The organism is Rapidithrix thailandica (genome assembly GCF_039710355.1).
GTDB lineage: Bacteria > Bacteroidota > Bacteroidia > Cytophagales > Flammeovirgaceae > Rapidithrix > Rapidithrix thailandica.
The window spans coordinates 115,343-173,013 of record NZ_JBDKWZ010000002.1 but is presented as its reverse complement, the minus strand read 5'-3'; the positions used below and the strand labels follow the sequence as shown (position 1 = coordinate 173,013).

Annotated in this window: 50 protein-coding genes (2 of these 50 running past the window's edge); 23 read left to right on the top strand and 27 right to left on the bottom strand. The window is 42.6% G+C overall.

Annotated features, from left to right (window positions below):
* From AAG747_RS04200 to AAG747_RS04190, 3 genes are all read right to left on the bottom strand, one after another.
* Window positions 1-475: the 5' portion of an RNA polymerase sigma factor gene (locus AAG747_RS04200; protein ID WP_346819881.1), read on the bottom strand. It extends 62 nt beyond the left edge of the window; only the first 475 of its 537 coding nucleotides appear in the window; the start codon lies at window positions 473-475; its stop codon lies beyond the left edge, outside the window.
* A 259-nt stretch (window positions 476-734) separates the two neighbouring features.
* A complete protein-coding gene (locus AAG747_RS04195) occupies window positions 735-1,244 on the bottom strand; it encodes a GNAT family N-acetyltransferase (RefSeq protein WP_346819880.1) in 510 nt (169 codons plus the stop codon).
* Window positions 1,245-1,413: 169 nt separating this feature from the next.
* Window positions 1,414-2,577, bottom strand: a complete 1,164-nt coding sequence (locus AAG747_RS04190; RefSeq protein ID WP_346819879.1) for a homogentisate 1,2-dioxygenase — start codon at window positions 2,575-2,577, stop codon at window positions 1,414-1,416.
* A 253-nt stretch (window positions 2,578-2,830) separates the two neighbouring features.
* On the opposite strand from AAG747_RS04190, the gene AAG747_RS04185 reads away from it, so the two are divergent.
* From AAG747_RS04185 to AAG747_RS04150, 8 genes are all read left to right on the top strand, one after another.
* Complete coding sequence (locus AAG747_RS04185; RefSeq protein ID WP_346819878.1) at window positions 2,831-3,205, top strand: C1orf53 family protein; 375 nt, start codon at window positions 2,831-2,833, stop codon at window positions 3,203-3,205.
* 62 nt (window positions 3,206-3,267) lie between these two features.
* Entirely contained in the window at window positions 3,268-3,786 is a 519-nt protein-coding gene (locus AAG747_RS04180) for a bifunctional adenosylcobinamide kinase/adenosylcobinamide-phosphate guanylyltransferase (RefSeq protein ID WP_346819877.1), read from the top strand.
* A 17-nt stretch (window positions 3,787-3,803) separates the two neighbouring features.
* On the top strand, window positions 3,804-4,562 hold the full coding sequence (locus tag AAG747_RS04175) for a Dph6-related ATP pyrophosphatase (protein WP_346819876.1): 759 nt from the start codon (window positions 3,804-3,806) through the stop codon (window positions 4,560-4,562).
* Between the two features lie 56 nt (window positions 4,563-4,618).
* Window positions 4,619-5,650: a nicotinate-nucleotide--dimethylbenzimidazole phosphoribosyltransferase gene (gene cobT, locus AAG747_RS04170; protein ID WP_346819875.1), complete on the top strand. Its 1,032-nt coding sequence runs from the start codon at window positions 4,619-4,621 to the stop codon at window positions 5,648-5,650.
* Between the two features lie 204 nt (window positions 5,651-5,854).
* Window positions 5,855-6,646, top strand: a complete 792-nt coding sequence (locus tag AAG747_RS04165; protein WP_346819874.1) for an adenosylcobinamide-GDP ribazoletransferase — start codon at window positions 5,855-5,857, stop codon at window positions 6,644-6,646.
* The gene (gene cobC, locus AAG747_RS04160) at window positions 6,631-7,215 is read left to right on the top strand and encodes an alpha-ribazole phosphatase (RefSeq protein WP_346819873.1); all 585 of its coding nucleotides are present in this window, start codon (window positions 6,631-6,633) and stop codon (window positions 7,213-7,215) included. The genes AAG747_RS04165 and cobC overlap by 16 nt, the downstream gene beginning before the upstream one ends.
* Entirely contained in the window at window positions 7,178-7,390 is a 213-nt protein-coding gene (locus tag AAG747_RS04155; RefSeq protein WP_346819872.1) for a DUF3820 family protein, read from the top strand. Before cobC ends, AAG747_RS04155 begins: the two co-directional genes overlap by 38 nt.
* Window positions 7,391-7,556: 166 nt before the next feature.
* Complete coding sequence (locus AAG747_RS04150) at window positions 7,557-9,440, top strand: M14 family metallopeptidase (RefSeq protein WP_346819871.1); 1,884 nt, start codon at window positions 7,557-7,559, stop codon at window positions 9,438-9,440.
* 143 nt (window positions 9,441-9,583) lie between these two features.
* On the opposite strand, the gene mgrA is transcribed toward AAG747_RS04150, so the two are convergent.
* The 9 genes from mgrA to AAG747_RS04105 form a co-directional block, all read right to left on the bottom strand.
* Window positions 9,584-10,603, bottom strand: a complete 1,020-nt coding sequence (mgrA, locus tag AAG747_RS04145) for an L-glyceraldehyde 3-phosphate reductase (RefSeq protein ID WP_346819870.1) — start codon at window positions 10,601-10,603, stop codon at window positions 9,584-9,586.
* 272 nt (window positions 10,604-10,875) lie between these two features.
* Window positions 10,876-11,373 (bottom strand): hypothetical protein, encoded by a 498-nt coding sequence (locus AAG747_RS04140; protein ID WP_346819869.1) that lies wholly within the window; start codon window positions 11,371-11,373, stop codon window positions 10,876-10,878.
* A gap of 24 nt (window positions 11,374-11,397) precedes the next feature.
* Window positions 11,398-11,751, bottom strand: coding sequence for a fumarate reductase subunit FrdD (frdD, locus tag AAG747_RS04135; protein ID WP_346819868.1), 354 nt, complete (start codon window positions 11,749-11,751; stop codon window positions 11,398-11,400).
* Window positions 11,752-11,810: 59 nt separating this feature from the next.
* Window positions 11,811-12,206, bottom strand: a complete 396-nt coding sequence (locus tag AAG747_RS04130; RefSeq protein ID WP_346819867.1) for a fumarate reductase subunit C — start codon at window positions 12,204-12,206, stop codon at window positions 11,811-11,813.
* Window positions 12,207-12,223: 17 nt separating this feature from the next.
* Window positions 12,224-12,970 carry a succinate dehydrogenase/fumarate reductase iron-sulfur subunit gene (locus AAG747_RS04125; RefSeq protein WP_346819866.1) on the bottom strand — a complete coding sequence of 249 codons (747 nt, stop codon included), beginning with the start codon at window positions 12,968-12,970 and terminating at the stop codon, window positions 12,224-12,226.
* 11 nt (window positions 12,971-12,981) lie between these two features.
* Window positions 12,982-14,730: a fumarate reductase (quinol) flavoprotein subunit gene (frdA, locus tag AAG747_RS04120; protein WP_346819865.1), complete on the bottom strand. Its 1,749-nt coding sequence runs from the start codon at window positions 14,728-14,730 to the stop codon at window positions 12,982-12,984.
* Between the two features lie 468 nt (window positions 14,731-15,198).
* Complete coding sequence (locus tag AAG747_RS04115; RefSeq protein ID WP_346819864.1) at window positions 15,199-16,122, bottom strand: DnaJ C-terminal domain-containing protein; 924 nt, start codon at window positions 16,120-16,122, stop codon at window positions 15,199-15,201.
* Between the two features lie 296 nt (window positions 16,123-16,418).
* A complete protein-coding gene (locus AAG747_RS04110) occupies window positions 16,419-18,743 on the bottom strand; it encodes a WG repeat-containing protein (protein WP_346819863.1) in 2,325 nt (774 codons plus the stop codon).
* 22 nt (window positions 18,744-18,765) lie between these two features.
* On the bottom strand, window positions 18,766-19,383 hold the full coding sequence (locus tag AAG747_RS04105; RefSeq protein ID WP_346819862.1) for an NUDIX hydrolase: 618 nt from the start codon (window positions 19,381-19,383) through the stop codon (window positions 18,766-18,768).
* Window positions 19,384-19,931: 548 nt separating this feature from the next.
* Between AAG747_RS04105 and AAG747_RS04100 the strand changes: the two genes are divergently transcribed.
* The 4 genes from AAG747_RS04100 to AAG747_RS04085 all read left to right on the top strand — a co-directional run bounded on the left by AAG747_RS04100 (window position 19,932) and on the right by AAG747_RS04085 (window position 22,820).
* Window positions 19,932-20,456, top strand: a complete 525-nt coding sequence (locus AAG747_RS04100) for a rhodanese-like domain-containing protein (protein WP_346819861.1) — start codon at window positions 19,932-19,934, stop codon at window positions 20,454-20,456.
* Between the two features lie 96 nt (window positions 20,457-20,552).
* Window positions 20,553-21,113, top strand: coding sequence for a DUF4251 domain-containing protein (locus AAG747_RS04095; protein ID WP_346819860.1), 561 nt, complete (start codon window positions 20,553-20,555; stop codon window positions 21,111-21,113).
* 146 nt (window positions 21,114-21,259) lie between these two features.
* Complete coding sequence (locus tag AAG747_RS04090) at window positions 21,260-21,796, top strand: inorganic diphosphatase (RefSeq protein WP_346819859.1); 537 nt, start codon at window positions 21,260-21,262, stop codon at window positions 21,794-21,796.
* A gap of 277 nt (window positions 21,797-22,073) precedes the next feature.
* The gene (locus AAG747_RS04085; protein ID WP_346819858.1) at window positions 22,074-22,820 is read left to right on the top strand and encodes an SOS response-associated peptidase; all 747 of its coding nucleotides are present in this window, start codon (window positions 22,074-22,076) and stop codon (window positions 22,818-22,820) included.
* A gap of 69 nt (window positions 22,821-22,889) precedes the next feature.
* Here AAG747_RS04085 and AAG747_RS04080 read toward each other — a convergent pair whose 3' ends face one another.
* Both AAG747_RS04080 and AAG747_RS04075 read right to left on the bottom strand, forming a co-directional pair.
* Complete coding sequence (locus AAG747_RS04080; RefSeq protein ID WP_346819857.1) at window positions 22,890-24,782, bottom strand: M1 family metallopeptidase; 1,893 nt, start codon at window positions 24,780-24,782, stop codon at window positions 22,890-22,892.
* A gap of 230 nt (window positions 24,783-25,012) precedes the next feature.
* Window positions 25,013-28,315, bottom strand: a complete 3,303-nt coding sequence (locus AAG747_RS04075; RefSeq protein WP_346819856.1) for a two-component regulator propeller domain-containing protein — start codon at window positions 28,313-28,315, stop codon at window positions 25,013-25,015.
* Window positions 28,316-28,725: 410 nt separating this feature from the next.
* Between AAG747_RS04075 and recR the strand changes: the two genes are divergently transcribed.
* Window positions 28,726-29,334, top strand: a complete 609-nt coding sequence (recR, locus tag AAG747_RS04070) for a recombination mediator RecR (protein WP_346819855.1) — start codon at window positions 28,726-28,728, stop codon at window positions 29,332-29,334.
* A 72-nt stretch (window positions 29,335-29,406) separates the two neighbouring features.
* Here recR and AAG747_RS04065 read toward each other — a convergent pair whose 3' ends face one another.
* Window positions 29,407-33,156, bottom strand: coding sequence for a S8 family serine peptidase (locus AAG747_RS04065; protein WP_346819854.1), 3,750 nt, complete (start codon window positions 33,154-33,156; stop codon window positions 29,407-29,409).
* 281 nt (window positions 33,157-33,437) lie between these two features.
* Window positions 33,438-34,436 carry a M48 family metallopeptidase gene (locus AAG747_RS04060; protein WP_346819853.1) on the bottom strand — a complete coding sequence of 333 codons (999 nt, stop codon included), beginning with the start codon at window positions 34,434-34,436 and terminating at the stop codon, window positions 33,438-33,440.
* Window positions 34,437-34,739: 303 nt separating this feature from the next.
* Here AAG747_RS04060 and AAG747_RS04055 point away from each other — a divergent pair, with 303 nt between their 5' ends.
* A complete protein-coding gene (locus AAG747_RS04055; protein WP_346819852.1) occupies window positions 34,740-35,366 on the top strand; it encodes an RNA polymerase sigma factor in 627 nt (208 codons plus the stop codon).
* Window positions 35,356-36,405 carry a hypothetical protein gene (locus AAG747_RS04050; RefSeq protein WP_346819851.1) on the top strand — a complete coding sequence of 350 codons (1,050 nt, stop codon included), beginning with the start codon at window positions 35,356-35,358 and terminating at the stop codon, window positions 36,403-36,405. The genes AAG747_RS04055 and AAG747_RS04050 overlap by 11 nt, the downstream gene beginning before the upstream one ends.
* Before the next feature lie 208 nt (window positions 36,406-36,613).
* On the opposite strand, the gene AAG747_RS04045 is transcribed toward AAG747_RS04050, so the two are convergent.
* The gene (locus tag AAG747_RS04045; RefSeq protein WP_346819850.1) at window positions 36,614-36,940 is read right to left on the bottom strand and encodes a phage holin family protein; all 327 of its coding nucleotides are present in this window, start codon (window positions 36,938-36,940) and stop codon (window positions 36,614-36,616) included.
* A gap of 276 nt (window positions 36,941-37,216) precedes the next feature.
* Complete coding sequence (locus AAG747_RS04040; RefSeq protein ID WP_346819849.1) at window positions 37,217-37,684, bottom strand: CBS domain-containing protein; 468 nt, start codon at window positions 37,682-37,684, stop codon at window positions 37,217-37,219.
* A gap of 194 nt (window positions 37,685-37,878) precedes the next feature.
* Here AAG747_RS04040 and AAG747_RS04035 point away from each other — a divergent pair, with 194 nt between their 5' ends.
* Both AAG747_RS04035 and AAG747_RS04030 read left to right on the top strand, forming a co-directional pair.
* Window positions 37,879-39,480, top strand: a complete 1,602-nt coding sequence (locus tag AAG747_RS04035) for a glycosyltransferase family 39 protein (RefSeq protein WP_346819848.1) — start codon at window positions 37,879-37,881, stop codon at window positions 39,478-39,480.
* Between the two features lie 258 nt (window positions 39,481-39,738).
* A complete protein-coding gene (locus tag AAG747_RS04030; protein WP_346819847.1) occupies window positions 39,739-41,841 on the top strand; it encodes an alpha-L-fucosidase in 2,103 nt (700 codons plus the stop codon).
* 148 nt (window positions 41,842-41,989) lie between these two features.
* On the opposite strand, the gene AAG747_RS04025 is transcribed toward AAG747_RS04030, so the two are convergent.
* On the bottom strand, window positions 41,990-44,017 hold the full coding sequence (locus AAG747_RS04025; RefSeq protein WP_346819846.1) for an OmpA family protein: 2,028 nt from the start codon (window positions 44,015-44,017) through the stop codon (window positions 41,990-41,992).
* A 491-nt stretch (window positions 44,018-44,508) separates the two neighbouring features.
* Between AAG747_RS04025 and tssD the strand changes: the two genes are divergently transcribed.
* The 3 genes from tssD to AAG747_RS04010 are packed head-to-tail and all read left to right on the top strand — an operon-like array spanning window position 44,509 to window position 47,781.
* Window positions 44,509-45,219 (top strand): type VI secretion system tube protein TssD, encoded by a 711-nt coding sequence (gene tssD, locus AAG747_RS04020; RefSeq protein WP_346819845.1) that lies wholly within the window; start codon window positions 44,509-44,511, stop codon window positions 45,217-45,219.
* A gap of 2 nt (window positions 45,220-45,221) precedes the next feature.
* Window positions 45,222-46,712: a hypothetical protein gene (locus tag AAG747_RS04015; RefSeq protein ID WP_346819844.1), complete on the top strand. Its 1,491-nt coding sequence runs from the start codon at window positions 45,222-45,224 to the stop codon at window positions 46,710-46,712.
* Window positions 46,713-46,719: 7 nt separating this feature from the next.
* Window positions 46,720-47,781, top strand: a complete 1,062-nt coding sequence (locus AAG747_RS04010; protein ID WP_346819843.1) for a hypothetical protein — start codon at window positions 46,720-46,722, stop codon at window positions 47,779-47,781.
* 99 nt (window positions 47,782-47,880) lie between these two features.
* Here AAG747_RS04010 and AAG747_RS04005 read toward each other — a convergent pair whose 3' ends face one another.
* From AAG747_RS04005 to AAG747_RS03980, 6 genes are all read right to left on the bottom strand, one after another.
* Window positions 47,881-48,585 carry an OmpA family protein gene (locus AAG747_RS04005; protein WP_346819842.1) on the bottom strand — a complete coding sequence of 235 codons (705 nt, stop codon included), beginning with the start codon at window positions 48,583-48,585 and terminating at the stop codon, window positions 47,881-47,883.
* A 131-nt stretch (window positions 48,586-48,716) separates the two neighbouring features.
* On the bottom strand, window positions 48,717-49,727 hold the full coding sequence (locus AAG747_RS04000; protein ID WP_346819841.1) for an RluA family pseudouridine synthase: 1,011 nt from the start codon (window positions 49,725-49,727) through the stop codon (window positions 48,717-48,719).
* 94 nt (window positions 49,728-49,821) lie between these two features.
* The gene (locus tag AAG747_RS03995; protein WP_346819840.1) at window positions 49,822-50,481 is read right to left on the bottom strand and encodes a lipoprotein signal peptidase; all 660 of its coding nucleotides are present in this window, start codon (window positions 50,479-50,481) and stop codon (window positions 49,822-49,824) included.
* A gap of 233 nt (window positions 50,482-50,714) precedes the next feature.
* Entirely contained in the window at window positions 50,715-51,314 is a 600-nt protein-coding gene (locus AAG747_RS03990) for an anthranilate synthase component II (protein WP_346819839.1), read from the bottom strand.
* Window positions 51,315-51,337: 23 nt separating this feature from the next.
* Window positions 51,338-51,895 (bottom strand): CvpA family protein, encoded by a 558-nt coding sequence (locus tag AAG747_RS03985; RefSeq protein ID WP_346819838.1) that lies wholly within the window; start codon window positions 51,893-51,895, stop codon window positions 51,338-51,340.
* A 165-nt stretch (window positions 51,896-52,060) separates the two neighbouring features.
* On the bottom strand, window positions 52,061-52,510 hold the full coding sequence (locus AAG747_RS03980) for a GatB/YqeY domain-containing protein (protein ID WP_346819837.1): 450 nt from the start codon (window positions 52,508-52,510) through the stop codon (window positions 52,061-52,063).
* Window positions 52,511-52,780: 270 nt separating this feature from the next.
* Between AAG747_RS03980 and AAG747_RS03975 the strand changes: the two genes are divergently transcribed.
* Complete coding sequence (locus AAG747_RS03975; protein WP_346819836.1) at window positions 52,781-53,494, top strand: pyridoxine 5'-phosphate synthase; 714 nt, start codon at window positions 52,781-52,783, stop codon at window positions 53,492-53,494.
* A gap of 396 nt (window positions 53,495-53,890) precedes the next feature.
* On the top strand, window positions 53,891-55,297 hold the full coding sequence (locus AAG747_RS03970) for a hypothetical protein (protein ID WP_346819835.1): 1,407 nt from the start codon (window positions 53,891-53,893) through the stop codon (window positions 55,295-55,297).
* A gap of 37 nt (window positions 55,298-55,334) precedes the next feature.
* On the opposite strand, the gene AAG747_RS03965 is transcribed toward AAG747_RS03970, so the two are convergent.
* Both AAG747_RS03965 and moaC read right to left on the bottom strand, forming a co-directional pair.
* Window positions 55,335-56,489 (bottom strand): NTP transferase domain-containing protein, encoded by a 1,155-nt coding sequence (locus AAG747_RS03965; protein ID WP_346819834.1) that lies wholly within the window; start codon window positions 56,487-56,489, stop codon window positions 55,335-55,337.
* Complete coding sequence (gene moaC, locus AAG747_RS03960; protein WP_346819833.1) at window positions 56,482-56,967, bottom strand: cyclic pyranopterin monophosphate synthase MoaC; 486 nt, start codon at window positions 56,965-56,967, stop codon at window positions 56,482-56,484. The genes AAG747_RS03965 and moaC overlap by 8 nt, the downstream gene beginning before the upstream one ends.
* A gap of 272 nt (window positions 56,968-57,239) precedes the next feature.
* Between moaC and AAG747_RS03955 the strand changes: the two genes are divergently transcribed.
* Window positions 57,240-57,671, top strand: partial view of a molybdopterin molybdotransferase MoeA gene (locus AAG747_RS03955; RefSeq protein ID WP_346819832.1) — the start only. It continues 801 nt past the right edge of the window; only the first 432 of its 1,233 coding nucleotides appear in the window; it begins with the start codon at window positions 57,240-57,242; its stop codon lies beyond the right edge, outside the window.

Below are 57,671 nucleotides of genomic sequence, written 5' to 3'. Positions count from 1 at the left end.
GGTAGATCAGAGTACGGGCAGATTTTACTTCTTTCAAATCCATAATTTCGGCAATGGCCCGGTAGTCCAGATTCTGGTAAAACCGCAGAAAGAGTGCTTCCCGTTGATGGGCAGTAAGTTGTTGGAGGGCGTTTTGCAAATGGACCTGTTTATCTTTTTCCAGTTGACCTAAAATCAGTTCTTGTTCGTGTGAAAGACTGACGGCAATTCCCGGAGTAAGTTCAGAATATTCGTAAGGAGGTTGTTCCCGCTTTTTCAATACGGTTCTTCGCAAAATCTGAAATAAATAGCTTTTTACATAAGTCACTTGGGTCAATCTGTTCCGCTTTACATACAAATCCACAAACAAATCTTGCAAACAATCTTTGATCAGCGCTTTGTCAGACGTAAAATGTAAGCCATATCCGTACAATAAAGGGAAATACTTTTGATACAATGTATCAAATGCACTCTTGTTTCCCTTCCTCAGAGCCATCCATAATTCCCGATCATTATGTCTGAAATCTTGTCCCATGGAGCATTAAAGAATTGACCGTATACACGCAAAAGAAGTTTTTAAACCCACTCAGGGGTATTTAGTAGGCGCATAGCTGATTTTGCTATAAGGCATTGCTTGGTGTTACTACATTTTCAAAGGTATGGAATAATTTTTCCACCGCCATTCTCTTAATGAAAATAAAAAAAAATTGACCTCCGATTCATTTTTAAGATAAAACAGATGAACCTAGTGTTAATTAGCGATTGACCAAACGCATATAATACAAATCAGGCTCTACCTCTTGAGACACGATCTGAAAATCATACTTTTTCAGGAGCCGGACAGATGCAACATTGGAAGGGTGAACCCAGGCCGCTAAAGTGTTCAGGCCTTCTTCATTTAAAAGATAATCCACCATCCGCTCCATCACTTCACTCATAAAGCCTTTTCCCCAGCAGCTTTTCCCCAAGGAATAGCCAACCAAACCGGTTTTGGTTTTTTCTTTTGTCCACACAAAAGTGCCCAATAATTTATCGGAGTTTTTCTCCACCACTCCCCAGCGAAGAGAGTGGTTTTCCTGAAAATTCCGTTTGGCCTTTTCTACCATTTCCAAGGCCTCCTCTTTGCTTTTCAACGGAGGGTTTGCCCGGAACTTCATGGCTTCGGCATCGGAATATATTTCATACAGGCCGGAAACATCTTCTGAGGATAATGGCCGCAAATAAGTGCGAAGGGTTTCAATAATCGGGAAGGTTGCTGATTGCATATTTGATAAAAAATATTGCTCGTAGTTGTAGGTACAAAGATAGTATGATTTGCTAATTTCTATTCCAAACGACAAAAGTCTTTTGGCTCTTTCCGAATCGTTTCAAGTTAAAACACAAGCAAAGGGTAAGCAATATCTAAAAATCAAGTGCTTACCCTTTGACAACAGGCTATCCTTTCCAACTATAAGGATAGTGTTCGTCTACAAATTCCAAGGCATCCTTGGTCACATATAGCGGACGAAAAGTATCCAGCATCACTGCATATTCTTCCGTTGCCTTGGCACCGATGCTTTTTTCTACGGTGCCGGGATGGGGCCCGTGAGGAATCCCTCCGGGATGCAATGTAAACGATCCCCGGCCGACTCCTTTCCGGCTCATAAAATCTCCCTCGGCATAATACAGCACCTCATCCGAATCGATATTGGAATGATTGTAAGGTGCCGGGATGGCCAGGGGATGGTAATCAAACAAGCGAGGAACAAAAGAACAGATCACAAAAGCATTGGTTGCCTGGAAAGTTTGATGTACCGGAGGGGGTTGATGGATTCTTCCGGTAATCGGCTCAAAATCATAAATAGATAATGTATAAGGATACAAAAAGCCATCCCAACCGACTACATCCAGGGGTGAATGGTTATACAGATACTGATGCAGATAGCCTTCTTTCTTGATTTTAATCAAAGTCTCTTTCTCCGACAACTCAGGACTTAACTCCGCCGGTGGGTGAATATCCCGTTCACAGTAAGGCGAATGCTCCAGTAACTGTCCCAACTCATTCCGATAACGCTTCACCGTTTCTACAGGCACTTTGGATTCGATCACCAACATTTTAACAGGCCCCTCATCCAGTTCCAATTTGTATACGGTTGTACGGGGGATCACCACATAGTCGCCTTTTTTGATCCGCAATTTTCCAAATTGGGAAATCAGATATCCACTGCCATCGTGCATATACAGGACCTCATCCCCATCTGCATTTTTAAAGAAATAATCCATAGACTTTTGCGAAGGGCAACAAAGGGCCATGGTCACATCCTGATTGGCCAACAATACCTTCCGGGCTTCCAGGTAATCACCACCGGTATTGGTCACTGCACTGGTATTCAAATGTGTGTGACGCAAACCGTACGCTTCGGCAAGCTCATAGTGATAGGGTACTGCTTTTTTCACTTGTTCCACCCGGGTAGGCGGAAATTTATGATACATATTGGTGTAAATGCCTGAGAACCCTTTGGAACTCACCAGCTCCTCGTAATACAGATTCCCATCCGGCTGCTTGAATTGTGTGTGCCGTTTGGGAGGTATTTCTCCTAATCGATAATAGTATGCCATGATTTCTAAGTGTTGTTTGGTCGGTTAATAGTTCTTCCACCAAAGATAACAGTTCATGCCAAACATTCAAGGGCAAGGAATAAAGGATTGGGGGAAGGAAGGATTGGAGGATTGAGGGAGGGAAGGAAGATTAAAAAAATTTATTCAATTGAAAAGTAGTGTGGTTGGTAACGAAAGAATTTTCTCCGGGCCACCCCCTTCCTTTTTCCTCCATATCTTTTACTTTCGCTATAAGTGAACTATGTGAATTGAGATGAGTGTAAAACAAAAAAAATGTCCGGATTGCGGAACAGATTTTACTTGTGGTTGTGACAGTGCCCAAGCTTGTTGGTGTGATTCGCTGCCTGCCATTATGCCATTGAGCACGGATAAAGGATGTACTTGTCCGGAATGCCTGAAGTCGGAAATCAAGAAGCGCGTGGAAGAATTTACGGCAAACCCACCCTATGACGAAACCCAGTTAAAACGGATACGGGAGCGCTTTACTCCCAAAAAACTTAACGAAGGCATTGATTATTATCTTAACGGGCAAGGGTATTGGGTCTTCACCAAATGGTATCATCTCAGCCGGGGATATTGTTGTGAAAACGGTTGTAAGCATTGCCCTTATGGCTTTAAAAAATTCTAATCAATTCACCCCGGTTTTCAGTTTACTATTCGTAACTTGTTAAATTTTATTTATAGAAATTTATGCTCTACTATATTACCGGAGGAGCCCGTTCGGGCAAAAGCAGCTATGCAATGAACCTGGCCCTCAGCCTGACCGACCACCCAATCTATGTAGCCACTGCCCGCAGATGGGACGGTGACTTTCAAAAACGCATCGACCGCCACCGACAAGACCGGGATGAGCGCTGGATCTCCATTGAAGAAGAAAAGCATATAAGCCAACTGGAACTAACCGGTAAAGTTGTAGTCATTGACTGTGTGACCCTCTGGCTTACCAATTTCTTTGTGGATTTTAATATGGATATTGAAAAATCCTTGGAAGCATTCAAACAGGAAATCGATGCACTTGCCCGGTTGGAGGCTACGTTTATTGTCATTTCCAATGAAATCGGAATGGGCGTGCATGCCGAATCCGAAGCAGGCAGAAAATTTACCGACCTGCAGGGCTGGGCCAACCAATACCTGGCCGGGTTGGCCGACAAAGCTACACTCATGGTATCCGGACTCTCCTTGCAATTAAAAGAAGGGAACGGGAAATAATAAACAAGGGAAAATTCATGACCAAAAAAGCCATCTTTAACTGGAGCGGAGGGAAAGACAGTGCACTGGCCCTGTACCGCCTTCTTCAAAATTCCGAATATCAAGAGATTCGTCTATTGACCAGCATCAACCAACAATACCAACGAATCACCATGCATGGAGTACGGGAAGAGCTTCTGGAAAAACAGGCGCAAAAACTTCAACTTCCTTTGCATAAACTTTACTTGCCCAACAAGCCCGGTATGGAACCTTATAATCAATTGATGCAAGAAACTTTGCAGAAGTTTACAGACGAGGGATTTTCAGAAGCAATCTTTGGGGATATTTTTTTGGAAGACTTGCGGATGTACCGGGAAGAACGCCTTCAAGAAGCGGGGTTTACCGCCCGTTTTCCCCTTTGGAAAGAAGATACCCGTAGCTTAATGCGTCAATTTATTGACCTGGGTTTCAAAACCATAGTCGTTTGTGTCAAATCCGATGTATTGGACAAAAGTTTTGCCGGTCGGGTAATCGATCATCAATTTTTAAAAGACCTGCCCGGTTCGGTAGATCCTTGCGGAGAAAATGGGGAATTTCATACTTTCGTCTATGACGGCCCTATCTTTTCCGAACCCGTTTCTTTTCAAAAAGGTGAAGTTATTTATAGAGAATACAAAGTTCCGGAAAGCAAAGAAGAGAAGACAAGCCAAGCTCCTTCCAAAGATATCTGCCGAAAATCCTCTATGGGTTTTTGGTTTTGCAATTTGTTACCAGTAAAATCTTCCTCTTTGCCATAAAAGTATCTGTTCCGTTTTTTATTCATTCTGTTTCAACTATTAGATGTTAACCCTTCATGATTTCAATTAAAATACCTGACCTCTCTATTCAACAAGCACTTATTCAAAAGATCAATAACAAAACCAAGCCTTTACAATCCTTAGGACGCCTGGAAGATTTGGCTTTACAGATCGGTACTGTTCAGCAAAGTCTCAGTCCGCAGCTCTCCCAAGCACATATTCTCGTGTTTGCCGCAGATCATGGTATTGCCCGGGAAGGAGTCAGTGCTTACCCGCCCGAAGTCACCGCCCAAATGGTGTTAAATTTTGTACAGGGAGGGGCCGCTATTAATGTACTTACCCGCCAACATGGCATTGCTTTGAAAGTGGTGGACGCAGGTGTCAATTTCACATTTGCTCCGGACACTCCGGTGTACCCGGCTAAGATCGATATGGGGACCAAAAGTTACCTTCAGCAAACGGCTATGACGGAAGAGCAACTGGAAGCCTGCATGAGCGAAGGAGCTAAAATTGTAAGAGAGGTTCATCAAACAGGCTGTAATGTCATTGGCTTCGGAGAGATGGGAATTGGCAATACCTCTTCGGCTTCCCTTCTGATGCATACATTACTTCGGCTCCCCTTAGAGGAATGTGTAGGCAGGGGTACGGGATTAAACGATGCACAATACCAACAGAAACTTTCTATCTTACAACAAGCCGTTAATAAACACTCACTTACTGACTCCGATCCGCGGAAGGCTCTTCAAACGTTCGGGGGCTATGAAATAGCAATGATTTGTGGTGGAATGTTACAAGCAGCCAGTTTGGGAATACTCGTTTTAGTCGATGGTTTTATCGCTAGTTCGGCTTATTTATGTGCCTGGAAATTGCAAGCAGCCATTTCCCACTATGCCATCTTTTGCCATCAATCGGATGAACAAGGTCATCGGTTGCTATTGGAAAAACTCGGAGCCAGTCCCTTGTTGCAATTGGACATGCGCCTGGGAGAAGGAACAGGTTGTGCCACTGCCTATCCTCTTTTACAAAGTGCGGTGGCTTTTCTCAACGAAATGGCCAGCTTTGAAAGTGCCGGGGTTTCCAAAAGCTAAGAGCAAATTTAATCATTGGGCAACAAGCGTTTCATTACTTAAAGAGATTATCCGGAAAATCAAAAGAACATAAAACACCACGAAGATCCCAAGGCACAAACCTTTGATGCATCATTCGAAATCTTAGTGTTTTTGTGGCTATAGATCTACTTTTCGGATAGGCTCTTTACTTTGTTTGAAGCGAACCCACTCTACACCCTTAATATGAAACACGAAATACGGATATTTTTTACGGCTTTAATGTTTTACACACGGATTCCCTGCCCTTCTTGGGTAGGTCATAAGGAGGAGCATATCAATCAGTCCACCCGGTACTTTCCTCTGATTGGCTGGATTGTGGGTGGGATCTCCGCCTTGGTCTTTTTGGCCGGGTATTTTTTATTCGATATGTATACCGGATTGGCATTGAGTATGGCGGCCTCTATTCTCACAACCGGGGCCTTCCATGAAGACGGTTTTGCCGATATGTGTGACGGTTTCGGAGGGGGATGGACCAAAGAGAAAATCCTGCTGATCATGAAAGACAGCCGGATGGGAGCCTATGGAGTCATCGGAATCTTTTTACTCTTACTTACCAAATTTTTAATCTTAGCCCATCTATTTCAACTCCAGGAAATTCATCCGGTGTTCGTTATCTTGGTGTTTACCAATGCGCATGCTTTAAGCCGTTTTGCCGCTTCTACATTCATTTTCACCCATGTCTATGTACGCGATGCTCCTGATAGTAAAGCCAAGCCTGTGGCCAAACAAATCAATTTGTCAAACTTGATGATTGGGGGTTTCTTTGTACTGGTTCCTATAGCGATGTTGGTTTACGTTACTCAACAAGTAGAAATTGTGGCAGTTTGCCTGCCTGTTTATTTAATGAAAATGTACTTGGGTCGATATTTTAGCAAATGGATCGGGGGTTATACAGGTGACTGTTTGGGCGCTACGCAACAACTATGCGAAATTGTTTTTTACCTCTCATTGGCCATTGTATGGAAATTTATCTAATCCGGCATACCACGCCCGACATCCCCAAAGGAACCGTTTACGGCCGCTTGGATATTCCTTTGGTGAACACTTTTGAAATTGAAGTAAAAGACATCCTTCAAAAATTACCCGATGCGTTGGATGCGGTGTACACTAGCCCTTCTCAACGGTGCAAACATCTGGCGGACAAGCTCTACAGCCGGAAGAACATCATAGACCCCCGACTGATGGAATACAACTTTGGTGAGTGGGAAGGTTTGAAATGGGAAAACATCGAAGAGACACAATTGCAAATATGGATGGATGACTTTGTAAATCAATCCCCTCCGGGTGGAGAGAATATGTCGGAAATGCAACAACGGGTATTGTCTGTTTGGCAAGAGATACTACAAACTAAACAAGAACAAATTGCCCTGGTGACCCACGGAGGTGTAATCCGCCTTTTGTTAGCCCACCTAGAAAATGTACCTTTGGAACGAAGCTTTGAACGCAAATTAAACTACGGAGCTCTTTTTCACATTCAGATACAGCAACACTCAACTTTACAGAAGAATGAACCCGGAAATTCTATTAGATTTAGTCAATTATAAAATGCCTTTTGGCAAATACGAAGGACGCTTGATTTGCAATTTGCCCCAGCATTATTTAGCTTGGTTTTCCAGAGAAGGATTCCCTCCGGGAAAGCTGGGTATGTTATTATCCACCATGTATGAAATCCAGCACAACGGGTTGGAATATTTACTCGAACCTTTGAAAAAGAAATAACATTTCTGCCTCTCACCTGACTATTTGAGAATGACGGATATGTCTTTAATTATCCCATGAAAGCACTTTGCCAGAAAAAAAATGCCTGAGAACCTTTCATCCGAAAGATGGAGTGGAAGCCTGTTTTTCATTCAAGCCATAAATAAACACTTTACCGAAAATTATCATGTACTTCTCTACAAAGAATCCAGTCCGGTGGACCAAGCGGATTTTTACATTTTTTTGGACTTGCCTGATCATCCCCTTGGCTCAGGCTCAGGAGATTCTTCCTCCCAATCTGTCCTGGAAAGGCAAAAGCGAAAAACTCATTGTCAAAAAGAAACATCCTTGGATCACTCCTGCAGAACAATCCGGATTTGAACGCTCTCCATCCTATCTTGAAACGGTACAATGGTTTCAAAAAATGGCAGATGCCTCGGAATTGATCGAGATGCGTTCTATTGGTAAAAGTTATAACGGCAGGGATATTTATATGATCACAGCTTCCTTGGAAAAGGAAAAAAGCCCTGAGACTTTGAGTCGTTCTCCCAAACCGCTATTACTTGTACAAGCAGGTATCCATGCCGGAGAGATTGATGGAAAGGATGCCGGAATGATGCTGCTCAGAGATATTGCGTTTGGCCCAAAAAAGGGCTTGCTTCAAAACGTAAACTTTTTATTTGTCCCGATTTTAAGTGTGGACGGGCATGAACGCTCATCTTCCTTTAACCGGGTAAACCAACGCGGGCCACACAACATGGGTTGGCGGACCAATGCCCGGAATCAAAACTTAAACAGGGACTATACGAAGCTAGATACCAAAGAATTAAGAGCCGTCCTTCAAGTGATCCGTCAATACCACCCGGATTTGTACATCGATATTCATGTCACCGATGGCGCGGATTATCAATATGACATTACTTACGGACATATCGGAACGCATGGGTATTCGCCGGCTATTGCCAATTGGCTAAAAACCCAATACACTCCTGCGGTCAATCAAGGCCTGCAAGCCATGGGTCATATTCCCGGCCCTCTGTTGTTTGCCTTGAATTACCGGGACTTTTCTCAGGGAAATATTGAATATACCTTCGGGCCTAATTTTTCTCACGGATACGGGGACTTACGGCATTTACCTACCATACTGGTTGAAAATCATTCCTTAAAACCCTTCAGACAAAGAGTGTTAGGCACCTATGTGTTTTTAGAAAATACACTCGAAGTTTTGGCAAAACAACATCAAAGCCTGCAACAAGCAATTGCCTCTGATCAACAGCGAAGGCCTCAGCAAATTCCTCTCACTTGGCAAGTACCTCAACTCAACAACCCGACTAATTTCGGAGATGCCCGTGCGGTATCTTTAAAACCCCAAGAGGCCATCACCCCACCGGACACGTTGAACTTTCTGGGAATTGCCTCTGAAATAAAGACTTCTGAAATCACCGGGGGCGAATACCTTCGCTGGTTAGGCCAGCCCAAAACCATGAAGGTGGTCAATTATGTAATGAGTCAAGCCTCCAGTTTTGTAGAGAGGCCTAAAGCTTATTGGATCCCGGCGGCTTGGCAAGACGTTATTCAGAGGTTAAAAATCCATGGTATGGAAATGGAGACGCTGAAGGAAGCTAAAGAGGTAACCGTAGAAATGTATCGCATTCAAGAACATCAATTGTCTTCCAGTCCGAAAGAAGGCCGGGTACAGGTAAAAGGAAAGGCAGTCCCTGAGATGTATAAAGAAATCTTTCCGGCAGGTTCCGTACGGATCGATACTGACCAACCTTTAGGAGACTTGGCAGCTCTTTTGTTGGAACCGGGCTCTCCGGATTCTTTTTTTCAATGGGGTTTCTTTCTGGAAATTTTCAGCCGTACTGAATATATTGAAGCCTATGCCATTGAACCACTTGCACAAAAAATGCTCGAGGAATCTCCCGAAGTCCGCAAGAAATTTGAACAAAAGAAAAAACAAGATCCCGAGTTTGCCGCAAATCCCAGAGCAATTTTAAACTGGTTTTATCAGCAATCTCCCTATTACGACCAGCGGTATTTACTCTACCCGGTGGGCAGGGAATTATAATCAAACCTCTTGATTTTTACTTAAAACAAATAAACACAAGCGTTTGAAATTCATCAACTTACTCGCTTGTGTTTATTTTCATAAAAAAGGATTCTTATGTTAAGAGCATGTTTAAATTTCATCCTTCGGGTCAAAAACGAATTTTAAACACGCTCTAAGATTGCTTCGATTTTACTAAGTTCCTCTGCCGAAAAATCTTTGTTGTCCAATGCTTTCAGGTTTTCTTCCAGTTGTGCCACCGAGCTGGCACCGATCAATACGGAGGTAACTCTTTTGTCTTTTAACAGCCAAGCGATCGCCATTTGCGATAGCTTTTGTCCTCTTGCCTCCGCAATCGTATGTAGGGTTTTGATTTTCGGCAACATTTCTTGTACCGCTTCGGAGGTCAAATGCCCGGATTTTTTAGCAGCCCGCGAGTCCGTAGGAATGCCTTGGATATAGCGGTCGGTAAGCATCCCTTGCGCCAGTGGCGAAAAGGCTATCAATCCGGCTCCGGCATTACCCAACGTATCCAACAATTGATCTTCCACCCATCTTTCAAACATGGAATACTTGGCCTGATGAATCAAACAAGGAGTGCCCATTTCCTTTAAAAGAGAGATTGCTTTGGCCGTATCTTCCGCATTGTAATTCGAGATACCCACATACAATGCTTTGCCCGAACGGACAATATGGTCCAATGCTGCCATGGTTTCTTCCAAAGGGGTATCAGGGTCTGGCCGGTGGTGGTAAAATAAATCGACATACTCCAAGCCCATTCGTTTTAAACTTTGATCCAGACTGGCAATCAAATACTTACGCGAGCCATGATTACCATAAGGTCCGGGCCACATATCGTACCCGGCTTTGGAAGAGATAAAAAGTTCATCCCGGTAAGGCAAAAAGTCTCGTTTGAGAATGGTCCCGAAATTGGCTTCGGCCGAACCGTATGGAGGGCCGTAATTATTTGCCAAGTCAAAATGGGTAATCCCTAAATCAAAGGCTTTTTTCAATATATTTCGCCCGTTTTCCAGGTTGTCCACATAGCCGAAGTTATGCCAAAGCCCTAGAGAGATAGCGGGGAGAAGAATTCCACTTTTTCCACATCGGTGAAAGGGCATTTGCTCATACCGTTCGGAGGCAGCACGGTACTCTTCAGGGTTTGTTTTATCAAAAATTTGCATAGCAGCTTTTTCGTTTGAGAATTGTAAAAGCGATGAAGTTAAGGAGCTATGGCAACAATCACAAACTATATTTCCCCCTCTTCGCCTTGTTCTCAGCTTTGTTAGGGCTTTTGTTTTTCTCTATTTAAAGAATTTTACTACTTCTCAAATTGCAACTCATTCAAAATAAGAGGCCTGTACAAGTATACCCTTTCCGTTTTCTATCAGGTATACTTTTCCTTATAATACCCAACCGTTCCCAAAGAAACACATTACTTGTTTCCTTTTCAGATTTATTCCAGGGCCCATTCCATATGTCTTGATTCCGGAGGACGGGGCGTGAGTTTGTAACGCTGGATCGTACGCACACAGGCATTCCAGCGCAATACGGCATCTTCATTGTTTTCAGGGCTTTTTTTCTCCGCTTTTTCATAATAAACCATGGCTTCTTGTAACCATTCGTACGCATCCGAATGGTTCACCATGACCCCCCTCGCCAGATAGGCTTTGGCTTTGCGTTCCAAAATAATCCCTTTGTAGTACATCCGGTTAAATTCATTTTGTAGACGGGGAATCAACGTATCGGCTTCCTGGTTGGTAATGCCCTTATTGAACTGGTCGGTAAGTGTTAAGATCAATAATACCAAAGCGTCCTGATTTTCAGAGTCGATCAATAGTATATCTCTACAAATGCTCTCTGCTTCGATAGGCTCATTTAACAATCGGTATCTTTGCACTTTTTCCAAGGCTCCCGGGATACCATGTTTACTTATTGGCTTGAGTTCAAACATGATCAATGGTTTTAAGTGAATACATTATAAATTCAGCAAGAAGTATCCGGCCCAGAATGAAAGTCCAAGGGCGGTTCCATAACAGAGAATGGCAATCGGCTTTCGCCAAAGTTGTAGTTGAAGCCCGTCATATAAAGTAAACCGGAACCTATGGGCCCAGTGAAATAATGACAAAGTGATGAGCATGCCTACAGCCCCACGAATGGGTAGGGGTTGTAAAAGCTCGTAAAAACGTTCATAAGCAGGAGCTTCCACCCAGCCCAGTGGTATTGCCAATCCAAACAAGAACAATAATGCCGGTAAGAAAAATGCAGAAACCACTCCTCCCGCTCCGAACAAGGTCCACCAAAAGGGTTCGAGATATGGCTTTGATTTCATAATCCATTGTAGTTTTCACTGTCTATTACAACTCTCCTTACATTCATCACTTCAGTGATCTATTGAATAAATATCAAAATCATCCAAAGGGATAGCAGTAGCCAAGCAACATAATTTCCTGCAACTATCCATCCTCCGGATATTTTATAATCATTAATCTTTAATTTCATGGCTTTGGGAGCAAGATTCAACCAGGTAACCGAATGAAAGAGAAGACCGGAAAAGGCGATAAGGTGTGCGACAATCATCACAGGAGATTGCAAGATGCTGAGAAAACTCTCATAAGCTTCGGCTCCTTTGGAAAGCGCCCGGAGATAAAATATTCCCACTACGGCAAAGAACCCTACCGATAAAGAAGTGAGCTCGCGCAAAATAAAATGCAGATGACTCAGTCGTTTGGCCCACCATAACACCGGCATTTTCTTTTGGTATAACTTGAATGTTGGTTTCTCCATTGGATATATTTTTCAAGTTAATGTTTATCTGTCCCCCAAGGAAGCAAAAGGTTTTTCCACCAATGCGATGCGGTGTCCACTTTATAGCGTTGAATAGCTCCGGCAGGGTCCACATTTTTCGGACACACCACCGAGCAATCCCCCACAAAAGTACATTGCCACATTCCATGCTCTTGGTTCAAAGCTTCTCTCCGTTCTTTATTTCCCTGGTCCCGGTTATCCAGATTGTACCGTTGGGCTAGGGCGATGGCTGCCGGACCGACAAAATCAGGTTCCAGGCCTATGATAGGGCAAGCCGCATAGCACAACATACAATTGATACACATACTGTACTGTGTGTAATCCGCCAATTGCGAAGGCGTTTGCAGTAACTCCCGCTCCGGCTCCGGTTCTTCCTCCCGGATGATCCAGGGCTTCACTGTTTTTAATTTCTCCAAAAAGTCGCTCATATCAATGACTAGATCCCGGATCACCGGAAAATTCTCCAAGGGCTCCACCCGGACCGGACCGGGCATAAATTTCTCCAGGAAGGTTGCGCAAGTAAGCACCGGCTTGCCATTGACCATCATACCACAACTCCCACATACGCCCATCCGGCAAGACCAACGATACGATAAGGTTCCGTCCAATTGATCTTTGATATGATTAAGGGCATCGAGAATCACCCAATCTTTCCTCAAAGGAACTTCGTACTGTTGGAATTCCGGCCCGGTATCGCTCTCCGGGTTATATCGAAAAACCTCCAAAGATATCCTTTCACTCATTGCCATTATATTTACCTTCCATAAATGCGCTCGCCCGGTGGCCAACGCGTAATAGTGACCGGAACATAATCTACTTCCGGAATAGCATGTTTCTTTTTGTAGGCCAGGCTATGCACCAGGAACTCCCTGTCATCGCGTTGAGGAAAATCAATTCGCTGATGAGAGCCTCTGGACTCTTTCCGGCAAACGGCCGATTGGATTACCGCTTCCGCTACATCCAAGAGGCAGGATAACTCAAGCGCTGCAACCCGTTCGGTATTAAATGCCTGACTTTTGTCGGAAAGGCGAACATGTTTAAATCGCTCTTGCAAATTGAAGATTTCTGTTTGGGAGGCCAACAAGGATTTTTCATCCCGGTAAATTCCCACACCTTCTTCCATGGTTTTTTGCATGGCTTCACGGATGTCCGCGATGTTTTCTACCCCTCCGTTTTTCTTGAAAAACAATTTTTCCAAGCGTTTGAATTCTTTTGCGGCAAGGCTTGGCAGGTTTTCGCTAAATCCGGGCTGGGACAGAGCAAATTCGGCTGCGGATTTCCCGGCAATGGCTCCGAAAACCAACAATTCTGTCAAGGAATTGGAGCCCAAGCGATTGGCTCCATTGATACTGACACAAGCGCATTCCCCGGCCGCATATAGCCCGGGCAAAGGTGTTGCGCCATGAATATCCGTATGTATTCCTCCCATCATATAATGCACCACCGGCCGCACGGGAATCATGGTCTGAATAGGATCCAGATTTTCATATTTCAAGCAAAGTTCGCGTACAAAGGGCAATTTGCTATCGATTAACTTGGCACCCAAATGCCGGATATCCAAATGCACATAATGTCCGTAGGCACCTTGTAAGGTTCTTCCTTTTTCCTGTTCTTTGACAAAGGCTTGTGAAAGCCGGTCACGAGGCCCCAATTCCATAGATCGCAAAACCGGTTTGGCTTCGGGCTTTCCCAAATCGTAATCCTGTAAATAGCGGTACCCCTCTTTGTTGAGCAAATACCCTCCTTCTGCCCGGGCGGCTTCGGTAATCAAAATTCCGGTAAACGGCAAACCCGTAGGGTGGTATTGCACAAACTCCATGTCTTTAAGCGGAACCCCTGCACGATAGGCCAGGGCCATTCCGTCACCTGTTTTGATATTGGCATTGGTGGTAAAAGGAAAAACCTTTCCTGCCCCTCCGGTGCAAATCACTACGGCTTTTGCCCGGAGGGCCTCTACTTTCCCGCTGGCAATTTCCATCACTACCGCCCCTTGACATCTCCCTTCTTCCACCAACAAACTGGTTACATACCATTCATCAAAGCGTATTACTTTATGGTACTTCAGTGAGGTTTGGAAGAGTGTGTGCAACATATGAAACCCGGTTTTGTCCGCAGCAAACCAGGTCCGTTGTTTTTTCATTCCTCCAAAAGGCCGCACCGCCACCGTTCCGTTGGCTTCCCGGCTCCAAGGGCAACCCCAGTGTTCCAAGCGAAGCATCTCCGTGGGTGCTTGTTTTACAAACAACTCGACCGCATCCTGGTCACACATCCAATCGCCTCCCGAAATGGTATCATAGGCATGGTTTTCCAAAGAATCATTGTCCTTAATCACCGCTGCCGCTCCTCCTTCAGCCGATACCGTATGACTGCGCATCGGATATACTTTGCTTACGATTCCCACGGAAATATCAGGGTGAGTTTCTGCCACGGCAATGGCTGCCCGCAAGCCTGCCCCCCCAGCTCCAAGAATCAATACATCACAGGTTTGTAGTGTTGGGTCCATAAAGCTCAACATTGAATGGAAAAGTCCATGAGCTAGTCACAAAGTGGTCATACGATTACTTTGTATAAAAAGGCAGGCTACCTGGTAAGTAAATCCGGTTGGTATTTGTCCTTACAATATAAAAAAATAAATGATGGAAGTAAAGGAGGAAAAACGAATAAGAGCCGTATAATAAGCTTCACACTCAGAAGGTTAACTTTTCTCTTACAAAGAAATTCTTGAAAGGAAATAAATATGCTATTCATTTCGCTTTGTCAAATCATCCCACATGACAACCAAGAGTTTCACCTATCACTTACTTTTTTGTCATTGCCACAAAAAAGTAAGCAAAAAAATGCTAGTCAGAAAGATGCTTCCTCCCACCAAACCCACGCACCTCCCCGCCTTTCTGACAAACCACCCTGTTTATATCTGGCAAACAAAAAAAGAGAATGGTTTTCGTTCCATTCTCCTTCATATGTTAATTTTTTAGACTTGCTGAAATTTGTGCTTTTGCAAGGCCGCCAGTTGCTTGAACAATTCTTCTTCTTCCGGACTCAAATTTTTAGGAATTAGCACTTCTATATTTGCATACAAATCGCCTTTTACCGAATTATCTTTGTAGTTAGGCAAACCCAATCCTTTCAAACGTATTTTTTTTCCATTTTGGGAGCCCTTGGGCAAGTTTACTTGCATACTTCCTTTTAAGGAAGGAATAGCAATTTTGCCACCCAACACTGCCGTATACAAATCCACTTTTACCGTTACCTGCAAGTCATCCCCTTGGCGTTGAAACCCCGGATGAGGCTGCACTTTCACTTTAATATACAAGTCTCCTGCCGGGCCTCCGTTAATTCCGGGCGCGCCTTTCCCCCTGATCCGCAAGCGCTCTCCATCCTTGATTCCGGGTTTAAATTTCACTCGCAGGCGGTCACCATTGATATTTAAGATATGACTGGTACCCAAATACACCTCGTTCAGATGTAATTCGGAGGTAGTTTCATAGTCATTTCCGGGCACACCTGCTGTTCTTCCCCTTTGTTGTTGTCTTCCATCTCCACCTCCGAAAAACTGTTGGAAAAAGTCAGAAAAGCCCCCGCCAAACAAGTCTTCAAATCCACCGCCACTTCCCGCTTGCCCACCACCAAACGGAGACGACCATTCATACCCTCCTCCGGCATTTTCAAACTGTTTCCAATTTGCGCCTAACATATCGTATTTCTTCCGTTTTTGTTCATCCCCAAGCACTTCGTAAGCTTCCGTAATATCTTTGAATTTGCTTTCGGCCGCTTTATTGTCTTGGTTTTTATCCGGATGGTACTTTACAGCCAGCTTCCGGTATGCTTTCTTAATCTCCTCCTTGCTTGCGTTTTTATTTACCCCTAATATTTTATAGTAATCTTTATAGTCCATGATATTATCACACAGTTAATAAAAGGATTGAGGAGGGCTTAAGGGTTGACCTGCTATCTATTTGACTATCAAGAGCATTCATTACATCCTCTTCCCCTCTCTCTGTGATTTTTTACTTTATTTAAAATTTCACCGTTCAGTGGCAGTTGTATGCCTCTCCAAAAATCATTACAAATAAAATACCTTTCCTGTTTTTCTGACAGTCCAATATAAAAAACCGGAAATCCTGTCAGGAAATTTCCGGTCAATTAATCGTATCCCACTTACCTAAGGCAGTATATCAGGTACACGGTTGTTTAGTTCAGGCGAGCCCAAAAGGGTTCTTGTTCTGTTTTTAAGAAAAAGGTCTGATCAAAGCGGTTATATAGCACTGCATGGTAATGCGGAAATTCTACTGTCAGGCCTTCCATGGTATCCAGCCCAAATTTTCCATTGCGTTTACAAATCACAAAGCCGTTGTCCAGGTCCTGTACTTCCTCGTATTTCGGGTAAATCCCTTTGCTGGCTTTCGCATCGTATACTCCGTATTTTCCCTTTTGCTTGACCAGCCAGTTGCCATGACGCGTTTCCCGGATCTCTTCATAGCCTGGGCGTAATACAAAGTTGCCCTTCTGAGTAATCAGCCCCAACTGCCCTCTGTCTTCCACCAAAGCCCGGCCGTTTTTGAAGGGGTACACTTTCTCATAACGGGGTTGAATAGCGATTTCATCATGTTTGTTTACATATCCCCAGCGCTGTTTGATTTTAAAAGGAGCCAAGCCTTCCGAAAAATACGCCACTTCATCGTATCGCAATTGCACCCGAATTCTTCCTAAATGATCGACAAAGCCCCAGCGACCGTGTAAGCGGGCAGGAGCAAATTGTTCCGCAGGCTTTTTGATCTCCTCCAAATACGTATAAGCATCTGACGGAGGAACTTCATCTGCGTATATATCCATAAACCACCACTGTTCCTTTTTATACATATATACCACACTGTCTTGAAAAGCAGATACGGAATCAAATTCATTGGGCAGGGTACGGTACCCTTTGTCATTGATTAAACCATAACGAAAACCCCAAGACGTATTTCTACGGGTTTCTATCAGTCCGTCTTCTCGCACTTGATAATCATCATATCCCAAATACAGTTCGACTCCTTCAGGGTTAACAGTCGCCCAATAACCGTTGTCTTCCACCAGAAATAACCGTTCGTTAATCACTTGAATGGAATCCACTACCGGCCGGATCACCCACTCTCCTTTTTTGTTGATTACCCCGTACAAACTATCCATGGTTACGGCTGCATAGCCTCCTTTAAAGTCGGAAGCGGCTTTGTAACGCAGTGCAATGGCAGGAATGAACTGCGCATCATAGTACCCCCAGTAGCCTCTTTGTTTTATCCGGTACATTCCGTCTGTAAAATCTCCGATATACTCTACCGAAGGATCGCTGATGCGGTGTCCGTTCGTATTGTACATGACTACTTTTCCTTCATCCGTGACTACCCGTAACAAACCGGAAGGGTCCTTGCTGATTTTTGGAAAGGCAACCGGAAGGATCTCTTTTCCGGAAGTATTGATGACGCCCAATTTCCGGCCCTTTCGTACTATGGCAATGCCATTTTTAAAATCTCTAATCTGATCGTACTTGCCTTTCTTGACAAAAAACTCACCCTTTTGGTTGACCAAGCCGGTTTGCCCGTTCAGCCGGGCTTCAAAAACCCCCTTTTCAATATTGCGCAAACGGTCGTAATACCAACTGTTCAAAGAATCTCCCTGGAGATTAATCAAGGTAAAACGGGAATAAGGTTTGACTTGCCAGTCAGCCTTTTCTTCGTCCCAACGAATTTCCTTATGGATAAAATCGATCAAGGTTTTTCCGGACTTGATAGAAAGCATTCCATACCAGAATTGCTTTTTGCCCACCAAGGTATCCCCCCGCAATTCCACCAATTCGGTCAACCGGTGCGGAAACAGCATTTCTCCCTGCAAATTATAAACCCCCCAATTGCCCGATTCATCTTTGGCCGCCAGGCGGTGATCGGTAATTTTCTGAATATCATAGAAAGCTGCCGGCAACACGACTTCCCCCTCAGGGGTAATCAGCCCATAGCGTTTTCGCTCGTCCCGGTCAAGCAATACCTTGTGTATTCCTTTGGCAAAAAACAGTTGAATATCATGAAATTGCGGCTTAATGATATAGTTTCCCTTTAAGTCGATGATTCCGTACAAAGGGAGGCTGCGAGTCGGCAAACTCACTTTGGCCATGTCCTGTTGAAAGTAACTCAAAGAAGCGTACTCCCGGGGCAAATGGACTTTGCCTTTTACATCCATCATCCCCCATTTATCTTCTTCTTTAAAGCCTATGTATTTTTCATAAAAATTATTCTCAATACTATCGTTATCGGTCCATCCGATGTATTGGTAAAACTTCTCTGTCAGCATTTTGCCTTTGGCATTGATCAAGGCATATCCCGAAGCCGTTTTTACAATGGCTACTTTGTTAGTAAACGGAGTAGCTTCCTCAAATTTCGCTTCAATCACATACGCTGATTCCCCGTCATAGACATAGCCAAATTTGCCATTGTCAGATTGCTTGGGAACCAGAGCCGTTTGTGCTTGCAGTAAAAAAGGGAGCATCCACAGAAAAAAGAAAATAAGGCTAGTGTTTAGCAATATATACCTCATAAATTTCTTTGATCGATTGAAATGTATTATTGAATACAATGGCTTCCACTTGTGTGCGATCGAACCAACGGAGTTCTTCAATATCCTCCTCTACCTGTGGTTGCATCTGGCTATCTTCCACACAATTCATCAAAAACCAATGTGTACATTTGATAATGTCCTGGTCATTCTGAGTATAGGTATGATACGTTTTCCCCAATTTGTCTTGTAACTCCACTTGTACCCCACACTCTTCCATTACTTCTCTGGTCGCTGCGGTTTCAATGCTTTCGCCTTCGTCCACTTTGCCTTTGGGCAAATCCCACTTACCTCTTCGCTTCATAAAAAGCAACTTATCTTGCTGAAGCACAATCCCTCCCGCTGCGTCAATAAAAGTAAAAAATGTATGAATTTGCTCTATTACCTTGTCATAGTCGTCCACCAAAAACACCATATTGGCTCCCCCTCTCAGAGTTCCGTTTTTGGCCATTTCATAATGTGTCCATATTTGTTGAGCATCCGCTTTCCCCAACACATATTCGTCCCCGGTAAGAGTTGCTTGTTGAGAAGCGTCCAAGATGTTGAAGGTATGCTCATTGACAAAAATCCTCATGGAAGAATTGAAAGTTTAGTTGAATAAAAATGAATAAACCCCAGCCTTTACAGGTACTAAGCTATAAAAGCCTCCTGGTTTCATATAAAATTTAAACTGCCAAATTAAGACTTATCCCTGAGAAAACCTGCAAGAAACTCACCAACAGTACTCCGAAAGGTATGATGTCTATGATGAAAAGTGGTAATATTACATTATATTGAGGTTCCATTGGACTCTGCCAAAACCCATGTGACAGTTATCCTGTTTTTTTTGCAAAGAACCCTTTGCTTGGCCCTGATTTTTAGAAAATGAAGTGGTTTCAACTTATAGTTTTTGATCGAAAATGGAGTCAAAATCGGTTCATCAAGGCACTTTTTGAAAACAATAGCTTTGGCTAGTCTTTTCAAAAAGTAACACAGAGGAGGCGTTTTTGAAACATTTTCAGGAAAAAGAAAAAGGTTAATTCACTTCAATAACAGTTCCTTTTCTAATTTTGATTGTGGAAAAAAATGATTCACAACTCCTAAAGATTTGTTATACTGTCATACCCAAGATTCAACTTACAGATGCTTGTCATACAAAAAAGGATTTTCCTATTGCTATTGGCCCTGGGGCTGGTGACGTTGGGATATGCACAAAGAGTACAGCGGCAGGCATATGCCTTTATGTTGGACCAGTTGCTTGAACACCGTGTGCCGGAAATAAGTGTACGGGAAGCTCGGGCACTCAGGGAGGTGACTTTTCTGGATAGCCGGACGAGAGATGAATTTGAAGTCAGCCACCTTCCCGGGGCAAAGTGGGTGGGATATGATGCCTTTACTCCGCAAGTCATACAAGATCTGCCCAAAGAGCAGGCTATTATTGTCTACTGTTCGGTGGGTTACCGCAGTGAAAAAATCGCTCAAAAGCTTCGTCAACAGGGCTACCAAAAGGTCTTTAACTTGTATGGAGGGATATTTGAATGGGTGAATCAACACCAACCTATTGAAGACAAACAGGGTCATCCTACTAGAAAGGTACATGCCTATGACAGGCTATGGGGGATATGGCTTACAGAAGGGCAAAAAGTTTACGAGCTACAAGACCCCTAAAAGGGAGCAAAGTTCACTTTGTATAACCAGCAATAGTTTCCTGAAACAGAACCCAATCATTCTCTTATTAATAACTCAGATTAAACTTCAAAAACGATGAAACTCAGCCAACTACTTTTGCTTTTGGGCTTAATGGGATTGCTCTTAGGCTGCGCTAAGAAACAGTACGACTATGTAGGAAAAGAGATCACCAAACGCGAAGCAAAAGAACAAAAACAAAAGGAGATGCAAGAGCGGAAGCAAGAAATGCTGGAAATGCTACGGCAAAAAAAGTTTGCATTAGAAGCCCATACACTCTACGACCGCTATAGCAACAGTTATCCTATGAATTCTGCCACTAATTTTATATCGGTGGACTCTGCCAATGCCGTGATTCAGTTTGCCTTTGACGGCATTGTCGGTTGGAATGGCATAGGAGGAGTGACTTTAGAGGGGCGGGTCAATCATATAGAAATCAAGGAATTAAAAAACTCTATTGCCGTAGACCTCCGCATATCGGGAGCCTCTTCGGGATTTTTAACCATTGGCATGAGTGTAATGCCCAATGGCAATGCCACATCAACCGTCCGAGGCAGCTTCGGGGGGCGTTTTTCCTTCAAAGGGCAAGTCGTATCTCTCGATAAATCCAGGGTATATAAAGGTAGCACAAGCTATTGATCCGGTAGGAAATAGCAGCATCTTCCTTGTCGGGACAAACTTAATCTTTGCAAAAAGGAGCAAAATAATTCGGATTTAGTATGGGCAATGCCATTGCATCTTCTATTTTTGCCGGGTATGTAAAATCTAATTTAAAACGATAAACGATGAAATATAATCCTTGGCATGATATTCCAACCGGGGACAAGGCTCCAGAAATCGTAAACGGTATTATTGAAATCCCTAAAGGTTCGCGGGCGAAGTACGAGTTGGACAAAGAGAACGGGATTCTGAAATTGGACAGAGTATTATATTCCGCTCACTACTATCCTCATAACTATGGCTTCATTCCTCAAACCTTAGGAGAGGATAATGATCCTTTGGATATTTTGGTCCTTTCTCAAATCTCGCTTGAGCCTTTCTGTATTATCCCTTCCCGTATCATCGGGGTAATGAGGATGCAAGACGGAGGTGATGCCGATGATAAGATTATCGCTGTAGCGGATACGGATATGAGTGTATCACATATCAAAGATGTCTCTGAAATGCCGACCCACTTTCGAAGAGAGTTGAAAAACTTCTTTGAGGATTACAAAAAGCTGGAGAACAAAACGGTAGTCGTAGAAGAAATTCAAAGCCGTGAAGTGGCCATCCAGATTTTAAATGAAGGAATTGAACAGTACAAAAAAACTTTCGGTAACTAAAATACCGAAAAGGTGAGCTTTCCGGCTCACCTTTTTTATTTCTCCCACCTCTGCTCCCTGAGCTCAGCCTCTCTCCCCTAACCATGTTCACACATCTCAGTTCGGAGAGTTCTCTCCGTTTTTTTACTTTTTTTGAAAAAAAATCTCTCAACATTTCATGTCGTAAATCCCTTACGATCTGCTATTGTATCTTCAACATAGAATTTGATACTAAAACCAATTATCCATTAATCCATAGTATCAACCCTCATTTTTTTAATTTAAAAGACTAAAAACCATGTGTGGCAGATACGCTATACTATCCGACAAAGAGCAAATCGAAAAAGAATTTGCCGTGAGAGTAGATTCCAATGTAAGCCCATGTTATAATGCAGCTCCCGGGTATCACTTGCCCGTCATCACCAATTTATCACCTAAGCGGCTGCAGTTTATGCGTTGGGGGTTGATTCCCCATTGGGCCAAAGATCCTCGTATTGCGCAACATACTATCAATGCCCGGGCCGAAACCATTACTGAAAAGGCTTCCTTTAAGATGCCTATCCGGCGGCAACGTTGCCTGGTACTGACCAACGGGTATTTCGAATGGAAATATACCGGAAGCGGACAAAAACAACCGTATTTCATTTATATTCAGGACCACAGTTTGCTGGCGATGGCCGGACTGTGGGATACCTGGCGCAGCCCTATGACCGGAAAAATCCTACACAGCTTCAGTATTATTTCCGTTCCGTCTAACTATCGTATTGAGGTCATCAACCCCAGGATGCCTGTCATACTGCCCAAAGAGGCCCATTGTGATTGGCTCAGCCAGCAAACCCGAAATTTACGCTCTATTACCAAATGGCTTAAACCCTATGCCCCTGAATCCATGAATGCTATTCCGATATCAGAATTGGTAAACAGCGCGGCCAACAATACTGCCGAGGTATTAAAACCCATTGGCAACCCTTTGTACACTTCCGCAACCATGGAGACTTATTTAAGGGCGTATAGTACGAAAATCAATTATGGTTTATCTGCCTGATATTCCAAAAAATAAGGCCTTGCACCGATGGCGCAGGCCTTATTCCTTTTTTATTTACTCAATGGTATTTTAGGGCTTCACTTCTTCTCCGGAAACATCATAAAACTTCACAGAATTATTCTCCAGCGGATAAACATTGTTAGTCCTGTTGAAGTCCGCTAAGCGATACGTTGGGTCTATCACGATGCTTTCTATTTCACTTAAGCTATAGGGCAGGCTCAGGTTATATTCAGGATACGTCCATGGCCAATCCGGTTTGAGCACTCTCTCCATGTTGAATAAGGTTTCCTGCTTTTCACCCCGCATGATCCGCAGAGGGATATAGTAATATTCTCTTTTACCATTTTTCAAAGTCACCACAATATCCAAAGGCATAGGCATCTCACCTGCTCTTTCCAAGCTCACCAGGGTCTTGTTTCCTTCATTGTCCATCACTGATTTGATAGCATAATCAATGGTATTGGTACTATTGACAAATTGCTCTTTGTACCAATCCAATTCCAAGCCTGATTCTTTCTCCATCACCCGGATAAAGTCATTGATATTTGGGTGTTTAAAACGCCACTCATAGAAATAGCGAAGCATTCCTTTATCAAAAGCTTCTTTTCCTATTACGTATTCCAATTGAGCCAAAAATACCGCTCCTTTGTTATAAGAGGTGATCCCATACGTAGCATTTTTCTTATAAAAATCTGCATGGGTAGACATCGGCTCTTGAATGTCCAATTCAATCATCCGGAAATACCCTAAATAGCTTTTGAAATAAGGGTTAGGCAAATTCCGTTTGAACAATTTGTCCATCACATAAGCTTCTCCAAAGCTGGTAAAGCCTTCGTCCATCCAAGGGTACAGCGCTTCGTTAGTCGCCAACATTCCCTGAAACCAACTGTGGGCGCCTTCGTGTACCCCTACCCCTACCAAGCTTTCCAATTTGCGATGACCGGTAATCATGGTACACATAGGGTATTCCATGCCTCCGTCACCACCTTGAATAAAGGAATATTGGGCATAAGGATACTTGCCAAAGCGCTCACCCATTAACTGGAAAAAACGCCCCATATATTCCGGAAACTTCTTCCAGCTTTTGGTTAAAGAATCCTCTTGATACAAGAAGTGCAACTCCGGCCCACCTTCTACTTTGTATTTGACATGTTGGTAATCGGGATCAGCCGCCCAGGCAAAATCGTGCACATTTTTCGCGGCAAAATGCCAGGTTAACTTTTGAGAAGCCGGTCTTTTCAACTTCTTAAAAGGCATTTGATAGCCGTGTCCTACTTCTTGCGGATTTTGCAAAACCCCTGTTCCTCCCAACACATAAGAGGAATCAATATTGATCTTCACATCAAAGTCGCCCCAAACCCCATGAAATTCCCTTCCGATATAGGGGTCTGCATGCCACCCTTGGTAATCGTATTCGGCCATTTTGGGAAACCACTGGGTCATCGTATAGTCAATTCCTTCTTTGTTCATCCGTCCGGAACGTCTGATTTGTACAGGCACCTGACTTTCAAAACTCATTTCAAACACGACTTTTTTTCCTGGTAAAACAGGCTCTGCCAAGGTCACTTCCAACGTGGTACCTTCTGTTGAAAACTGAAGTACTTTCCCATTTTGTGTCAGTTTCCGAACGTTATGGTAACCAATTTCATCACTTTTCAAATGGTAGATCCGGTCTTGCACCCGTCTGTCAGGGTCGGCAATTGTACGGGACCGTACATCCATCATACTCCCGGGTTGAAAGGCATTGAAATACAAATGATAAAACACTTTGTGCAAGGTGTCCGGAGAATTGTTAAAATAAGTCAGTTTTTGCTCTCCTTTAAATTGGTGCTTTTGAACATCGAAGTCAATCTCCATTTGATACTCGACCCGCTGTTGCCAACGGGAATTCGCCTGGGCATAAGCCATCAAGGGAATTCCCCAAGCTAAAAACAAGACTTTAAATGTGTTGTAAATTTTCATTTCTAATGAATTATTTGACCAAAATAGTTTTTCGTCTGTTGCGTCTAGGCAAAACGCCAAAAATCTTGCGTAGATACTAAAAACTGCCTTGTTCAACAAATTTAAATTCTTTTTCAGAAGGGATTATCACAGGGGAAAGTAATCGTTAGTGCCTATAGGCATATAGTCAGGGAGTAAATAAACAGCAATATCAACTGTTAAGAAAATCATTTTCAAAGACCGTCAAAGGCTTATACCATGGGGATAAACACTTTAAAACAGCTGCCCTTTCCATACTCACTGACCACTTGTATTTTACCGTTCAGCTTATCCACTCCCTTTTGTACCACATATAATCCCAAGCCATTGCCCGGACTTTTATCCGTGCCCCGGTAATACATTTCAAAAATATGAGGTAAAACCTGTTGGTGGATGCCAATGCCATTGTCTTCAAACGAAAGATTGATGTAGCCATCCCCATTGTTCATCGAAATATAAATACTAGCCTGTTGACGCACAATTTGCGTAAAGGTAAGGGCATTTTCGATAATATTTTTCAAGATAATTTTTACAATGTATTTGTTCGAAAGGAAGCATGCTCCCTCGGGAATGTCCAACCGAATGTCTGCTTCATGCCGCTTCAATTTTTTTTGCAAATCCTGGATGATTTCTTCAACCACCCGTTTGAGGCTAATTTCATGGTTGAAATCGGATTGCAATGTCACTTCATGAACCATCAACAACTTCTGCAACATATTGTCCATGTTGATGGCGGTATAATTGATCTTGTCAAAAATCTCCTTAGACAGAGCTTGATCATTCAAATAGACATCGGCCAGTGCTTTAAGCCCCATAATGGTGCTCAGTGGCCTGCGAAAGTCATGAGAAGAGCGGTAAAGGAAGATTTCCAGTTCATTGTTGATATCTCTCAATTCCTTATTTGCGCGGTTCAACTCAAAAGTTCTCTTTTGCACTAAGTCTTCCAGGTGGGCATTCAAAGCCAGAATTTCCTCATTTTTTTCCATTAACTCCAACGACTGCCGGACAATCTCCTGGTTTTTTGCTTGTATTTCAGCCGTACGGCTTTCTACTTTCTCTTCCAGCCATTGGTTTTGTTGTTTTAACAGGCGCATTCGCAATTTATAAAAGGACAACAAACCCAACAACAATACTGTAAGTAATAGCACTCTAAACCACCATGTGCCCCACCAAGGTGGCCGGATGACAATACCTACTTGCGCTACTTGTGGTTTTTGAATAGAGGGAGACACGGCTCTTACTTTAAATACGTAGGTGCCCGGGTCCAAATTAGTATAGGTGGCCATTTGTTGGTTGCCTGCGTATTGCCATTTCTCATCAAACCCCTCCAATTTGTATTCATAAGTTAAAGCTGACTTCTGTACAAAATTGATTCCTTCATAGCCTATGGAAAACATATTATCTTTGTAATTCAAGGACAATTGCTTCGTATAAGCGATATGCTTCTCAAAGGCCGGATGCCTGCCCGGTAATACTTTTTGATTGGCTAGCCAAAAATCACTGAATAACACTTTGACTGGCCTACGGGTAATTTGAATAGCTGCCGGATCAAATACCACAAACCCGCTTCTGTTTCCAAAATACATTTGTCCTGTATTGTCCGTAAAACTGGCATTCATATTAAAATAGTCTTCTCCCAGCCCGTCTTGTGTTGTAAAATTCGCGATTTTCCCTGTACTCGGATCAATCCATGACAAGCCTTTGTCTGAAGAAACCCAAAGGTATCCCTGAGCATCTTTTTGGATTGTGTAAATGATATTAGATAGCAAGCCCGAATTTTGATTGATTAGATAGACACTGTCCTGAGCAGGGAAGTAATGATATAAGCCTTCTCCATACGTTCCTACCCACAGGCTCCCTACAGAGTCTGGCAAAATGCTAAGTATCATGTTCTTTTCCAACTCCGGGTGCAGCCGTTCCGGTTGTAAGCGCGTAAGTACACGGTCATCCAATGAAATATGGTATAGCCCACTTAAAGCCCCAACCCAGAGATAGCCCTGTTGTCCTTCGATAATTGCACGTACACTTCGTATATAGTTCTTTTTGTTGGAGCTTTTGCCAAGATTATGAAACTGCAAAGTTTCAGGGTCCAATACATCTATTCCTCCCCCATCCATTCCTACCCAAATACTTCCTTTGGAATCTTCGTATAAGACCCAAATCACATCACTGGCCAGTGATGTGGAGTCTACCGGATCGTGTTTAAACCGGGTAAATTTTCCATCTTGGTAGACATTCAAACCTCCTTGATAGGTACCGACCCACAAACGCCCTCTTCGATCTTTCAAAAGGGATAGTACATTGTCTCCGCTTAAACTTGTAGAATCGTGAACCTGATGCCGGAAATGCGTATATTTTTCCCCATCGAAAAAATTCACCCCCCCTCCGTCAGTTCCAATCCATAGCCCTTGGTTCCCTTCTTGAGCAAAGGCCAAAACGGAAGCATAACTCAATGAGTTTGAGGAGTAGGGATTAAACGTATAATTCTGAAAAACCTGGGCATGGAGGGGCAACAAATCCACGCCTGTGATTTTCGTACCGATCCACAAATTTTCGTATTGATCCAAATGCAGGTCATTGATTATATTAGAGCTTAGTTGACCTACTTGATAGTCGCTGGGAAAAGCAGACAAGGTATTTTCTACAGTGTTATATCGATACAACCCGTTGTTCGTTCCAATCCAGATATTTTTCTGAGCATCTTGCACAAAATCATTTACTTGTGTGATATCCAGAGGTAAAAAAGGAGGTAAAGAGGAAAAGCGGTTTTCAGCAGGGGTATATTTTAACACTCCGTGACTTCCCGTTCCTAACCAGATGTTGGACTCCTCATCCAAATATAAAGTTCTGATTTGGTTGTCTGGTAAACAGTCATTTTTTCCACCTTTGAGATGCAAATGCCGGATGAGCTCCAAATTCCGGTTGTAGATGTAAATACCTTTTTTTTCCGTGCCAAACCAATAGTTCCCGTTAGCATCTTGCAGAAAGGCGTGCACAAAGGCTCCGGTAACTTCCGATAAAACCACATGCAAGACTTCACCGCTGAGAGGGTCAAAGCGGAAAGTGCCTCCAGAGTCACAAAACAACCACAAAAGTCCGTTTTGGTCTTCGTAAATATCCCTGACGCCCGGTTGCGGATCGATGTCCGGAATGGTGATAAACCCATCTACTTCAGGATTGTATAAGGATAAGCCCTCCAAAGTTCCTACCCACATCCTGTGCCGGCTGTCATGATAAACTTTGTATACCACATTGGAAGGCAAACTCAAAGAATCACTCCGGTCATGAACATACTTCCTGAAGCTATTCCCATTAAAGCGGTTTAATCCATCCTCAGTCGCCAGCCATATAAACCCCATAGTATCCTCACTAATAGCATTGATATTGGCATTGGACAGGCCGTTAGAAGTAGAATAATTGGTGAATTTAGTTTGCTGATCGATCTGTTGTCCCCAAACCAAATTACTGCAAACAAGATAAATTAGTATCCCCAGGTATTTCCAGTGCTTACCCATATGATCATGTAAATTCCCTCCCCTAATATGCGCTCACAGCTTTTGAAAATCAAATATTTAAGAGATATACTGATGAAGGCCACATGAATTTTAGTCTTATCATTAGCAATAATACTAAAATTAAGCAGGCCGCCAAAAACAGATAAAAGCATTATTTGCAAATGTGATTATTCCTACGGCAATTTCAAAGTTAATAACTTTCCGGATAGAACTTATTAACAATGTTTAGAAAAGATCTTCTGTAAAAGGAAATCCAAAATATTCTACCGGGAGACGATGGATAATTGAAAACTTACATCTCAATTTTGTTACCTTTGAAGATTCAAACAGCAAACACAAGCCTGGATTTTATTTACAGGTTGTTATGCCAAAGGAACATTAGTGAAATACGACTTTCAGAGACAATACCTATGAACTTTCAATCAAAGTTAATTGAAAATGCCGTAGAAGAAATTGCGAAACTGCCAGGTATCGGAAAAAAAACCGCTTTGCGTCTGGTTTTGCACTTGCTAAAGCAAGAGGAACAAAGTACTAGTTTACTGACTGACTCTTTGTTAAAGCTTCGCAAGGAAATCAAGGCTTGTAAAACTTGCTATATGATAGGAGATACGGAGGAATGTAGCTGTGGGAAAGAGCACCGCGATCAGTCGGTGATTTGCGTAGTGGAAGATATCCGCGATGTTATTGCCATTGATAACACGGCTCAATACCGGGGCATGTTTCATGTATTGGGGGGCATTATCTCTCCTATTGAAGGAGTAAGCCCTAAAGATTTGAATATTGAAGCATTGATTGAAAGGGTCCATGAAGCGGCAGGGCAGGTTAAAGAAATTATCATGGCTTTGCCTTCTACCATGGAAGGAGACACGACGGCCTACTACATCGGAAAAAAATTAAAAGAATACAAGGTCAAAGTTTCTACCATTGCCCGGGGGGTACCGATCGGCAGCGAGCTGGAATTTACAGATGAAATCACCTTAGGCCGCAGTATCCAGAGCCGGGTGAATTATGATTTATAAAGGAAATAAACAAAAAGCCTTCAGGTCTGAAGGCTTTTTTGCATTCGAAAATTTTACCGAAAAGGCCAATATCTATTTTTTGATTATTCTTTTCACAACCCGTTGAGCCCCCATTTGAAATTCAATCAAATACAAGCCACTGGCTTCCGTGCTTAAATCTAAACCGCTTACCTCCAATCGCTCGGTGCGTTTGTCTATTTGCATTGATTTTACCAGGCTTCCTACGGAATTCCGGATATTCATTTTGACGGTTCCGATAAATGCATTGTTTAATTCCACCGAGTAAGACCCTTGAGTAGGGTTGGGATAAAGTATCAAGCGGGCTTCATCCGGCTGTTCCCCCTCGTCTCCCAGAGCTTCCAAAAGGCCAATCTGAATATCATCCAACAACAACAAAGTTGCCTGGTTCGCCTCCGAATAACTATGCAACCCCAAATAATAAACGCCTTCTTCTTCTACAGAAAAAACCACTGAGGCTAATCTATACTCTGTACCGGAAAGGTTTTCCATGGTTTTCAATGACTTGGTCATATTTACAGCCTCTTGTGACGAACCTAGTTTTATTTCCAGCTTTGCAGGACTGTCAGCCATGGCCACCCGGTGGTAGAAAGTCATTGCATAATTGGTATTGGGTCTCAAATACAAACACGTAGAATACAACCAGTCGTCTGCAGCTTGACTTCCGTTCCCTTCCAAGGCAACAAAACCCGAACCTGAGTGAGCAAAACTTGGCACTCCAACAGAGGGATCAATGAACTCCCATGTGATTCCATCTTGATTGGCATCTTCCGTTTGCCAGTTGCCAAATGTGGCATTATCTTCAAAATCATCTTTGTAAATATCATCCTCTCCAAAATTAAACCGGGCAGGAAAAGTAATGGAAAGGGTATCATTTTCAGTATTTTCCTCACCTTCTAATTGTACAATCACTTTAAAGTCGATTGCATTAACCAACTTGGCAAAGTTTCCATCCACTACCAGCGATTTCACCTGTCCGTTGGTCAACTCGCCCACCGGGGTGCTGCCGGTTACTTCATTTCCACTTGCCGAGAGATAAGAATAAAATAAGGTAGCATTTTGCACATCCGTAGTACCTACATTGGAAATTTTGATTTCTACAGGTGTTTCTTCGTTAAAGTCGCAAGAACCTAATAACGGCTGGATATCTACCACTGCCAAATCGCGCCCGAAAGCCTCCCCTATTTCAATATCATCAATATAATAATTGTTTTGATTTGCCGGACTGAGTGCCTTCCACCCCAAATAATACGTTCCGGATTCTGCCACCGAAAATTGCGTTTGTTGATACTCATAAGCCGTTCCGGGTTGACCCGAATAGGCAAAGATTTTTTGGGTCATAAAATTGGACGACTGGGCTTTCCCCACAAAGACCTCTACTCGTTGGGTATTTCCGGCTATTTGCTGTTTTTGCCAGAAGTTCATCCGGTACACCCGCCCCTTTTCCAAGTAAAAACAACCCGTAATAAACCAGTCATTCGCTGCTTGGTTTGTTCCCGACCCATAATACGAGTAGTAACTTTCTCCTGAACGGGCATTGGGACCATTAGGGATATAGTTCCAGGTATGAGGGGTGTTATTTACATCCACATCGGCATTACTATTCAAAGAAATCCAGTTCGAAAGCGCATCAACCGATTCCAGATCTTGCTGATAGGCCTGTCCGTTTAAATAAACTTTAGGGTTTTTAAATTCTTTGAGCAGTACGTTATTTTCACTGTTTTCATCTCCGGCCACCGTCACTACAGCCGTAATAAAACAAATGCTTTTCTCAAGAAAGTCGGCCGAGAAATGGATCAAGGTTTCACTTCCGGCAGACAAATCACTAATCGTTTGATTCCCGTCTAGCAGTAAGGTATTCTTATCATCCCGCACTTGGTAAGAGACTTTCAGATTTTGCAAATCATTGCGCCCGTTATTGCTCACCAGCACTTTTACAGGAGTCGCATCCGAATAATTACAAGGATCGGTTTCCGCATATATTTTTTCAATTTTCGCATCCACTGCCTGGCTGATAACTCCCGAAACAATCAGCGAATAAGCTTGTTTACCGTTTTGCAACGAGCCTTTATGGGAAATGGTAAGGGTATACAAACCCGCTTCCGGATTTTCCACCAATACTTTCTCCACATTATCGCGAATGTTGTTTCCTCTTGTTGCGGCTGTAGAGGGGTTGGCGGGGTCCAGTACCCAAGGCCGGTATGGAGTGCCATTTCGCTCAATTTTGATATCCAGATCATTCACCAGCATAATCGTTTGGGGATCCAGCGATTTACTTACGGGATTCCCCTGAGGGTCGGTCCAACAAAGTGTTGCCATCAATGGCTCATTCCCTGAAGCATATATGGTAATCTGCTCTGTCCGCTGATTTTCCAAAGTTTTTTCCTGTATCAATGTCTCAGAACCCGATCCGCTGATAACTTCTGCCGCTGCAGCCGTATTCATCAGGCCCCAGCCATATTGATAATCGGGTCCGGGTTGCGTTCCTGTTTCTTCCGCAGTGTGAATTAATACACCCCGTACGGTGGCAGATTTCATAAAATTGCCAAAATGATTATAATAATGCTCTTGAAGTAAATAAACAGAACCCGCTACAGTCGGGGCTGCCATGGAAGTTCCACTCAAGTATTTATAAGCATTGTCGGCTTGTGATGCGCTGGACAACACCTGATACCCTTGTGCTACCAAATCCGGTTTGATGCGCCCGTCATCCGTAGGCCCCCAAGAACTAAAGCCGGTCATTATTACATCCGAGGGTTTTGAATAAGTATTGGGGATGCCATGTACGGCTCCCACAGAAATTACATTTTTGGCCAATGCAGCATCTGATAAACAATCATACCCATTGATTCCTCCGTCAGGCAAGCGGTTCACGGTGGACAAGGTGGTGTCACCACCGGAGGTATAAACCCAATAAGCCTCACCGGAGGAAGGGCCTGAATTATTACGGTGGTTGCCAGCGGCTTTTACAATTGTGTAATAGGGCGCTTCAAAGGCCACCTGGTCCCAATTAGCCGCTTCGTTGTCATAAAAACCAAAGCGCCAGTCTTCTTCGGTATTTACCGAAGGATCTCCCAACCAAACCCATCGCCCATCGCCAAAAAAGTCATACTCCCAGCCAGTAGCAAAACCATAAGAGTGATTGGATACTAACATGCCTGAAGTGGCAGCATCGGCCATTTCGGCCAAATCATTGTCCGAATCAAAGTATGATAATTCTGCCTTGTGAGCCATTCCTCTCGCGCTACTGTTAATTCCTTGCCCGATCAAGGTCCCTGCCACATGAGTTGCGTGATCTCTGGAGCCCTCATTATCTTCAGGGTTATTACCATCCTTATGATGTACTCTCCCGCCAAACTCCACATGGCTCAAGCGCAAGGTGGCCCCTACTTCCCATATTCCCAAGCTTTCGTCAGGCATGGATTGCCCTGATAGTTGTAAACCCAAATCACCTCCTTCCCATACCTGATCCGTATTGATGGTTTTTGCGGCTATTTCATTATTGGTAATATGATATACCGGCATTCCTGTTTCGGTAACCCCCCGGAGACGAATCAACTGCCCCGTGCCGGATAAGCGAATCAATGGCCATCCTTTTTGCCCAGCCATTTTCAGGGCTTTTTTCAAATTACTCTTATGCGTTTTACGGCTACTTTTCCGAAGCTCATTTAATGCTTTTACATCTGTCTTTTTGATTACTTGGTAAGTTGATTTGGACTGTCCTTGGACGTCTATAAAGGCAGAAGTCAAAAAAGTAAGCAAAAACGAACAGCATAAAATAAAACTTGCCTTTTCATTTTTCATTGCTGGGAACCTGGTTTTCGGCTTATTCATGGAATTAGTATTTTGATGCATGTAGTCTTCTAGTGGTGGCGATTGGTTATGCCTTTTGATGAATCTGTAAGTGATTATATAGTTCAAACGCACTTTTAAAAGTTATGGATCATTCTGTACGAAAATGAAGATTTTGTACTTCAATAAATACTTCACAAGAAGAATGTTCTTTCAGGCAATTAAAAAGCACTCACCGAAAATGATAAGTGCTTCTTTTATGACTTTACTGCCTTTCTTAGGTAAAAGTTGATTTACCCTTTTTTTAAGAATTCATCAAAAAAGTCCTTTGCTTTTTTGGATGCCGTACCGGCCGAATCTTTTATATCATCGAGTATCGGGCTAAAGGTACTTTTAAAGTCCGTGGCATAACCACTGGCAGCCTGGCGCATATCCTCTTTGAATTCGGAACCTTCGGTAGGATAATTACCGGCTAAAATAGCATCGTATTCACCGGAGCGTATCCAATTCATTAACTCCAACAAACGAATCACCGGGAACGGGTGGGTTTTCCATAGCAAATTCATAATCTTGTGGATATTATCACCCAAAGATTTCAAATTATTGTACTCTTCGGCTTGTTTCATAAACTCGCCCAAATTCATTTCTTGCAGGCGGCCACCTCCCGACATTTTCATCAGCAAATGAATGGAAGCTTCCGGGTCTTGGGAGACCAACAATCCTGCCCGGTCGGCACTGAGTTCACTTTTCCGGTCCCATTCTCTTAGGGCCGCTATAATACTATAAATGGCTACCCCGCCTAATGGAATATTGAATGCGATGGTGGACACAGAAAGTAAAATTTGCAAGAGCGTTTTATACAGAACGTGCCCACTGAGAATATGCCCTAATTCATGCCCTAATACCGTAATGATCTCATTATCATCCATGGTATCCAACATACTGGAATTAAGCGTAATAAAGGGCTTGTCCATTCCAATAGCTCCGGCATTCAAAAGCGGGCTTTGTGATACATATAATTCAGGCACCTCCTTCACATCCAACACTTCACAAGCCTCTTGATATAAAGTATGAATACGGGAAAACTGCTTATCACTCACCCGCACAGCTGAAGCCAAAGTTAAAAGTCGCAATGATTTTTCGGACGTAGCTCCAAATACAGTCCGGATGACGACATCCAAACCGGGCACTTTTCGCAGCGACTTTAAAGCAACCCTGTCAGCCGGATGCTCCCATGCCGATGAATGCACATTGGTGAGTTGTATCCGCTTTTTTCTATTGGAAGGTTTCATAGTACTTGTTTTTATTTCTCTTTAATTTGACTTGACTACCAAGTTATAACTCTTTTTTCAAAAATAGGTGAAGAAGCATTCCTATTTTCCTCAAATAACGGGAAAGCCGGGCATGAGGTTAGGTTGGGAGGCTAAAGCCCCCATAGAATAAAGCATACCGGATAGATTCCCTCCCATATTTTGCGAATAAAACACGTAAAGGATTTGTGCAAATTTTAAGAAATTTTAATTCCTTTTAACAGGCATTTAACCTCCGTTTTACCTTAATTGTAGTAGCTTTACCCCCAAGGCTCAAAGTAGGCAATGAAAATTTTTCCTATCTCAGGCAACCTCATTCTCAATACACACATTCATAAAAATAAAAACGCTATCGAAACAAGGTTACTTTTGGATGATCAACAACTCATAACCTGTTGCAGGAAAAACGACAGTGAAGCCCAGAAGCTTCTCTATGAGAAATATGCCCCGAAGATGCTTCGGCTTTGCTTCCGGTACACCAAAAATGAACTGGATGCGGAGGAGGTGTTGATCAGCGGATTTGTCAAGGTATTTCAACATTTGGATAAGTTTGAATACAGAGGAGGGAAAAGTTTTGAAGGCTGGGTGAAGAGAATCATGGTCAATGAGTCTTTAATGCTTTTGCGTAAGCGCAATAATTTTAACTTGGTAGCAGAAAGCAACGCAGAACAAATCGAAGCCCAAACCTATACGGATAGTAACCTTGCCGCAGAAGAAATTTATGCATTAGTACTAAAGCTACCCACAGGGTACCGCACCGTATTTAACCTCTACGCTATAGAAGGATATTCACATAAAGAAATTGCTGAGCAACTGAATATCAGCATCAATACTTCAAAATCACAATTAAGCAAGGCCCGGGCCATGCTCAAGAAACTGTTAATTAAAAACGGTATACACCATGAAAGATGAAGAACTGGATAGATTGTTCAGAGAGCAAATTGAAAACCTGGATAGTGCCCCCCCTCAACTGAACTGGGAGCCGGAGGCAAGTTTCCAGCGTATTCAGGCCCAGCTCAAACAACCCAAGAAAGGAGGAGGCTTTATCTGGACACACTATTTGAGCGTGGCGGCCTCCATCTCTTTATTGTTTGTGGCGAGTTTGACCGTTTTCAAGGCGGTTGATCATTGGAAAGCCGATTTTATGCCTGAACAAGCACCTCCTTCGGTCTCTTATTCCGAAAATAATAACCCGGTGCCAAACATGCAATTGCAGGTGATGAGCGGTACTCTTTCCTCATCCGCGCCTCCTTTGGCTACTGAGATGCAGTCCGTAGAGTATACCAAACAAACTACTTCTTCGGATCACTATATACCCAGACTCGAATTGGTCAATTTGGTACAAAACTCCAATCCGGTAAAAAATCAACTTCTTCACACAACTCATAACACTTCAGAAGTTGCCACTCATCAACTTTCGTATACCATCTTCGGTTACGAATTGTTTTCGACCACCTGGAGTCCGGAAAAAGAACTCTCAACAACTTCATCTCAAGAGATGTTTGGACATACAGCCAGTCAAATGCCAGCAAAAAAGAATTTTGTGGTAAACCTTGGGTTGGGAACAGAACTCATCGGAAGTCAATTTGGCCCACAAGCCAACATAGCCTTCAGTATCCAAACTGAAAACCAAGCAGCCAACGCTATTAATGAGTGGTCTTTAGGAATTTCCTCTACAGCTTTAATCCATGAAGCGGAAGGCCAACAGCGAAGCTTGCAACCGGCTACATTTGTGGAAGCTTCCATAGGCAAGAAAAGCCTGGACAAGAAAACGGGAGACAGCTTTGGTGTTGGAATGTTGATTCATTCGGATAATCCACAATTCAGTGGGTCTACATTCAAACTACAATACACCAAAAAACTCCTGAAAAGAATCAATATTTCACCGGAATTGATTTTGACAGAAAACTTCAAAAAAATAATTCCGGGATTCAAACTCACTTTGGGCTAATTTTCTTAAATGAGTTTTTTCTATAAAGTGAGTAGTAGTCAATGAATAAACAAAGAGGTGGAATAAGATATTTCACCTCTTTGTTTATTGTTGGGCTTTACTGTTCTTACACTCTATCCCCCTCTTCCCCTTTCACTCTATCGGAAACGCGCCCGATTGAGTGTTTCTCAACCATTCCATCAACCTGGTAAACATCAGTAATACGCGTTTAAAATATTGCAAAGAGAAGACTATTGATAATGGATAAGATGACAGCAAACAAAATGGCCCATCCGAAATGTTTAATTTTCATTCCAGGCATAATATAATCCACAATCATGAGGATGATGGCATCAATTACCACACTAAACAGTCCCAAAGTCAGCCAAGTGATTGGAAAGGCGATAAAGTCTAAAACCGGTTTAATAATAGTGTTTGCAATCGCCAACACCACCGCTGCTAATAATGCCTGCCAGTAGTTTTTTATGGAAACACCCGATAACAAATAGGCACAGGCAAAGACGGCCACACTATTAATTAAAATAATTTTAATCATGATGATAAAAGTTTAGGTAAGATTGTCAAAGTACAGGATGAAGATATAAAACTTTCCGGTAGATTATAGAAAATTTTCCCTTAATGGTCAAAGACTATGTTTAGGGGTAAGTAATAAGGTGTTTGTGGGGAATGAGGACAAATAAAACGGGGTGGGCACGAGAAACAGCCAATAACTGATAAAGGTTAGTGAAGATATAAAGTACCAAGAAGCAACGGATATAAAAGCTCCGGTACATCCAGAGCTTCGGTTAAGTCGATAAAAACAGCTTTCCGGTTACCACGTTGTTGATTTAATATCACTGATAGCGCGCATTACGTCTTTAATACTTACTTGTCCGATTACCCTACCCTGATCTAAGACCGGAAACCTCCGGTAATGTGTATTCATAAATAAGTTGGCGACATCAAAAATATCATTCTCAGAAGAAACCGTTACGACTTCTCTGGACATATACTCGCTTACTTTTCCTTTTGCCGGGGGGTAATTATGATAGGGCGTTTCTAAAATAATCCGCATACAATCTCTTTCCGAAAGCATACCGACCAATATTCCATGGTCATCCAGGACAGGTCCTCCGGACATGTTCTTTCCTAGCAGTAACATCATCGCCTCTTCAATGCTTTGTTCGGGATGAAAGACCACCAGATCATCTCCATCGGCCATGTATTTTGTTACCGAGTCAAATTTCTGTCCTTTGGGTTTGGTAGCTTTGACATTTTCAAAATTAGGTGTGAAATTCATATTGCTAGCGATTAGGGATGAAAAATTAAGAAGGCAATCAAGTTGGGACTGTAATAAACCAGTAGAATTTTTATAATTTAAAAATTTAACACCTGAAAAACAAGTTCCCTTCCTTCACATATTTTTAGTAAAAGTAAAGCCGTAAGGCTATCTTTGTGCCGCTCATTTGTTAGGTAAGTTCAATTACACACTCTATGTCAACGCCCATTCAAATTTACACCCAAACTCTTTGGGAGAAGCAATCTTTCAAAACCATCTTATGGATTGCTTTTCTGGTCAGGTTGCTGGCGGCCTTTTTTTCCAAAGGCTACGCTTTTCATGATGATCATTTCTGTGTCATCACCGTGGCTCAAAACTGGGTCTACCATTTACCTCACTGGTTTGAAACCGGTGCCCCCCCACTCCACAGTATGTTTTATGCGGGCTTTCACTACCTACTGTTTTTAGGGCTGGAACAAATCGGTATTACCAATCCGGAAGTAAAAATGACCCTTGTTCGTTTGATTCATGCGGCCTATAGTGTGCTCATCGTGTACTATGGATATAAGATCACCGAATTACTAAGTGATAAAAAGAGCGCAAGCATTGTGGGTTTGGTTCTTTCTTTGATCTGGTTTATGCCTTACCTAAGTGTAAAAAACCTGGTGGAAATGACCTGTATCCCTCCTTATTTGGCGGGTTTTTATCTCATTCTCAAAGCCAATAAAAAAAATACACTTCAATGGCAAACTTGGTTGGCTGCCGGGGCTTTGTTTGGTTTTGCCTTTGTATTGAGGTACCATACTATCTTGTTTGCCGGCGGACTGGGTTTGGTCTTGCTTTTCAGAAAACAGTGGTTGGAAAGCCTATTGTTTTCCATTGGCTACTTACTGGTCGCCACCTTGATTCAAGGAGGTATAGACTGGGCATTTTTTGATTACCCCTTCCATTCTATCGTGGAATATTTTGAGTATAATTCGGCTCATGCCAATGCTTATGTTTCTGCCCCGGCGTATCGTTTTGTGCTCACGGTGGTAGGTTTTTTAGTACCTCCGGTTAGTATCTTCCTGGTATACGGATTTATTCGCGGATGGAAAATCGAGCCGATGATGTTTATGGCCGCAATCGTGTTCTTCGTTTTTCACTCCATCGTACCCAATAAGCAAGAGCGCTTTATCCTTCCGCTTTTACCGATCATTATTATTTTGGGGACTTGCGGATGGCAGGAGTTTGTACAACGCTCCAAGTTTTGGCTCACTCGCCAAGGGTTCATCAAAGGTTGTTGGATTTTCTTCTGGGTGCTCAACATCGGAGTCGCCATCGCCTTATCCGTAACGTATTCCAAAAAAGGCCGGATTGAGCCGCTCCGCTATTTGGCACAAAAGGAAGACCTGAAAGCCTTTATTTTAGAATCCTACCGAGAATTTAAATTTATTCCTGTCTTTTACCTGGGAACTCCTTCCGGACAATACGAGGAGATCAATAACAGGATTTTCAATAATAAGAACTTTGATTATCCGAAGCCAAAATACATTCAGGAAAATGTGGTTGGATACACCTTGTGGAAAGACAAGAAAATCGACAAACTCCAACAAGAAATTGCGGACATGCAAGCACTACCCAACTACATCATTTTCACGGGAAGGGAAGGTTTGGAAGAACGGATTGCAATGATAGAGAAGGCTTTGTCAGCATCTTTGGCATTAGAAACCCAGCTTGAACCCGGAGCGTATGATGCAGTGTTGCACTTCTTAAACCCAGGAGTACATCCGGACGAGCATACATTCATTTATAAAATAAGCTATACGAATAAATAAAATACCCCACCTTGTTTTTTGTATAAAACCCTTAAAGCCAGTCTTTAAGGGTTTTTATCGTCTAGGGAAAACTCTTTCATTCAAGGTACCTTAATAAGGCACTATCCATTTTTAAAAGTATGATATTCCTCAGTGAATGCGGTTTCAATACTTATCAGACGCTCATTTGCTTTTCACCGATACTTTATAGATTTATAATACTTCTCACTATATTTAATAATTCTTCAAAAAAATATATGAAAAATTAAAAGCATATCAATGAAAAGCAAAGCGTCACACTTATTCGTAAGATTAACACTACTACTCTTAATTGGCTTAAGCGCCTGCAAAAAAACACCCCCTCCTGCTCCCTACGGGCCACTCCCTTCCGAAGCACAAATTGCCTGGCAAGAAATGGAAATGAATATGTTTGTTCATTTTAATATGAATACCTTCAGTGATATGGAATGGGGCCTGGGAGGGGAAAGCCCCGAGCAGTTTAATCCTACGGCACTTGATTGCCGGCAGTGGGCCAAAACGGCTAAAGAAGCTGGCATGAGGGGCATCATCATTACGGCAAAACACCACGATGGTTTTTGTTTGTGGCCATCAAAGTATACGGAACACTCCGTAAAAAATACCCCTTGGAAAGACGGGAAGGGGGATGTCATCCGGGAATTGGCAGAAGCTTGTAAAGAATACGGATTAAAATTAGGCGTATACCTTTCGCCTTGGGACCGCAACCATGCACAATACGGCAATCCGGAATATCTCGACTATTTTCATAATCAACTTAAAGAGCTTTTGACTGATTACGGAGATATTTTTGAAGTATGGTTTGACGGAGCCAATGGAGGAACTGGTTACTATGGCGGAGCCAACGAAGAACGCAAAATCGACCGGAAAACATATTACCAATGGGACTCCGTATTTAGCCTGGTAAAAGAACTCCAACCCAATGCGGTGATCTTCAGCGATGGAGGTCCTGGTTGCCGCTGGGTTGGAAATGAAGAAGGTTGGGCCAATGCCACCAACTGGAGTTTACTCCGAGGCGATGAAGTATTTCCCGGATACCCTCATTACAAAGAATTACGCTCCGGTCATGAAGATGGTACCCATTGGGTTCCGGCTGAAGCGGACGTTTCTATCCGGCCGGGATGGTACTACCATAAATACGAAGACCACAAAGTGAAAACCTTGCCGGAAATGCTGGATATCTATTACCATTCGGTAGGCCGCAACAGTTTACTATTACTAAACTTTCCGGTAGACAGACGTGGTAAAATCCATGAAAAGGACTCTGCGCGAATTACTGAAATGGCCCAACGCTTAAAAACCGTATTTGAAACCGATCTGGCTTTACAAAAAACAGCGGAAGCTTCAAATGTCCGAGGCAATGACAAAGCGTACCAGGCATCACATCTCACCGATGGCAACCCTCAAACGTATTGGACTACGGATGACCAGGTAACGACTGCTTCCGTTACCATAGATTTAGGGGCACCTACGGAATTTAACCGGGTACTGCTTCAAGAGTATATTGCATTAGGTCAACGGGTTGAAAAGTTCACGTTAGAAGTACTCGAAGGTGAAGAATGGAAGCAAATTGCAGATGAAACCACTATTGGATACAAACGGATATTGCGTTTGCCGAACGTTACAGCAAGTAAAATACGGCTCAATATCCAGGCGTCCAAAGCCTGTCCGCTCCTTTCAACTTTCTCCTTGTACAATGCTCCGGCTTTATTACTTCCTCCTTCCATACATCATGATAAAGAGGGAAATGTCACATTAGCGGCTGCTGAAGAAGGCTTGAGTATTCACTATACTTTGGACGGTTCTGATCCGGATAGTTCATCTCCCAAATACACCACTCCATTTTTAGTTGACAAACCTGCTACCCTCAAAGCAATTGCCGTTGAAGGGGGACAATCATCCGGCATATCCTTACAGCACTTGGACATCAGCCCTAAGCATTGGCAGGTTTTGCAATCGCCTAAAGGCAAAAAAGAAGAGGTAGCAAAGATGATCGATGCGGACCCGAATACCTGGTGGGAATCGGAAAAGGAACAAGCCTTTCCCCAGGAAATAGTGATCGATTTGGGTGAAAACCATACTTTAAAAGGGTTTACTTATTTGCCAAAGCAATCCCGGTATATTTCCGGTTTTATTCAAGAATATGCTTTTTACGTAAGTAATGACGGAAAAAGTTGGGGGCAAGCAGTGGCTCAAGGAGAGTTCAGCAATATCCGCAACAACCCCATTCTACAGACCGTAAATTTCACACCGACTCAAGGCCGGTTTATCAAACTCAAAGCCCTCCGTGCAATAGAAGGACATCATTCAGTAGGGATTGCAGAGTTAGCTGTAATCACCGAATAGACTAACTCTTTTTAAGTCAAAGAAAAAACCTTTCTACTCCGCGGAATAGAAAGGTTTTTTCTTTGACAATACATGTTAAAACATGGTCAAGCAACACCTTAAAAAGGTCCACCTGACCATATTTAATTCACAAAATTGCCTTTTATACTTATAAAGAAGAACTTTCTAAAATTCTAAATTCAACCCTTCGATTAATTTCCCTTCCTTCTTCTTCATCATCGTTGCTGACAAGAGGCTTATCTTCTCCAAAACCTACAGCTTCTAACCTTGATTTATCAATTCCTTGATCCAACAAGAACTGCAAGACAGAATTCACCCGCTTTTCAGACAACTTTTTATTGTATTCCGCATCTCCTACATTGTCAGTATGGCCGGAGATTTCTATTCTCATTTCCGGATGCTCATTCAGAGTATTCACCAAACGGTTTAACTCGGGAATGGATGTATCATTCAATTTATACTCATCAAAATTGAAAAAAATATTATTCACCCTCACGGTAGCTCCTACTTCAATTGGCACCAAGTAAAGGTTTTTATTGATTTCCTGGAAATTACCCAAGTTTTTCAGGTCTATGTTTTCACTTACGGCCAAAAAGCCTTCTGCCTCAGCCCGGTAGCCATATTGTTCCCCTTTCGGTAATACAATCTGGTACTTTCCATTTTCCGTATCGGAAATAGCGGTTCCTACTTCTTCTCCGGAAGGTAAGCGTTCATAGATAATTTTTGCTAAAATGGCTTCTTTGGTTTTGGAATTGAAAACTTGTCCTTTCACTACCACCACCGGATCCGGTTTGTGAATCAATGGCATTTCCACTCTGAAAATATCCGAGTTGTTTTCGTTCAGCTCTTTGGCATAGTACGAGTAGTTTCCGGAAGGAGGCGTGTTAAAGAAGATATCGTCCAACTCTGAGTTAATGATTGGCCCCAGGTTTTCGGGGTCCGACCAGTTTTCCCAGGTATCGTCTAGCCTACGGGAAACAAATATATCCTGCTTTCCAAAACCTCCATGGCCTTCGGAGGAGAAGTACAAGGTTTTGTCATCCGAAGCCAGGAAGGGAGAAACCTCATTCAAAACCGAATTCACTTGGCGGCCTAAATTCCGGGGTTTGGACCACACGCCATTTTCCATTAAAAAGCTGACATATAAATCCATTTCCCCTTGGGTATCTGTTCTCTCCATGGCCATCACCATTACTTTCCGGTTATTGGCCAAAAAGAAATTTGCCTTGGGCCCCAAATGCGATTCATTCTGAATAATCATCTGTTCCGGGGCAGTCCAAGAGCCATCGGCATTGCGTGTACTTACCGATACCCCCGGTGCCACCTTTCCGTTTTTCTTATAACGGTTTCCCAAAACAACAACCATGGCATCTCCATCAGGTGTCAGGGAACTGATAAAATTCGGGCCATTCGTATTGATAGGCGCTCCCATATTTTTGGCTTCCTCCCACTGTCCGGAGGTTGCATTCCATTCTGAATACCAGATATCTTCCGGGTCATCCACACCGCCTATATTACCAGGGTGATAACTCCGGGTAAAATACATGGTTTTCCCATCGGGTGATATCAAAGGGTTCCCTTCTTTATAATCACTATTAATGGTCTTACTCATACGTTCCACTAAGAGGTTGGGATTAAGATCGGCCCGTAAATTAACTTCGGCTTTTACCGGTTGGTCGGAGGAAGAGATAGCAATGGCATCAATTCCTACAAAACCAGGCACTGCTTTACAATCCAAAACCACTTTGACTGCCGCTACGGCATAAGAGGTTTCGTTAAAAAAAATGTTCAACATCCTGGATTCTTCTTGTAAAGGAGCAGGACGGAACGTCTCCCCCAGTAAATGCTCCTGGCCGTTCTCATCATAGAGAAATACCTGATATACCGCACTGGGATTATATGACTCGGCAATTGCTACTTGACGGATAGGCTTCGGATTGTCAAAACCTACTTTGATAAACTCCTCACGCTTGGCACTCTTAGGTACCCAAGCCGTTGGGTTCACTCCTCCTCCCGGCAATACGGAAGGCCAGCCCACCACCTGTTGGGCGTTAAACTCACCTGGGGAATGTTCGGAAGAATAATCTAAAACTCTGGCAGCCCATTGCACATCTTGGGCAAAGGATAATAGGGGAAAAAGCAGAGTAACAAGGAATAATGGCAAAGCACGTAACATAACTTTGTGAATTAAAAGTATAATATATTTTATAATAGCACTGATGTAAGTTTCTTATTGCAAATAAATAAAAATTATGTTATACCGAGCAAGTGCATTAACTCTTGTTTAATACAGAATTTTGTTAAGATCTGTAAAAATAGCTAGGAAAAGGTATCCTGAAAAGATGGGATTCCATTCATTGGCTCAATATATAGCGGTTTTTTGTACTTTTCCTTGAATGTAAGGTAAGCATTCAATATATTGCCGAACGACTGTTCTGAGGAGTTCGTAATTTTTCGAGGTAGCTCCCGACAGAAGCATTTCAGCACCTCCCCTATCCCGTTATAAGCGCCCTAAACTGTTATGGGTAAGAGTATTTTTCAATTCCTTTTATCAATTAGCCCACTTCTATTTTTAATTTATACCTTTTACTAGGCAGCCGTATTAACAAAAAGTTTTTTTACATTTACGAAAATCACTATTAAACCATTTTTTTATCTAATCATACTATGAGTCTAATCACCAAAATGTACGTAGAGGATAAAGAAATAAACATCCTTGATTTCAAATTCAGATTTACTCGTTCGGTAGATGAAAGCGGCAAGCCTATGGGTAAGCCCAATGGAACACTGTTTGACATTACCTTTGAAACCACTGCCGACCAGAGCTTCTTTTCCTGGGCAATCGGTATGGACATGGTTAAAAAGGTCAAAATTACCGTTTCGCCTGTCACACAAGACAGTAAAACCCGCGTGTTGGAGCTTTATGATGTGCATTGTGTGTATTTCAAAAACCATTTCAATGGCATCAACGGACAACCGATGACCACCCATATCCGGCTCACTCCGGCCATACTATACGATGGTGGGGTGAAAATTCTGGAGCATTATTGGAAAGAAACGGATTTGAGCGCAGTGAATACTCCGGTAACAAGCCTTCTCCCGGATACTGAGCCAGAATTTTTGGAGAGTTTTTATGAGGACAAAGACGGCAAACGTATTCCTGAAAATGAAGTCAAAGTAGGCGACAACGTCTACTTGGTATTAAAAACCCGCAATGCCGTAGGTCAGGTGCTGACCTTGGATTTAAAAAACAACTCCAAGGACTTTGAATTCAACGGACAAAGGCTGGAACAAGACCTTCTGGAAAATGTTTCTATCACCTCTGACCTTCAAAAATTGGCTTTTAAAATTATCGAACCTCAAAAATCGACAAATTAATTATGGGAAAGGCTTGGTTTAACGATTATCCTGCGATTACCTCTGATTTTAACGACTTGGTGGTCATCAATCCTGAAATTACCAATGCGTATTTTGCAAAAAAAGTGGTAACCCGTGAAGAGAACGGTGACTTATCCGTAAGTTTCGAACAAATTCATGATTCCATTCTAGGAAGGGAGGTATATATCCTTGTAGAAATGGAAAATAGCCATTTGCATCAAGATGAACCTTTCAGACTGAGTGTCCTTACCGGCAATGAGGTGCTTACCGGAACGAACAACGAAGTGCTCAGCCTTATCCGAAACGGGCAAGCTGCTACTGAGTTTGAAGTGTGCCCGGGAGATACAGACGCATTGTTACCTGCTGACGGAAACAACCCTTATGTCAATTTGGAAGATTTCGAAAACACCTTGATTTGTAAGGTTGCTCTACGACCTAACGACAGGGCGACTTTTGATACCTGGGCAGAAAATATGACTGCCAATGGTGCCGTTGGCGTACTTCAAATCAAAGTGGCATCAGATGCTTTGATGACTTATGAAGAGCAAATCAACTTTGAGCATATCATAAGCCCTGGCGATGCCCCCCGTATCGGCTTCACTGTGGAAAATAAAATTGTGTATGAAATATACCACCCTGAAAATGCCTTTAACCCCTTGGGTACACATACCTATCGCAATGAAGAGGTAAGACGGAGAATCGGTAAAATTGGCAATGACTCTTCCGACAGGGTAACATACATCTTCCGCAATGCCATTGACAACGAATACGACCTTTGTGAATGCGACTTGTCAACGGCCAGAAGAAGGGCAAACGGGCAAACAATTTCGACCGCCTCGTTCAATAGAAACTATAGCAATTACACAAGTTCGGAAGCTGCTCCACAAGGAGGAGATGCGGAAACCAACTATCACTATGCGGACGGATCCATCATTTCTCACGGAACTCGCTACGGATATAAACGATATGCCTTGGCAAGCCCCAACGATCCTGACGACTTGGTAGAGCTGATAAGAATGCCGGATAATTTAAACGTGAATGAAGGAGAAGGTGACAATAATGTTAGAGCCACCTTTACCTACAGAAATACAGCCCGGAGATATTGCAACCCTGAATCTTTCGCAGGTTTCCTGGGAGTATTGATTCAATTGGATAGAGAAGATGTGGTGTGTACGGGAATGTGTTTTGCCGATGCCACCAGTTACCCGAGTGTCACTCACCCCAATGGAGATAGTGTAGACACGGCCTATCTAGCTACGTTGGCCAGAGAACAATTGAAAGTAGATGCCTTAAATGATCATTATTTCGTAAACATATTTAAAGGCCGGGGGTATAAAAATGTCAGAAGAAGAGTCAACGGGCAAATGACAAGCGTTAGAGTCACAACGATTTCCTGGTTGCCTTCTTTGACCGGAGCCACAGCTATCGGTGGACATGAAGACCACTTACATGCAGGAGATTTTGACAGTGATCGAATTTTCCCAATAAATTAAATAACCTATGAACTTCAAAACACATCGTATTTTTCTGCTTATTCTGTCCATTGTCTTACTGACTCAATGTGCACCGGAAGGTCAACATGCCCATCAAGCAGACAATACAGAATCGGTCGCCAACCGTCAGGTAAAAGAAGCTGCTTTAAACATTACCCAACAGGAGCAAGATTTCTCCTTTATTGATACATTGAACCCACTTCCCTTGCCTATCGGCAAGCAGTTGTTAATAGAATTCGACTTTGCGCCAAGGTGGGACTTCGGGGCACCGGATCAGCTTGACCAAAACACAACACAAGCACAAAAAAACTTGGATGCTCTTTTGGGAAACACTGAAGTATCTGAACCTAAAACGTATCAAGCACCTACTGCCAAAAACAAGAGTTTGAATTTTTTCCTTTCGGAAAAGGACTATCGAACCCTGTATTTCGATACTCATCAATATTTCGATTACGACTTGTTTCGCCTGCAGGATGTCAATGATTCGGTAAAGGTGTTGGGTTTAACTTTTTTTAAAGACGAAATCGATACTGATACCGAGTTTCCTTTTAGCGTTTCTTACTATGAAATACTGACCGTTAAAAACAACAATATTGTCGACAGGTTAACCTTGGATCGCTTTGAAGGAAATTACGCTATTGGCGGAACTTACCGGCTCTTTTACATTGGTCCTGATTATATAATTCATACCAAAGACTTCCATCATGGGGAAAACCAGGGAGAGTTTATCCGGTATGAAAAATGGCAAATCAAAGCTAACGGGCATATTGTTCACTACTTCGACTCCGAGTCAACTCGGATTGACAAACAAGACGGGGCGGGCAAAGTCTCCGAACACTATAAACAAGGGGAATGGATAGAGATCAAACCCAGTGAGCCTTTGGCTTTACAACAGCAACAATGGGGCCTGGAAAATACCTATGCACTTGCCATCGGTTCTTATGACAGAGGTGAACGAACTGGGGAATGGAAATTTCATGAATACAAAGAAGGGAAAAAAGGCAAGTTGCTTTATACCGAAACCTATCAAAACGGAGCGGTTCAAGAAAGAGTATTTATTAAAAACTAAGTGCACTCCTAAATATCAAATTGTCAACGCAAGGGAGCCCTTCAGCTCCCTTGTTTTTATTTTTACACCCGGTAAACCTTTGGATACTCGACCCCGGATTCAGATTTCCAATATCCGCATTTCAACCCGCCGGTTTTGCCTGTCGGCTTCCAGGGAATTTCCATCGATCAAGGGTTGGGTTTCTCCATAAGCTTTGGTCTTTATTTGAGAGCGTTTCACTCCGTAATTCACCAAATAATCGCGAATGGATTGCACCCGATCTTTGGACAACTTTAAGTTATACCGATGGTTATGAGAAACTTCCGTATGTCCTTCCAATTGAACCACCAATAGAGGATTGCTCAATAACAAGGTCAGAATTTTATTTAATTCCCGGTAAGAATTTTCCATTATAGCCGCCTCATTTCGCATGAAACGGACATTATCCAGACGCATGACTTCTCCGTATTCTATAGGAGTTAAGTAAAAATCTTTGGAAAACCCTTCGCTATCCTTATAATGTAGTTCTTCAAACAAAGGCCAATATCCTTCAGCAGTCACTTCAAGGGAATACACCGTTGCTTGAAGCAAATTCATCTGATAATTGCCATCCGGACAGTTATTTTTGAAAACACCAATCAAGTCTTTTTTCGGGTAGTTCCGGAAGACAATTTTGGCGCAAACAGGTCTTTGTGTAAGCGAATCCAACACTTCTCCTTTCAACTTAAACAACATATCCTCTTTCTGTCCTTGTAGTTGGGAGGTTTGAGCATACATACATAAAAGGAGTGCTACAAAATATACCAGGGGTTTATAATTGATCATCAGTGATTCCGTATTATTTCCTGAAGGAAAGATAAGGTCCTGGAAACTTTTTTAATGTTAATAAAACTTAACCCTGCAAAACACAAGGGCTGAATTTGATTTAACTTCAGCGGTTTTCACCTTTAGTTTTTTTAATGATAATTCAAATAATTTTCCCAACGTTCTAACACTTGCGTGAAATCTTCAGGTAATTCCGATTCAAAAAATTTCTGTTCATTTGTATCGGGGTGCACGAACCCTAAAGATTTTGCGTGCAAGGCCTGACGTGGCAATATTTTAAAACAATTTTCCACAAACGATTTGTATTTGGAAAACTTCTCGCCTTTCAGGATTTTGTTTCCTCCGTACATCACATCCCCAAACAACGGATGACCGATATGCTTCATATGCACTCGTATTTGATGGGTTCTTCCTGTTTCCAAATTACACTGTACTAAAGTCACATACCGCAATCGTTTGATCACTTTATAATGGGTAATAGCCGGTTTACCATAATCCCCTTCCGGATAAACCATGCTGACTCTGCGGTCTTGAGGACTTCTGCCAATATTGCCTTCAACAGTTCCCTCATCTTCTTTCACTTCTCCCCAAACCAACGCCCAATACGTGCGTTCGATCGTATGCTCAAAAAACTGTTGGGCCAAATGGGTCATGGCTTTGTCTGTTTTCGCAATTACCAAAAGGCCGGAAGTATCCTTGTCAATCCGGTGCACCAAACCCGGTTTCATTTCGCCATTGCGAGATGTGGGCAAATGTTGAAACCTATGGGTCAAGGCATTCACCAAAGTCCCGTCCCAATTGCCATGCCCGGGATGCACAACCATTCCTGCTTCTTTATTGAGCACTAGTAAAGAAGCATCTTCATAAATCACTTCCAGGGGAATACCCTGTGGCACAATTTCAATTTCTCCTCTTCCTTTGGGTTGGTAAATAGTTACTTTATCTTCCGGTTTTACCTTATAATTAGGCTTCACCACCGCACTATTCACCAATACCAATCCGTCCGTAATTGCATCCTGGATTTTATTACGGGATACGCCTTGTAATTTGTCTTGTAAATATTTATCGATGCGCAACAGAGATTGCCCGGCATCTACCACTAAGATTTGCTCTTCGTATAATTCTTCATCAAATTCCTCCATAACGGCCCTGTTTTCCATAAGTATAAAATGAAAACCCGGACGGTAAACCAGCCGGGTTCTGTACCAAAGATATATATCTTGTTTTCTAAAACGTTTAGGATTGTTGGTTGATTTTGCTTACTTCTACTTCAGAAGTTTCGTCTGAAGTACCGGCATCCGCATTCCCCGCATTTTTATTCTTTTCATCGGGAAAGAAGCGCTTTTGAAAGATCAGGATAAATGCCACCCCTACAAAAATAGAGGCATCGGCAATGTTGAAAATCGGCCACAGAGAATAATAACCGCCTCCCAACCATTCGGGTAAATATCCTTGCCAGATATCAAAGTAAAACATATCGATCACTTGTCCGTGAAACCAAGGATAGAACAAGGGATGATTTTCCACTACGGGCGCATTGTCCAACATTACTCCGTAAAAAGTGCTGTCAATCACATTGCCAACAGCTCCTCCAAGGATCATGGTCACACACCAGACAAAACCGGTATGTACTTGTTTTTTTACCAACAGGTAAATATAATAGCCAATGCCAAACATGGCCACCACCCGGAACAAGGTCAACGCCAGCTTACCATATTCGGAGCCGAACTTGATTCCAAAGGCCATCCCCTCATTTAATGTGTAATGTAGTTTAAACCAATTTCCGAAGATGGGTATTTCCTCGCCTAATTCCATTGTATTGTGAATCACCAGTTTCACTACCTGATCCAGGCAAATGATTCCGATGGCGAGCAAATAAAACTTCAAATATTTCATTCAACTGTAGTTTAATGGTTTTACGAGATTACACAAAAGTAAATATTTAGGGCCAATTTTCTTCAGAGCAGGTTTAAACTTTATCCTTTCAAATGGAAAAAACTCATTTGATTGCGGATTTGTCTCCCCTTTTCCGGTACGGAGCCCTGGAATAAACAATACTGGGCACAAGCCTCAACAAATCAGGTGTGATAAAAGGCAAATGGTATGCCCGGTCTTCACATATTACAGAGTTAACAAGTGACCATGGGTTTTCGATCAATAAACTCAGAAGTTATTTTCAGCCAGTTACCCAACAGGTTCAAGCCAAACTCACTGAGGATCGCTTCGGGATGAAACTGCACGCCCCAAACAGGCCAATGAAGATGGCGCAAAGCCATAACTTCTTCTTCCTGAGTAAAGGCAAGAGGCTTTAATACGGCAGGTAATTTGTCCAATACCAATGAATGGTAACGTACTACCTCAAATTGCAAAGGAATGCCTTCAAACAGAAGGTCTTCCGTACAATTAATGCGTGAAACCTTACCATGCATAGGTTTTCGGGCCTTCACTAGACGGCCCCCAAAAAATTCACCGATCGCCTGTTGCCCAAGGCAAATTCCCAACACCGGTACCCGTTGGTAGAAGTGCTCTAAAATTGCCATTAAATTCCCCGCTTGTGCAGGTACGCCCGGCCCCGGAGAAAGCATCAAGCCATTGATAGGTAATTCCTGTATTTCGGCCAATGGCACATCATTCCGCACGATATGACACACTACGCCTAATTGCCCCAGATAATCCACTAAATTATAAGTGAATGAATCGTAATTATCGATCAGTAAAATCAACTTCACAGAAGGTTACAGGTACCACAATTTTAATTTCCACCGAGCAATTCATGCACCCTTTCAGCGGTTTCACCGATTACCGGTGCCATGACAGACCCCACTTCAATCAACCAATCCTGAAAACTTAATAACAAGGGGTAAATATGGGAATCTTTGACGATATCGTCAGGCAGGTTTAACCCCACCGCGTCTAACAGGCCGATAAACAAAGAAAGGAAAATAGCATATTTGGCCCCGCCCAAAAGCAAAGCTGCAATATTATCAAAATCATCCAGGACCGAATAGTCAATTTTTTGCTGAAGAATACGCCCCACATGGTTGAGCAGCATCGAGCCCAAAATAAACACCATGAAATAGGTAAAGAAGGCCCCCGATTTGGGCATGACTCCCAAATAATTCTCAGTAGTGGTAAAAGCAGTAGTGACCAAATAAAACATCAATACAATCCCCACCACAAATACAAATGTGGAAATCAGCTCCAGCAAAAAGCCTTTTTGGTATCCTTTGTACGCGCCCCATATGATAATGGCAGCCAGCACAATATCAACGACCCGTATGTATGAAGATAAATAATTAAGTAGCAGCACGTTAGTAATCTTTTGCTGTATTTACGAATACGATAGAAAAAGCTGACCTTTCAGCCTTTTCACCTATACTTAGATAACCCGGATTTCCGGTCAAAAGCTCAAAGGCGGAGCCTGAATCGATGAGAATCTTTCCTACCTTTCGGATGAAAAAGTCCGGACCCTCAGTTAAGCCAATTTTGCTTTTACCACTTCCGAAATTTTCTTTGCATCGGCTTTTCCGGCCAACTGTTTGGTGGCCATACCCATCACTTTGCCCATGTCTTTCATGCTTTCCGCCCCTGTCTGGGTGATAATTTCCGAAATCACTTTTTCTATTTCTTCGTCAGAAAGCTGCTCCGGCAAAAACTTTTCGATGATAGCCAATTCAGAAGCTTCCTTCTCCGCCAAGTCGGCACGGCCTTCTTTTTGGTAAATATCCAAAGAATCTTTTCTCTGTTTGGCCGCTTTGGTAAGCAATTTCATTTCGGCATCTTCTGTTAAGCCGTCACCTCCTCCCTTTTCGGTTTCGGCTAACATTATCAATGATTTAATACTCCGCAGGGCGCGTAAAGTATCTTTGTCTTTGGCTTTCATAGCCGTTTTTATTTCCGAGTCAATACGTTCTTTCAAGCTCATTTTATCGGTATTTTTTTAAATTTAAATGAATTAGTTTTTACTTTGCTCTCCCGAAAATCCAGCGTATACCAAGGGTTTTCTAGGCAAAGATATTTATTAGTTAAACACAAAAAAAATTATCTATTCTGCAATAATCCGCATCGAAGCAAGGGCCCGGCCTTTCAGTGCAAAAAAAGAACAGGAAAGCAATGTATGTAATACATTCATTAGTTTTGCCCGGGGAACATAAGCCCCCCGGATATTGGACACTTTTATAAACTTTGGTAAAAAATGACAAAACTTAGCGTCAATATAAACAAATTTGCCACTTTGCGTAACGCAAGGGGCAAAAACAATCCTGACTTGATCCAGGTGGTAAAGGACTGCGAGCGGTTCGGGGCACAGGGAATCACCGTTCACCCCCGGCCCGATGAACGCCATATCCGTTACGATGACGTATTGGCCATCAAAGAAATCGTAACCACCGAATTCAATATTGAAGGCAATCCCAAAGACCGGTACATGCAACTGGTATTGGCAACCCAGCCCACTCAGGCAACCTTAGTGCCGGATGCGGAAGATGCCATCACTTCTAATGCCGGATGGGACACCCTATCACATCAGGACTACCTCAAAGAAATCATTCAGGAGTTGAAAAACAATGGCATTCGCACTTCAATTTTCGTAGATCCTGAAGAAAAGTTTATTGAAGGGGCCGCAAAACTGGGAACTGACAGGATTGAATTGTACACGGAAGCTTATGCCGAACAATACAGCCTGAACAAGGAAAAGGCTATCGAAAGCTACCGGAAATGTGCCATTTTAGCCAATGAACTAGGGTTAGAACTCAATGCCGGACACGATTTGAGCTTAGAAAACCTGAATTATTTTTACAAAAATATTCCCAACCTCAAAGAGGTGTCCATCGGTCATGCGCTGATTTGCGATGCTTTGTACCTGGGCATTGAGAATACAATCCAGATGTACCGAAGACAATTGCAATAAGCGGATTTTATCCGACAAGCAAATTCATTCACCCCTAACTCATTGAGCTCATTGAAATTAACTCATATCCGATATTTCATACACCTCATTTTTAGTTTGATACTTGCATTGCTCGGCAGTGCAAGTATTTTTTTTATTGTGTATTCGCACCAAGAACTCTTACTTCTACTGGTTGGCTTTCTCCAACAACCCGATAAACTGTCCATATTACAAAACACCTATTTGACAGCCTCCAAGTTTTTAACACTTCGTGTCATTCTGGTTACTTGTACTTTCACCTGTATCCCTCTCTGGTTTTTCACTTATAAAAAAGCTTTAATCATAAAGAGGTATAGCACAGAAGTACAATCATTTACAAAGTCCTTATTCAAGGTATTCAAGAGTGAAATAAGAGAGATGAAGCTTCGGCAAAAAAAGCTTTTCTGGCTTTCATTTATAGCACTTACACTCCTGAAAACTTACCTCTGTTTTCATTTTCCCATCATGGTAGACGAAGCTTTTTCCTATGTGTTCCTGGTAGGAAAAGGTCCTTTGGTGGCTATGAGTTATTATCCGGGTCCTAATAACCATGTGGCCTATACGTTGCTTGCCTCTCTCTTCGCAATGCTTCCTATCGGGGCTTTGGAAGCGCTCCGGTTACCCAACTTGGCAATCAGTACTATCTTCTTGTTTTTGACATTTCTCGTCCTGAAAAAACATACCTCGTTTAAAACTGCCTATTTCTATGTTTTTCTCTTTGCCTGTTCCCCTTATGCCTTGATGTATTCATTCTTAGGACGGGGGTATTTTCTACTATCGGCATGGGCATTTCTTGCACTTTGGGCCTCTCTGAAGGCGATAGTTGGAGGTCAAAAACGCTACTGGGTTATTTTCGTTCTGAGCTCTGTTTTCGGGCTCTATACCGTACCTACCTATCTTTATGCCTTGGCGAGCAACGGCTTTCTACTTCTGATTATTTGCCTGCAAACACAACATTATTCTAACATTAAAGCCTTACTACTCAATGGGTTGACTATCCTATTTTTAACCTTATTGTTATATTCACCCATTTTGCTATTCAGTGGCTGGGAGGCTTTAGCGGGCAACCGTTGGGTGCAAAGCTTGACCTTTAGCCAATTTATCGAAACATTCCCTTCTTATCTTTATACAATTCACGATGACTTGATAGATATACCTCCTTTGAGCTTGGGAATTCTTGTGATCGCCTGGTTAGGAGCTATCTTTATCAAAAAAAACTTTTGGAAAAACGAAGCTTTTCGCAAGTTAAATCCGTTACTTGTCGCTACTTACTGCTTGTTGCCTTTGTTATTTTTGCTTATTCAGCGAGTACAACCCTTTTCCCGGGTTTGGTTATACAAAGGGATGTTCGATTTTTTTGCTATCGCTTTGAGTATATTGTTTTGTATGGATTTCTTAGGAAAAAAATTCCAGCTTTCGCAAAAGTGGCAAACAACACTTCTCGGGGTATTGCTAATGGCCTATTTAGGACATAATATCCATACTATTGAACGGTGGATACACAATCCTCATTCCCTGTACCGGCAAGTTCCACAATTAATCCAACAACTTCCCCAGCAAGCCGGACTGAAGGTCTTTACAAACCAGGACAGTTATAATGTCTTATTGCGCTACCATTACCAATCGCATCAATTACCCATCCATGTAGAAGTAGAAAAATATCCTGAAAGTGGGGAATATGATTATTTAATCCTGGATAAAAAAACATCCGTTCAAATTCCTTCTGGCTATGAATTGATGTATCAGGACGAATATGTGAAAAGCTTTTACAAAAGCAATGATTGAGGGAATGTCATAGCCAATTCCCCCAATCATTTCGGGTTTATTTTTTGTTATCCTCTCTGATTTCTTCGAGCTCTTCCGGAGTGTTTACATTCTTCAACACGGATTGATCCAAAGGCTGTATCAATTCAATTTCACTATTGATAAGCACCTTTCTCGGACAAGAATACCCTTGAGCCAAAAAATTAAACAAAGCCATATAACTTTTGGGTTCCCAGATGGTTAGCAAGGGATCAGGAAAGTCGGTTTCCGCATTTAAATAGGCAGTGGCCAGTTGAGAGGAATTGCGATGTTCTACCAAATGTTTCAAATGCTTTGCAGAAAGGTTAGGCATATCACAGGCAGCCACTAGCCAAGCCGCATCCGGATTTTGTTGGAAAGCCGACAAGATGGCTCCGTAAGGTCCCAAACCCAGAAACTTATCCGTAATCAAAGGAAAAGCCTCTAAGGCAGTGCTTTGGTCATCCCTACAAGAAATAAAAACCTCTTCACATACTTCACGCATTTGTTCAAATACATATTCCCGTTGTGGCTTACCATGATAATCAATCAAACCTTTATCTTGCTGCATCCGCACACTCTTTCCTCCAGCCAATACCAGCCCGTACAGTTTGGGGACAATTACTGTTTGCTTGATCCAATTGACAATGCCTTCCGTATCGTCCCACTCATATACCGGCAATTCATCGCAGTTTTCCAAATGTGACTTTAAAAACTCCGGAATTTCTACCTCCGGCTGAACCTTGACCAACATACCCACATCTGTCAACCGGTCGAGTTTGCGTTCCAGAGAGGCAAACTTCTTAGGGTCCAGCACTACAAGCTGTTTTTTTGCTTTAAAATGATTTCCGTTGACCAATACCAGATCCTGTTCATTAAAATGCTGCCGGTACTGATAACTTGTAAAGGCCGGCTTATGATCAAACCTGGAAAAAGTAATCTTATCTGTAAACTCCATATTTGCTCCATAAGCCAAGGCTGAATTCACATCTTTTCCCTGTACGTCCTCCTCATCGGCACTTTTATGATCCGCATCTACATAAGAAAGCTTATAAGTGCTGTGCAAAGCCTCAGTAATGGCGAATGCCAGTTTTTTAATATTTCCACAAGGAGTCCCCAAAATAGCTACCTCATTCCGGTGAAATTCTCCGAAAGCCGGCTTAACTAATTTCGCATGTTTTTGATGTTTACTCATCTCTTTTAAAATCTTTTTTACCTCCGGTTTTTTCCATCAATTTGGTTTCTTTGATTACGATATCGTGTGAAATAGCCTTACACATATCATAAATCGTCAAAGCGGCCACCGTTGCTCCGGTCAGCGCTTCCATTTCTACTCCGGTCTTTGCCGTAATACTGGCAGTGCAATCTATGGCAATTTCCTCCTCATTCAATACCCGGATTTCTAATTTACAATTTTCCAAAGGCAAGGGGTGACACAACGGAATCAGCTCCCCGGTCTTTTTGGCAGCCATCGTTCCACTGATCATTGCCGTTTGAAATACCGGTCCCTTTTTCGTCAACAATTCTTCGTTTTGAATCAGATCCATTATTTCCTTACCCAGTTTCACTATGGCCCTGGCTTTTGCCGTCCGGTGTGTAATTTTCTTTGCACCTACATCCACCATACCCGGGTTTCCCGATGCATCTACATGTGTTAATTTTTGCTTTTCCAAAAGTTTTATCGTTTTTTTCTAAATATGTATCAAGCTTTACTCACTCCTCCGCTCTCTCTTTTTATATCGAAGTGGTTTACACTTCTAGTTTTTGACCGAATATGGAATCAAACTCGGCTCCTCAAGGCACTTTTTGAAACATTTTTCAGGAAAAAGAAAAAGTTTAATTCACTTCATCTTTAAAATTAGAATAATTCAGGATTACATAGCAATCTTACTCAAGGATTTTTAAATTCGAAGCAACAGATATCACTCACCATTTGCAAATACCTATGATCAGTGTACAAGAAGCCATTCAACAAATCCAACAACAAACCATCCAACTTCCGATAATAGAAGTCGACTTGGAAGACGCCATTGGGTACATCTTACAGGAAGAGATCCGGGCGGACCGGGACTTCCCTCCGTTCAACCGTGTCACGATGGATGGTATCGCTATCAAATTCAGTGATTTTGAAAAGGGTGTCCGCACCTTTGCCATTCAGGGAATTCAATTGGCCGGAGAACCGCAAAAAAGTTTGGAAGGCCAACAAACCTGTTTGGAGATTATGACCGGGGCTGTTCTGTCCGAAGGCGCGGATACCGTCATAAGATATGAAGATGTGACAATTTCGGAAAAGGAGGGTCAACGTTTCGCCTCTATCTCTTCCGAAAACTATTCCCGAGGACAAAACATACACAAACGGGCAACGGACCGGAAATCC

Coding starts and splice junctions, on each gene's coding strand:
- AAG747_RS04195 (WP_346819880.1), bottom strand. CDS start 1,244: ATGCAATCAGCAACCTTCCCGATTATTGAAACCCTTCGCACTTATTTG.
- AAG747_RS04190 (WP_346819879.1), bottom strand. CDS start 2,577: ATGGCATACTATTATCGATTAGGAGAAATACCTCCCAAACGGCACACA.
- AAG747_RS04185 (WP_346819878.1), top strand. CDS start 2,831: ATGAGTGTAAAACAAAAAAAATGTCCGGATTGCGGAACAGATTTTACT.
- AAG747_RS04180 (WP_346819877.1), top strand. CDS start 3,268: ATGCTCTACTATATTACCGGAGGAGCCCGTTCGGGCAAAAGCAGCTAT.
- AAG747_RS04175 (WP_346819876.1), top strand. CDS start 3,804: ATGACCAAAAAAGCCATCTTTAACTGGAGCGGAGGGAAAGACAGTGCA.
- cobT (WP_346819875.1), top strand. CDS start 4,619: ATGATTTCAATTAAAATACCTGACCTCTCTATTCAACAAGCACTTATT.
- AAG747_RS04165 (WP_346819874.1), top strand. CDS start 5,855: ATGAAACACGAAATACGGATATTTTTTACGGCTTTAATGTTTTACACA.
- cobC (WP_346819873.1), top strand. CDS start 6,631: ATGGAAATTTATCTAATCCGGCATACCACGCCCGACATCCCCAAAGGA.
- AAG747_RS04155 (WP_346819872.1), top strand. CDS start 7,178: ATGAACCCGGAAATTCTATTAGATTTAGTCAATTATAAAATGCCTTTT.
- AAG747_RS04150 (WP_346819871.1), top strand. CDS start 7,557: ATGTACTTCTCTACAAAGAATCCAGTCCGGTGGACCAAGCGGATTTTT.
- mgrA (WP_346819870.1), bottom strand. CDS start 10,603: ATGCAAATTTTTGATAAAACAAACCCTGAAGAGTACCGTGCTGCCTCC.
- AAG747_RS04140 (WP_346819869.1), bottom strand. CDS start 11,373: ATGTTTGAACTCAAGCCAATAAGTAAACATGGTATCCCGGGAGCCTTG.
- frdD (WP_346819868.1), bottom strand. CDS start 11,751: ATGAAATCAAAGCCATATCTCGAACCCTTTTGGTGGACCTTGTTCGGA.
- AAG747_RS04130 (WP_346819867.1), bottom strand. CDS start 12,206: ATGGAGAAACCAACATTCAAGTTATACCAAAAGAAAATGCCGGTGTTA.
- AAG747_RS04125 (WP_346819866.1), bottom strand. CDS start 12,970: ATGAGTGAAAGGATATCTTTGGAGGTTTTTCGATATAACCCGGAGAGC.
- frdA (WP_346819865.1), bottom strand. CDS start 14,730: ATGGACCCAACACTACAAACCTGTGATGTATTGATTCTTGGAGCTGGG.
- AAG747_RS04115 (WP_346819864.1), bottom strand. CDS start 16,122: ATGGACTATAAAGATTACTATAAAATATTAGGGGTAAATAAAAACGCA.
- AAG747_RS04110 (WP_346819863.1), bottom strand. CDS start 18,743: ATGCTCCCTTTTTTACTGCAAGCACAAACGGCTCTGGTTCCCAAGCAA.
- AAG747_RS04105 (WP_346819862.1), bottom strand. CDS start 19,383: ATGAGGATTTTTGTCAATGAGCATACCTTCAACATCTTGGACGCTTCT.
- AAG747_RS04100 (WP_346819861.1), top strand. CDS start 19,932: ATGCTTGTCATACAAAAAAGGATTTTCCTATTGCTATTGGCCCTGGGG.
- AAG747_RS04095 (WP_346819860.1), top strand. CDS start 20,553: ATGAAACTCAGCCAACTACTTTTGCTTTTGGGCTTAATGGGATTGCTC.
- AAG747_RS04090 (WP_346819859.1), top strand. CDS start 21,260: ATGAAATATAATCCTTGGCATGATATTCCAACCGGGGACAAGGCTCCA.
- AAG747_RS04085 (WP_346819858.1), top strand. CDS start 22,074: ATGTGTGGCAGATACGCTATACTATCCGACAAAGAGCAAATCGAAAAA.
- AAG747_RS04080 (WP_346819857.1), bottom strand. CDS start 24,782: ATGAAAATTTACAACACATTTAAAGTCTTGTTTTTAGCTTGGGGAATT.
- AAG747_RS04075 (WP_346819856.1), bottom strand. CDS start 28,315: ATGGGTAAGCACTGGAAATACCTGGGGATACTAATTTATCTTGTTTGC.
- recR (WP_346819855.1), top strand. CDS start 28,726: ATGAACTTTCAATCAAAGTTAATTGAAAATGCCGTAGAAGAAATTGCG.
- AAG747_RS04065 (WP_346819854.1), bottom strand. CDS start 33,156: ATGAAAAATGAAAAGGCAAGTTTTATTTTATGCTGTTCGTTTTTGCTT.
- AAG747_RS04060 (WP_346819853.1), bottom strand. CDS start 34,436: ATGAAACCTTCCAATAGAAAAAAGCGGATACAACTCACCAATGTGCAT.
- AAG747_RS04055 (WP_346819852.1), top strand. CDS start 34,740: ATGAAAATTTTTCCTATCTCAGGCAACCTCATTCTCAATACACACATT.
- AAG747_RS04050 (WP_346819851.1), top strand. CDS start 35,356: ATGAAAGATGAAGAACTGGATAGATTGTTCAGAGAGCAAATTGAAAAC.
- AAG747_RS04045 (WP_346819850.1), bottom strand. CDS start 36,940: ATGATTAAAATTATTTTAATTAATAGTGTGGCCGTCTTTGCCTGTGCC.
- AAG747_RS04040 (WP_346819849.1), bottom strand. CDS start 37,684: ATGAATTTCACACCTAATTTTGAAAATGTCAAAGCTACCAAACCCAAA.
- AAG747_RS04035 (WP_346819848.1), top strand. CDS start 37,879: ATGTCAACGCCCATTCAAATTTACACCCAAACTCTTTGGGAGAAGCAA.
- AAG747_RS04030 (WP_346819847.1), top strand. CDS start 39,739: ATGAAAAGCAAAGCGTCACACTTATTCGTAAGATTAACACTACTACTC.
- AAG747_RS04025 (WP_346819846.1), bottom strand. CDS start 44,017: ATGTTACGTGCTTTGCCATTATTCCTTGTTACTCTGCTTTTTCCCCTA.
- tssD (WP_346819845.1), top strand. CDS start 44,509: ATGAGTCTAATCACCAAAATGTACGTAGAGGATAAAGAAATAAACATC.
- AAG747_RS04015 (WP_346819844.1), top strand. CDS start 45,222: ATGGGAAAGGCTTGGTTTAACGATTATCCTGCGATTACCTCTGATTTT.
- AAG747_RS04010 (WP_346819843.1), top strand. CDS start 46,720: ATGAACTTCAAAACACATCGTATTTTTCTGCTTATTCTGTCCATTGTC.
- AAG747_RS04005 (WP_346819842.1), bottom strand. CDS start 48,585: ATGATCAATTATAAACCCCTGGTATATTTTGTAGCACTCCTTTTATGT.
- AAG747_RS04000 (WP_346819841.1), bottom strand. CDS start 49,727: ATGGAGGAATTTGATGAAGAATTATACGAAGAGCAAATCTTAGTGGTA.
- AAG747_RS03995 (WP_346819840.1), bottom strand. CDS start 50,481: ATGAAATATTTGAAGTTTTATTTGCTCGCCATCGGAATCATTTGCCTG.
- AAG747_RS03980 (WP_346819837.1), bottom strand. CDS start 52,510: ATGAGCTTGAAAGAACGTATTGACTCGGAAATAAAAACGGCTATGAAA.
- AAG747_RS03975 (WP_346819836.1), top strand. CDS start 52,781: ATGACAAAACTTAGCGTCAATATAAACAAATTTGCCACTTTGCGTAAC.
- AAG747_RS03970 (WP_346819835.1), top strand. CDS start 53,891: ATGAAGCTTCGGCAAAAAAAGCTTTTCTGGCTTTCATTTATAGCACTT.
- AAG747_RS03965 (WP_346819834.1), bottom strand. CDS start 56,489: ATGAGTAAACATCAAAAACATGCGAAATTAGTTAAGCCGGCTTTCGGA.